Source organism: Mucilaginibacter sp. P4_D1, from assembly GCF_056401935.1.
In genome coordinates, this window is the sequence record NZ_JBFUIJ010000037.1 from 57,672 (window position 1) to 105,766 (window position 48,095).

At 43.7% G+C, this 48,095-nt stretch carries 41 protein-coding genes (1 of these 41 only partly in view); 16 read left to right on the forward strand and 25 right to left on the reverse strand.

The features are described 5' to 3' along the window. A protein-coding gene (locus AC1DV1_RS23710; protein WP_477364482.1) for a hypothetical protein crosses the window boundary here: on the forward strand, positions 1 to 11 show its 3' portion. 382 nt of this gene lie to the left of the window's left edge; the window shows 11 of its 393 coding nt (coding positions 383–393); the start codon falls outside the window, past its left edge; its stop codon occupies positions 9 to 11. Here AC1DV1_RS23710 and AC1DV1_RS23715 read toward each other — a convergent pair. Beyond that, the gene (locus AC1DV1_RS23715; protein ID WP_477364485.1) at positions 8 to 1,495 is read right to left on the reverse strand and encodes a YifB family Mg chelatase-like AAA ATPase; all 1,488 of its coding nucleotides are present in this window, start codon (positions 1,493 to 1,495) and stop codon (positions 8 to 10) included. The genes AC1DV1_RS23710 and AC1DV1_RS23715 overlap by 4 nt on opposite strands. Beyond that, entirely contained in the window at positions 1,496 to 1,837 is a 342-nt protein-coding gene (locus AC1DV1_RS23720) for a single-stranded DNA-binding protein (protein ID WP_477364489.1), read from the reverse strand. A 506-nt stretch (positions 1,838 to 2,343) separates the two neighbouring features. Here AC1DV1_RS23720 and AC1DV1_RS23725 point away from each other — a divergent pair. From AC1DV1_RS23725 to AC1DV1_RS23775, 11 genes are all read left to right on the forward strand, one after another. After that, entirely contained in the window at positions 2,344 to 2,724 is a 381-nt protein-coding gene (locus AC1DV1_RS23725) for a single-stranded DNA-binding protein (RefSeq protein ID WP_477364492.1), read from the forward strand. A gap of 83 nt (positions 2,725 to 2,807) precedes the next feature. Continuing rightward, entirely contained in the window at positions 2,808 to 3,866 is a 1,059-nt protein-coding gene (locus AC1DV1_RS23730) for a DUF932 domain-containing protein (RefSeq protein ID WP_477364495.1), read from the forward strand. A gap of 52 nt (positions 3,867 to 3,918) precedes the next feature. Then, a complete protein-coding gene (locus tag AC1DV1_RS23735; protein WP_477364498.1) occupies positions 3,919 to 4,140 on the forward strand; it encodes a hypothetical protein in 222 nt (73 codons plus the stop codon). Beyond that, entirely contained in the window at positions 4,137 to 4,424 is a 288-nt protein-coding gene (locus AC1DV1_RS23740; RefSeq protein WP_477364501.1) for a hypothetical protein, read from the forward strand. The genes AC1DV1_RS23735 and AC1DV1_RS23740 overlap by 4 nt, the downstream gene beginning before the upstream one ends. Then, positions 4,381 to 4,971, forward strand: coding sequence for a PRTRC system protein E (locus AC1DV1_RS23745; protein ID WP_477364504.1), 591 nt, complete (start codon positions 4,381 to 4,383; stop codon positions 4,969 to 4,971). Before AC1DV1_RS23740 ends, AC1DV1_RS23745 begins: the two co-directional genes overlap by 44 nt. A gap of 9 nt (positions 4,972 to 4,980) precedes the next feature. After that, positions 4,981 to 5,196, forward strand: a complete 216-nt coding sequence (locus AC1DV1_RS23750) for a PRTRC system protein C (RefSeq protein ID WP_477364507.1) — start codon at positions 4,981 to 4,983, stop codon at positions 5,194 to 5,196. Between the two features lie 3 nt (positions 5,197 to 5,199). Then, positions 5,200 to 5,376, forward strand: a complete 177-nt coding sequence (locus tag AC1DV1_RS23755) for a hypothetical protein (RefSeq protein WP_477364510.1) — start codon at positions 5,200 to 5,202, stop codon at positions 5,374 to 5,376. Between the two features lie 200 nt (positions 5,377 to 5,576). After that, complete coding sequence (locus AC1DV1_RS23760) at positions 5,577 to 6,374, forward strand: hypothetical protein (RefSeq protein WP_477364513.1); 798 nt, start codon at positions 5,577 to 5,579, stop codon at positions 6,372 to 6,374. Then, a complete protein-coding gene (locus AC1DV1_RS23765; RefSeq protein WP_477364516.1) occupies positions 6,349 to 7,098 on the forward strand; it encodes a PRTRC system protein B in 750 nt (249 codons plus the stop codon). Before AC1DV1_RS23760 ends, AC1DV1_RS23765 begins: the two co-directional genes overlap by 26 nt. After that, a complete protein-coding gene (locus tag AC1DV1_RS23770) occupies positions 7,095 to 7,904 on the forward strand; it encodes a PRTRC system ThiF family protein (protein ID WP_477364519.1) in 810 nt (269 codons plus the stop codon). Before AC1DV1_RS23765 ends, AC1DV1_RS23770 begins: the two co-directional genes overlap by 4 nt. 10 nt (positions 7,905 to 7,914) lie before the next feature. Next, complete coding sequence (locus AC1DV1_RS23775) at positions 7,915 to 8,097, forward strand: hypothetical protein (RefSeq protein WP_477364522.1); 183 nt, start codon at positions 7,915 to 7,917, stop codon at positions 8,095 to 8,097. Positions 8,098 to 8,313: 216 nt separating this feature from the next. Here the strand turns inward: AC1DV1_RS23775 and AC1DV1_RS23780 are convergent, their stop codons facing one another. The 3 genes from AC1DV1_RS23780 to AC1DV1_RS23790 all read right to left on the reverse strand — a co-directional run bounded on the left by AC1DV1_RS23780 (position 8,314) and on the right by AC1DV1_RS23790 (position 10,327). Beyond that, the gene (locus tag AC1DV1_RS23780) at positions 8,314 to 8,451 is read right to left on the reverse strand and encodes a hypothetical protein (RefSeq protein WP_477364525.1); all 138 of its coding nucleotides are present in this window, start codon (positions 8,449 to 8,451) and stop codon (positions 8,314 to 8,316) included. A gap of 95 nt (positions 8,452 to 8,546) precedes the next feature. Beyond that, on the reverse strand, positions 8,547 to 9,512 hold the full coding sequence (locus AC1DV1_RS23785) for a helix-turn-helix domain-containing protein (RefSeq protein WP_477364528.1): 966 nt from the start codon (positions 9,510 to 9,512) through the stop codon (positions 8,547 to 8,549). Between the two features lie 2 nt (positions 9,513 to 9,514). Next, positions 9,515 to 10,327 carry an SDR family oxidoreductase gene (locus AC1DV1_RS23790; protein WP_477364531.1) on the reverse strand — a complete coding sequence of 271 codons (813 nt, stop codon included), beginning with the start codon at positions 10,325 to 10,327 and terminating at the stop codon, positions 9,515 to 9,517. Positions 10,328 to 11,274: 947 nt separating this feature from the next. Here AC1DV1_RS23790 and AC1DV1_RS23795 point away from each other — a divergent pair. Beyond that, positions 11,275 to 11,874, forward strand: coding sequence for a Crp/Fnr family transcriptional regulator (locus AC1DV1_RS23795; protein WP_477364534.1), 600 nt, complete (start codon positions 11,275 to 11,277; stop codon positions 11,872 to 11,874). Between the two features lie 89 nt (positions 11,875 to 11,963). Here the strand turns inward: AC1DV1_RS23795 and AC1DV1_RS23800 are convergent, their stop codons facing one another. Then, complete coding sequence (locus AC1DV1_RS23800) at positions 11,964 to 12,875, reverse strand: helix-turn-helix domain-containing protein (RefSeq protein WP_477364537.1); 912 nt, start codon at positions 12,873 to 12,875, stop codon at positions 11,964 to 11,966. Between the two features lie 86 nt (positions 12,876 to 12,961). Further along, positions 12,962 to 13,780, reverse strand: coding sequence for an SDR family oxidoreductase (locus AC1DV1_RS23805; protein ID WP_477364540.1), 819 nt, complete (start codon positions 13,778 to 13,780; stop codon positions 12,962 to 12,964). 199 nt (positions 13,781 to 13,979) lie between these two features. Here AC1DV1_RS23805 and AC1DV1_RS23810 point away from each other — a divergent pair, with 199 nt between their 5' ends. Both AC1DV1_RS23810 and AC1DV1_RS23815 read left to right on the forward strand, forming a co-directional pair. Beyond that, positions 13,980 to 14,747 (forward strand): SDR family NAD(P)-dependent oxidoreductase, encoded by a 768-nt coding sequence (locus AC1DV1_RS23810; protein WP_477364543.1) that lies wholly within the window; start codon positions 13,980 to 13,982, stop codon positions 14,745 to 14,747. Positions 14,748 to 14,839: 92 nt separating this feature from the next. Continuing rightward, positions 14,840 to 15,757 (forward strand): helix-turn-helix domain-containing protein, encoded by a 918-nt coding sequence (locus AC1DV1_RS23815; RefSeq protein ID WP_477364546.1) that lies wholly within the window; start codon positions 14,840 to 14,842, stop codon positions 15,755 to 15,757. Between the two features lie 114 nt (positions 15,758 to 15,871). On the opposite strand, the gene AC1DV1_RS23820 is transcribed toward AC1DV1_RS23815, so the two are convergent. The 16 genes from AC1DV1_RS23820 to AC1DV1_RS23895 all read right to left on the reverse strand — a co-directional run bounded on the left by AC1DV1_RS23820 (position 15,872) and on the right by AC1DV1_RS23895 (position 42,316). Beyond that, positions 15,872 to 17,542: a trypsin-like peptidase domain-containing protein gene (locus AC1DV1_RS23820; RefSeq protein ID WP_477364549.1), complete on the reverse strand. Its 1,671-nt coding sequence runs from the start codon at positions 17,540 to 17,542 to the stop codon at positions 15,872 to 15,874. Positions 17,543 to 17,646: 104 nt separating this feature from the next. Beyond that, positions 17,647 to 18,798, reverse strand: a complete 1,152-nt coding sequence (locus AC1DV1_RS23825; RefSeq protein ID WP_477364552.1) for a redoxin domain-containing protein — start codon at positions 18,796 to 18,798, stop codon at positions 17,647 to 17,649. Positions 18,799 to 18,958: 160 nt separating this feature from the next. Then, the gene (locus AC1DV1_RS23830; RefSeq protein ID WP_477364555.1) at positions 18,959 to 19,906 is read right to left on the reverse strand and encodes a hypothetical protein; all 948 of its coding nucleotides are present in this window, start codon (positions 19,904 to 19,906) and stop codon (positions 18,959 to 18,961) included. A 26-nt stretch (positions 19,907 to 19,932) separates the two neighbouring features. Further along, entirely contained in the window at positions 19,933 to 20,886 is a 954-nt protein-coding gene (locus AC1DV1_RS23835) for a hypothetical protein (RefSeq protein ID WP_477364558.1), read from the reverse strand. Positions 20,887 to 20,902: 16 nt separating this feature from the next. Further along, on the reverse strand, positions 20,903 to 22,315 hold the full coding sequence (locus AC1DV1_RS23840) for a PKD-like family lipoprotein (protein WP_477364561.1): 1,413 nt from the start codon (positions 22,313 to 22,315) through the stop codon (positions 20,903 to 20,905). Between the two features lie 17 nt (positions 22,316 to 22,332). Then, a complete protein-coding gene (locus tag AC1DV1_RS23845; protein WP_477364564.1) occupies positions 22,333 to 23,181 on the reverse strand; it encodes a DUF4843 domain-containing protein in 849 nt (282 codons plus the stop codon). A gap of 11 nt (positions 23,182 to 23,192) precedes the next feature. Next, positions 23,193 to 24,662, reverse strand: a complete 1,470-nt coding sequence (locus AC1DV1_RS23850) for a RagB/SusD family nutrient uptake outer membrane protein (protein WP_477364567.1) — start codon at positions 24,660 to 24,662, stop codon at positions 23,193 to 23,195. An 11-nt stretch (positions 24,663 to 24,673) separates the two neighbouring features. Continuing rightward, complete coding sequence (locus tag AC1DV1_RS23855) at positions 24,674 to 28,111, reverse strand: SusC/RagA family TonB-linked outer membrane protein (protein WP_477364570.1); 3,438 nt, start codon at positions 28,109 to 28,111, stop codon at positions 24,674 to 24,676. Positions 28,112 to 28,274: 163 nt separating this feature from the next. Continuing rightward, on the reverse strand, positions 28,275 to 29,396 hold the full coding sequence (locus AC1DV1_RS23860) for a FecR family protein (RefSeq protein ID WP_477364573.1): 1,122 nt from the start codon (positions 29,394 to 29,396) through the stop codon (positions 28,275 to 28,277). Positions 29,397 to 29,589: 193 nt separating this feature from the next. Next, positions 29,590 to 30,186, reverse strand: coding sequence for an RNA polymerase sigma factor (locus AC1DV1_RS23865; RefSeq protein ID WP_477364576.1), 597 nt, complete (start codon positions 30,184 to 30,186; stop codon positions 29,590 to 29,592). Positions 30,187 to 30,583: 397 nt separating this feature from the next. Then, positions 30,584 to 32,737 carry a glycoside hydrolase family 31 protein gene (locus AC1DV1_RS23870; RefSeq protein WP_477364579.1) on the reverse strand — a complete coding sequence of 718 codons (2,154 nt, stop codon included), beginning with the start codon at positions 32,735 to 32,737 and terminating at the stop codon, positions 30,584 to 30,586. A 204-nt stretch (positions 32,738 to 32,941) separates the two neighbouring features. Next, positions 32,942 to 34,549, reverse strand: coding sequence for an RICIN domain-containing protein (locus AC1DV1_RS23875; RefSeq protein ID WP_477364582.1), 1,608 nt, complete (start codon positions 34,547 to 34,549; stop codon positions 32,942 to 32,944). A 260-nt stretch (positions 34,550 to 34,809) separates the two neighbouring features. Continuing rightward, complete coding sequence (locus AC1DV1_RS23880) at positions 34,810 to 35,787, reverse strand: BT_3987 domain-containing protein (RefSeq protein ID WP_477364586.1); 978 nt, start codon at positions 35,785 to 35,787, stop codon at positions 34,810 to 34,812. 29 nt (positions 35,788 to 35,816) lie between these two features. Further along, positions 35,817 to 37,610 (reverse strand): RagB/SusD family nutrient uptake outer membrane protein, encoded by a 1,794-nt coding sequence (locus tag AC1DV1_RS23885; protein WP_477364589.1) that lies wholly within the window; start codon positions 37,608 to 37,610, stop codon positions 35,817 to 35,819. Positions 37,611 to 37,635: 25 nt separating this feature from the next. Further along, entirely contained in the window at positions 37,636 to 40,947 is a 3,312-nt protein-coding gene (locus AC1DV1_RS23890) for a TonB-dependent receptor (protein ID WP_477364593.1), read from the reverse strand. Between the two features lie 214 nt (positions 40,948 to 41,161). Further along, positions 41,162 to 42,316 carry a FecR family protein gene (locus AC1DV1_RS23895; protein ID WP_477364596.1) on the reverse strand — a complete coding sequence of 385 codons (1,155 nt, stop codon included), beginning with the start codon at positions 42,314 to 42,316 and terminating at the stop codon, positions 41,162 to 41,164. Positions 42,317 to 42,437: 121 nt separating this feature from the next. On the opposite strand from AC1DV1_RS23895, the gene AC1DV1_RS23900 reads away from it, so the two are divergent. Continuing rightward, positions 42,438 to 43,010 (forward strand): sigma-70 family RNA polymerase sigma factor, encoded by a 573-nt coding sequence (locus AC1DV1_RS23900; RefSeq protein WP_477364599.1) that lies wholly within the window; start codon positions 42,438 to 42,440, stop codon positions 43,008 to 43,010. Positions 43,011 to 43,083: 73 nt separating this feature from the next. Here AC1DV1_RS23900 and AC1DV1_RS23905 read toward each other — a convergent pair whose 3' ends face one another. Then, complete coding sequence (locus AC1DV1_RS23905) at positions 43,084 to 44,346, reverse strand: PQQ-dependent sugar dehydrogenase (protein WP_477364602.1); 1,263 nt, start codon at positions 44,344 to 44,346, stop codon at positions 43,084 to 43,086. Positions 44,347 to 44,455: 109 nt separating this feature from the next. Further along, the gene (locus AC1DV1_RS23910; RefSeq protein ID WP_477364605.1) at positions 44,456 to 47,659 is read right to left on the reverse strand and encodes a glycoside hydrolase family 2 TIM barrel-domain containing protein; all 3,204 of its coding nucleotides are present in this window, start codon (positions 47,657 to 47,659) and stop codon (positions 44,456 to 44,458) included. Positions 47,660 to 48,095 lie beyond the last annotated feature (436 nt).

The following is a 48,095-nucleotide window of genomic DNA, read 5'->3' on the forward strand; positions in this document are numbered from 1 at the left end:
TCGTTGTTTAAGGCATCGCACGGAAACCGATCGCCTCCGCCAGGTGCGTCAGTCCGATGTTTTTAGCGCCTGAAAGGTCAGCTACCGTACGCGCCATTTTCAAAATGCGCTCATATGAACGGGCCGATAACTTGTGCTGCAACATGGCCTGGTTCAGCACCTCCTGCTCGATCTTGCCTAAGCCACAATGCTTGCGCAAATGCGCATTATGAAGCAGCGCATTACAAACACCCGCACGTTCCAATTGAATGTTCCGCGCGGCGATCACCCGTTCGCGTACAACCGCACTGCTTTCCGCAGACCGTTCATTGAGATCTGCCGGCGGCACGGAAATATGCAGATCAATACGGTCCAGCAAAGGCCCGGACAGCTTTGCCCGGTACAAACGGATCGCCTGCAGGGTGCAGCTGCATTTTCGGTCGGGATGGCCATAAAACCCGCAGGGACACGGATTCATCGCCGCAAGCAAAACAAAATTGGCCGGGAAGTTCACCACATAACTCGCCCGCGAAATAGCGATCTGCCGCTCTTCTAACGGCTGCCGCAGTACTTCCAATACACGCCTCTTGAACTCGGGCAGTTCATCCATGAACAGCACGCCGTTATGCGCCAGGGAAATTTCCCCCGGCATCGCCACCGGCCCTCCCCCGACCAACGAAATGTCGCTCGCCGTATGATGCGGCGAGCGAAAAGGCCGCTCGGTGATCAGTCCGGCAGCATCAAGTTGTCCGGCGACGGAATAAATCCGGGTGGTCTCCAACGATTCCTGCAAACCGAGCGGCGGCAGTATACCCGGTAACCGTCTCGCCAGCATGGTCTTTCCCGTACCCGGCGGCCCGATGAGCAAACCATTATGCCCGCCCGCCGCCATCACTTCCAGCGCCCGCTTCACTTTCTCCTGCCCGCGGACTTCCGAAAGATCGGCCTGGTACAAATGTTCCGCTTTCCTGACATCCCTTTGCTTCACCGTTGCAGGAATCACGCGGGTGGGATCATATAAAAAATTCACCACTTCTGTAAGGGTCTCAAAACCAAAAACCTCCAGGTCACTGACCATAGCGGCTTCATTGGCATTTTCTTTGGGTACGACCAGGTGTTTAACGCCCGCCTTGCGGGCTTCCACCGCTACGGATAACGCGCCATTGATCGGTCGTAACTTCCCCGTCAATGACAATTCACCGGTAAACAGGAAGTTATTCATCCGTTCCGGGGCAAGTTGACCGGACGCCGCCAGTATGCTCAGTGCAATGGGCAGATCGAACACCGCGCCCTCCTTTCGGATACCCGCCGGTGCCAGGCTGATCAGGATCTTCTGACGGGGCATCTCGAACACACCCGATGTGATCGCACTCTCCACCCTGAACAGACTCTCCTTTACCGCCTCACCAGGCAAGCCTATAATAAAATAACTCAGCCCGGCACAGATCCTCGTCTCCACGCTGATCAGCACGGCATCGATCCCTGCCAACACCGCGCTCAAAACACTCACTGTCATCTAACCGGCTTTTTTATCCAGCATCATCAGTTCACTGACCACCACCTCGGTAACATAATGCCGCGCGCCATCCTGATCTGTATAAAAGCGGTTGGCCAATCTCCCCTCGATCGCGATCTGGCTGCCCTTATCCAAATACTTTTCCGCGATTTCCGCCTGGCAGTTCCACAACACTAACTGGTGCCAATGCGTTTCCTGGACCGTTTCACCTTTTCCATTTTTCCGGTAATAATTCGTCGCTAAACTAATTTTAGCGACCTTTTTCTCGTCATCGATGTTCTTCATCTCCGGTGCTGCGCCCAACCTGCCGGTCAACCGCACGCTGTTACTCAAATTGTTCATGATCAAAAAATTTATGGAACAAAATTGGGCGGGTTGATGTTAAAAAGCCTCCTATTATCCGTTTATAGCCGTTTCTAAACGGTTGTGCGGTTCCGCTTGCAGCGGACCGGGCTCTGCGCTACATCTCCTGCTGAGGATGCCGCTGCGATCCCTACCGCCACCTCAAGGCATTTTCGCTGTGCTGCAAAAGCCCCGGCGAGGATCAAAAGCAGCTTGCTGCATTTGAGAAATGRCGGGCGAAGATATCACCAGTTCTTCTCAGAAACAAGAGTAAAAAAGGACGCGGAGGTCGTGATTGCAGCCACGTACGAACGCATAATGTCCTCCGCTGCGCTACGGCCACCCTCCGGGACTTATAGTTCTCCCGTGTCTTTACAATCACACCTCCCATTGCTTTCTTTTTTACTCTTTTTTCTTTGAAAAAAACTACCCGGGCAGGGCCGCAAAGCATAGGGGAACAAAAAGGAATAACGAAAAAAATTTATTCATTAAAAAAACACAACGTTATGGAAATCACAGGAAGATTGGTGGCTGATGCTACCGTGAGGGCGGTAAACGCAGAGAAAAATGTAACAGGTTTTAGGGTAGCGGTTAACCGCAATTTTAAATCACAGGGGCAGCAAAAGCAGGAAACCGCCTATGTGGAATGTACCTATTGGCGTACCGATGCCATAGCCCCTTATTTAACCAAAGGGATGTTGGTACAGCTTTCAGGATTTATGACCGCCGAGCCTTGGGTAAATCGTGACGGCGAAGCACAGGCAAGCCTGAAATTCCGCACCGATGAAATTAATATGCTGACCAAATCTGGTAAAACAAATGATGCCAAAGCCGCACAGGCCGGTGATAAAAACAAAGTGCTAAAACCAAGCAAAGAATTTAACTAAACGCATATAGCCGTTTCTACACGGCTAAAATGTAAAGAAGACAAACGAAACAAATCAATTTTAAACTTAAAAAAACGAATATCATGGCACACGATCTTTTTTATAACGAACAGGCAGCAAAGCACAGTTTCTTTAGTGTAAAGGAAAAAGCATGGCATGGCTTAGGGCAAATCGTGGAGGACTACCCGACAAGTGCGGAAGCAATCCGCTATGCAGGTTTAGATTATATAGTGGAAAAACGCCCCTTGTTTACCAATCTTTTAGAGAACGAATCAGCTAACGGCGTTTCGTTCCCCAAAATCTCCGTACCGAACTTTTATGCTACGGTGAGAAATGATAATAATTCGGTTTTAGGCGTGGTCGGCAAGGATTACGAAGTGGTACAAAACGCCGATGCGTTCCAGTTCTTCGATGCTATAGCGGGCGGGGAAAGCGGTATCAAATACGAGACCGCAGGCGCACTGGGCAAGGGCGAACGGATATTTATTACGGCTAAACTGCCCGATTATATTAAAGTAGGCAAGCAGGATTTAATCGAACAATATTTATTCCTGACCACTTCCCACGATGGATTCGGTAGTATTACCGCCGCTTTTACACCAACCCGCATCGTTTGCAACAATACGCTAAACGCCGCTATGCGTAACCATTCCAATGGGATTAAAATAAGGCATACCGCTTCAGCTAATGACCGCTTGAAACAGGCGCATACATTAATGGGTATTTCTCACGTAATAGCCGAAGAATTAGAGGAATTGTTTAATTACTGGACTAAGGTGCGTATCACGGACAAACAAGTGAAAAAACTGATACAGGTGGCTATGGCACCGAATAAGGAAGTAATCAGTTATCTGGAACTGGGTTTGGTAGATAAACTTTCGACCACCTATACCAACATCGTCGATAATGCTTACGCCTATGCGATGKGCAACCCGACCCAGCAAATGGAAACTACCGCAGGCACTTTATTCGGCGCATATAATGCCATCACAGGCTACTACCAGAACGTCCGAAATTTCAAGGACAGCGAAGCCAAATTCAAATCCATCATGGACGGCACAGCCAAACAAAGGGCGCAGGTCGCTTTTGACCTCTGCGGGAACTTTGCCAAAAACGGAGTTGATGCGCTCAACCTGAATTAACAAACGAGGGGGAGCGATCCCCCTCATTATCATTTACTTTACTCGATTAGCCATGAGCATATTGTCAGTAAAAACAGAAAAAAGTGCCCTAAAATCATTAGCGAAAACCTTACGCTTTTTTGACGAACTCGCTTTTTGTCAAATGACTGCGGAGGATGATGCAGATACAACCAACGCCAAACGCCTGTTATTGCGCGTGATTGAAAGCAGTGGTTACCAGGCAACTTACCAACGGAGAAAAGGGATGAAACTATCTAAAATCAAACTGTCATGAATACCACATTTTTAACCGGGATGATACTGGCCGCAATAGGTTTATTTATCCGCTACCATATCGGCGGGCGCAGATTTAATCGCAGGGGTATCGGCGGTTTACAGCAATTCCCCACCTATGGCAGATTCATTTTTACCATGGTCATAGAAAGGGTCATCTATTTTATCGGAACGCTATGCCTGTTGGCGGGTTTGTTCTTACTCGCCATCGCAGGATTTAATCACTTAAATTTTAACGAATATGAAAACGAACTTTTTTCAGCAAATAGCCGGTTTAGGCTTTAAGGGTAATTTCCTGCTCAATATTAATCTGGATGAAACAGGGGTGCAAACCGTATCAGTGGTACTTAAAAAAGATAAAGCTATTGACGGTTTGCCGCCGATGCTTTTTAAGGCGACCGTCGGGGAACTGGACGAGGGCTTTTTTGAGCAACTGGCACAGCCTGTTAAACAAACCGCCGGATTGATAAGCAATTTAGAAAGCTATCAAAAAGAACTGGACAAGGCGAAAAAGAACGCCAAGTCTGAAAAAGCCAAAGCGGGCATACCTGCCGGGGATGAATCGGACGGGGACGACAAGGACGAGGAAAACAACCTGTTTACCCCGCCCGATGATGACAAGCAGGCCAAGGCCGAAAAGAAACGGCTTTATGATGAAGCGATGGAAAAGGTTAAAGAACTGGCTCGAAATACCAAGTATGCCGAAGCGCTTTCCAATTTACCTGACGTTGCGGACTATCCCGATAAAGCGGAAGCCATAACAGCCAAACGCAAGACCTTGGAGGCGGGTAAGGAAGCCTACGATAAATTAACCGCAAGTTTTAACGATTAACGCACAGCCATGAAAGCAATGATATTACCGAGGGTATTCCTGCACAGGGAAAACGGGCAGGAAATCCGGTTAACCGACCCAAACAATACGTTTACTATTGCCGATGTTCAGAATTTTTACGCAGCGACCTACCCTATACTGACCAATGCCAAAATAACCGGCCCTGAAATCAAGGACGATGAAGCGCAGTACAGGTTTGAAAGCACCATGGGAACGAAAGGATAAGCGATGAAAACGAAATCAGCAAACAGGATAATTAAAATTAACAGGAAAGGCAGGCAATGGAAACTACAGCAATTATTCGGCGAACTGGCAGAGCGGTTAAACCGCCTGCCCGATGCGGACGAGGTCAGGCGAAATCCGTTAAAGAGCGCTCCCGCAGGTCTGACGGAAATGGTTTTTTAAACCACAGTTTTCTGCCGTTTTGGTCTTTTACAGCCAACAGGGAAAGGATAGCAAGGGAGTATTTTCACTCCCTTGCCAATCTATGTAAGCATTATGGTTTAGCGATACCGAAAACCGGCCTGCCGTTCCCGCGGAACATTTACAGTACCTGGCAGGCAGTTGAAAAGCAGGTACGGGATATCAACCGTGACCACCATTGTATGATTTTACAGACTAAAGGGAAACAGGCGGTGTTGTCGGTGGTCAAAACCTTCGATTTGAGCCATTGCCTGTTTTATATTCCTGTAAGGGCTTACTGGCATTGGTCGCAATGTGACGAGTATCAAGCCATTACTGAACTCGTCACCGTCATATTCGCTTACCTGCACCAAGTGGTGGATATTCCCTTTTATGCCGAGTATGGCAGTTTTATGGATTGTCAATATGATACTTTAGAACAATGGATAAGCGAGGCAGAGGACGAGGGAAATAATGACGGGGAAGATAAAGCTTGGCGACAACAACAGGAAAATGCGCTATATGAGTTAAGGCGTGCAGGAGGTCGTATCATGCCGATCATCAAAAATCCCGAATGGCTTGGTAAAATGGAAAGTGTGATAATCAACTATCACCATAGGGACAGGCACGAACTGGAATGGGAACTATTGGGCATAGAATTTTTACAGCTTTACCGCCAGTACCCTAAACGCTCTTTAGCGGATGGTATCCACGAAGATTTGGTATATCCTGATGAGGAAGAACGTATCAGGGTCTGCGAATACATGAGTTTTTATTGGAGCGATAAGGATTGTTTTCAGCATGAATTACTGGAAATGATCAACTGCTCCTTTCAGGAACGACCTGTCATCGATGAACCGACCGCCGTTTATTATTTTGATACCCTACCCGATCCCGACAGGAAAGATTTTGATTTTGAGAACCGCCTGTTTGACTTGATCGAACGCTTACGGGATTTACTTAATGATGACGACCATGAAAAATATAACGCAACAGTTTAACAGCGGTTTTGAACCGTTCAAAGCCCTGCTGATTTACAGGTATGACAAAGCAGAAGAAATTAACCAGTTCCAAAGGGAAGAGAAAAGAACGGAGATTTATGTAGAGAGTTATGATATAGGCAGGAACGGCAAGCCTGTCAATGCACATCCTTTGAACGAAAAGGAAATGGCTGCATTGAGCGGGTTGTTGCAGACCACGCAGGAAATCAAAAGTGGCTATCTCAAAAGTAAAGGGTTATTGCCATCCAATATGCTCTATGTAAATCAACAGGCGAATGGTTACGCCGTATGGTACACGCCACCGCAGGAGATGAACTTGTTTTTTGTTGATAGCCTGAATATTCCGTCAGGTAAATTCCAGATACCTGCCATGCTCTGGAAAGCCAATACCGACCATTTAATGGTTTACGGGTTAGCAGGGAAAGCAAAGCCGACTGAAAAAACCAAACTATACCACGCGCCCTTTCTCAATATCTATGGGAGTGGTCAGGTTTGTATGGGGACGGTACAAATTAATATGGGCAATAGCACCTGTTTAGAAGAATTTATGAAAACATGGGAGAATTATTTCTTTAACAGCAATTTCAGCCACTCCATCAGCGGTAATAATAGTACCAAAAGCAATACCACCGAATTATGGCGTTCCCTCGCAGGAACTAACCAACCGTTTCCGCAGAACGAGTTAATGAAGACAAGTTTAACCCTTAAACATATCATCCAATGAGAGCGAAAAATCAAAAGCCCGCCGTGCACATCGTGCAAAAGGAATTATTACAACCATATAACCCGATAACCGTTAATCTGATTGGTGCAGGCGGCACAGGCGGTCAGGTACTGACCGCACTCGCAAGAATGAACCACGCACTTATTGTGTTAGGCCATGCGGGTTTGTTTGTCAGGGTATTTGATGATGATACCATAGATAGGGCCAATCTCGGCAGGCAGTTGTTTACAACCGCTGAATTAGGTTTATACAAATCTGTGGCATTGATAAACCGCATCAACCGTTTCTTTGGTACGAACTGGAGAGCCGAAACGATACGTTATGATAAAGTATCGCTCAAGGACAGGGATTTAGCAAATGCTACAATTACCATTTCCTGCGTTGATACCGTGGATGCCCGTTATGAAATAGCCGGAATATTGAAGCATTTAGCTGATAAATACAGTGGCCGCAACCGTGTGCAGTACTGGATGGATTTCGGTAACAGCCGTTCGAGCGGCCAGGTTATCCTGTCAACCTTAGAAAAAATAAAGCAACCCGCTTCGGAACGATATCGTCCTGTAGAAACCTTGCCCTTAGTTACCGATGAATTTAAAGAATTGTTGGAGGCATCCGAAGAGGCCGATAACACACCAAGCTGTTCACTTGCTGAAGCCCTGACTAAACAGGATTTGTTTATCAATTCCGCACTGGCTAATTGCGGGGCATCGCTTTTGTGGCAACTATTCAGGGAGGGCATCTTATTTAACCGTGGGTTCTTCCTGAACCTGCTGGATTTCAGGACACAGCCATTAAAAGTAACCTAATAACAAGATCATGAAAATTATAGATTTGAACAGTTGTGAAATCGAAATAGATAACCTGCAATTGGCTATTATACAAGCCGACGATTACAGACATTATGAGCATATGAACCCTCAAAACCGACAGGCAGACGAGCAAAGGAAAGCCTACTGGGAGGATGTTTATCAGAAATTATTACTATTAGACACTACCTGAGTTTCTAAATCAATCGACGGGCGGGCATGGGCCCGCCCCGTTTTCGCCCCGCATTTTGCCTGTTGATTGCTGTTTGCAGGCGCAAAATGCGGGGCGTTTTTATTACCAGCCTACGATAGCCCTGGTCACAGATTTATATAAAATGTGACAAAAACCAAGCAGCCAGCCCGGAAACTGCTGCCAACTTTCCCTTTCTAAACGCGATCAATTTATCCGTTAATGATGCTTGAAATACTGAATTTCTTTTTCGGCTTCCATGGAATCGAACGTGCCCAGATTTTTGCGGTTATGTGTCTCGGGGGCGACTTTGCCGGTGTTCTTGCAGTATTGCCTCGATTTTAATTTCCTGATCATAATCGTTAATATTTATAACCCTTTTGTCTCCATTTAAACAAGCAGGATGAATAAAAGGTGTTAACCATAATCTCGTTAGCGAAAATAGTTAACCACTAATTCAGGAGCCTGTATTCGCTTGGCGATTTCCCTGTCTTTGATTTAAATATTTTTGTAAAGTGCGATGGGTGCTCAAAACCAAGTTCGTACGCAATCTCGCTAATAGAGTTGTTGGTACCCCATAACAAAGTTTTCGCTTTATCTATTAATTCCAGGTGGATATGTTCTTGCGTGGTTTTGCCCGTAAATTTGTTTAAAAGGTCGGACAGGTAGTTAGGCGAGAGGTTAAGGCGCGAAGCAAAATATTTAACACTTGGCAGCCCGGTTTCAATCAGGGTGTTTTGCAAAAAATGATCTTTTAACATTTTTTCAAACTGTTGCACCACGTCTGAATTAACTTTTGCCCTGGTATAAAATTGCCGGTCGTAAAAGCGGTTACAATAATTCAGTAGTAGCTCGATATTGCTGACGATAAGGCCCTGCGAATGCTTGTCTATATTTTGCGAATATTCTTTTTCGATCTTGGCCACACAATCTTTAATCACCAGCTTTTCTTCTTCCGAAATATGCAGGGCCTCGTTGGTCTCATAATTAAAAAAGGTGTACTGGTGTATCTTCCTGCCCAGGTCGGTGCCATGCATCAGGTCGGGATGGATAAACAGCGCCCAGCCTTCCTCCACCTTAACGTCCGGACCGGGGGCTAAAACCTGCCCCGGCGCGGTAAATAATAAGGATCCTTCACTGAAGTCGTAATAGCCCTTGCCATACTTTAACAAACCTTCAAACTTTTTGCACGAAATAGTATAAAAACCAAAACGGTAAAAAGCATCCCTTTCCCTGGGATATTTGGCATAAAAATCGGTATGGTCTATCACACTGATCAGCGGATGCTTCGGCGGAGTGTACCGTACCAGCCTGTGCAGGTCGCTGATAGACTGAAGATCTATATATTTATCGGGCATCATTTTAATTGATATAAAGTTACTATAAAACTGGCTGCCCGAAACGGGCAGCCAAATCATTTTTAAATGCCCATTTGCGCAACTATCATCTTTTTAAAACCGGCATCGTCCATATCATGCCTGGCTTGTATTATCGGCGCGGCATCGTGGCCTACAGGGTAACGCAATTTTTCGGTTCCGTCAGTCGCAGCCTCAAAAATGGCTTCGGCTACTTCACCAATATTTTCAGACATGGGCCACGCTTCTATCATAGCCATGAATTTATCAAAATCAGATTGATAATCGGCAACGTCATTAACGCCAAAAAGCGACATTGACCTGCCGGCAAACTCTGTTTTATAACCACCCGGTTCAACTATTTTTAAACTGATACCTAGCGGRTTTAATTCGTATTGCATGGATTCGGTCAAGCCTTCTACCGCGAACTTGGTCGCATGATAAAGTGAGCAGAACGGGAAGGTAACCCTGCCGCCTATGGAAGAAACGCTAATGATAGTACCTGATTTTTGCTGGCGCATGCCTGGCAATACGGCCTGTGTTACGGCTATCAAACCAAAAAGGTTAACATCGAATTGTTTTTTTATTTCTTCTTCGCTGGCGGCTTCTAAAGCGCCCATGGCGCCATAACCCGCGTTGTTTACCAGTACATCGATCTGGCCAAATTTTTCGATACCGGCAGCTACCGCATTCTGTATGCTTAGCTTATTTGTAACATCCAGTTTGGTAATAAATACGTTGCCCAGCGCGCCCAGTTCTGTTTCCTTTTCGGGCGAACGCATGGTGGCTATTACGTTCCAGCCATGGGTATGAAATAATTTTGCTGTCACTCTTCCAAATCCTGAAGAAGCGCCTGTTATTAATACTGTCTTTTTCATTGCTTTAAATTTTTAATTTCTAAAGCAAATGTCAGGTTACGGCGGCAACCTCATTTATACCTTTCAACTGATCACTTATACATTTAAAGGATTTCGGAATGACCGTTCAAGTTATGTAGCCCTGGCCGGGCTCGAACCAGGAACCCATTTTTTTTAATTTTCTGTCTTCCAGAGTTTTTTGTTATTTTTGTGTAAGCCACAAGGGCTCGGAGACCATACTGGCTACCATAGCCGGTAAATCCATTCAGAAGATATTGATTATCAATAATATACAGGCAAGTCCACCTAAGCCAGGTGGGCGCACAAAATGCGATTTTTCGCAGTGTAAAAACCCTCTAAATCGCTGATTTAGAGCTTTTCAGCCCTCAAGAATTTGTTTTTAATTTTAGGCGCATTTATGGATTAACGAACTGCTAAACAGTTAATTAAGTCTTGAAATACAGATCAAAAAAGACTTAAAAAGACTGCATCCAAATCTTTCTTGCTCCTTTTTGCGGCCTGAAAACTGAGGGTTTCAGGATGTAATTAATCATTAATTCAATAAAAACTGTAAAAGGATGAAGACATCGCAGGCATTTGATGTGCATTTCACCATCAAAAAAAGGCAAAAGGCGGTATCACGAATGTATGCCTTGCCGTGGCTGTTAACAGGCATAAGATACTTTTTGGCTTAAAGCATTATGTAAAGGTCAACAACTAAACAAGGGTAGCCAAGTTCTGAAGATCAAAGTTCCGGAGCCGAGGGAAACCAATGCATACCTGGAGCAGGTTAAATTTATCAGTACTATCCACTACCAGCAATTACAGATTGCCGGTAAGAAGATACGACAGCTTTCTAAAGTGCAACGCAATATTTTCGCGGATAAATAGTTAACTTTTAATTGTTATCTGTTAATCAAAAGCTGATTTCTATAAAGTTCAGGCGGTTTGAATTAAATCAAAATCGTATGGAAGATTCAAATGAGCTTTCGGACCTGGAAGCTTTTTTCCGGATCATGGCCTTTATTGCCCCGCTCTCAGGTGCGCTGCGCAGGCGTTTTGAGGATTTTATCGTCATCAAAACGTATCCTAAAAAGCACAGGTTACTGTGCGAAGGCGAGATTTCGCGCCATATATTTTTTATCTGTAAAGGTTTCGCCAGGGCTTTCTACCTGGATGCTGACGGCCGGGAGCATACCACGTGGTTTATGGGACCCGGGGACCTAATGATCTCGGTTCGCAGCTTTTATACCCAGCAACCGGCAGCAGAAAATATCGAATTACTCGAATCCTCAGTTTTACTGTCCATGACCTGGGGCCAGCTACAGACCATTTACACTGAGTTTCCGGAATATAATTATCACGGCCGGCTATTAACCGAAAAGTATTACATCCTATCGGAGGAACGGGGCATCCTGCTCCGCACCAGGAGGCCCGCGGACCGGTACAGCCTGCTGTTGAAACAACTTCCGAAAATCACCCGGCAGGCCTCGCTCGGTCAAATCGCGTCCTTCCTGGAAATCACGCAGGAGACACTCAGCCGGGTTCGTTCAGGAAAGAGAAATTGACCAGGATCAAAACCTGAAAGCATAAACCCGCAGCTTCCGGCTGCACCATTTCGATCGCGAATCGTTTGGCAAATTGTGATCGGAATGGCTTAGTTCAGGTTGCGATACTCAACAGGTGTTCTACCTGTCTTTTGTTTAAATAGCTTATTAAAATATTGGGGATATTCAAAGCCAAGCAAGTAAGCAACTTCACCAACTGACTTATCCGTACTGATCAGGATGTTCTTGGCTTCTTCGATTAAATAATAGTGGATATGGTCCTGCGCATTCTTCCCCGTTTCTTTTTTAAGTAGATCGCTCAGATAACCCGGCGATAAATTGACTTTATCTGCCAGGTTTTTTACACTTGGTAAGCCTAGCTCTTTAAGTTCGGCCTTGCTAAAATAATCGCGTAGTATTTTTTCCACTTGCATAACGACCGAACTATTCGCACTTTTTCTTGTAATAAATTGTCGCCCGTAGAAGCGTGAGCAATAATTTAAAAGCAGCTCGATATGGGAAACAATGACGGATTGGCTATGCGTATCTATATTCTCTTGTAATTCATTGTCCAGTTTCTGCACGCAATCATAAAAGATGCGTTTCTCTTTTTCAGACATGTGAAGCGCCTCCCACACTTCATAAGAGAAAAAGCTATAGTCTTTCATTTTATTATGAAGACCGGTTCCTCTGATCAGGTCGGGATGAAAAAACACGCCCCAGCCTTCCTTTTCGGTGTATGCACCAGTGTCGGCTTCCAGATCCAATACCTGGTTCGGTGCCATACACATCAGGCTGCCGTTATTGAAATCAACAACCTTACGCCCGTATTTTACATTATTGCCATCATACCGCTTAAACAATAAGCAGTAGTAATCGCCGGAAATCCTGGTATCTTCTGCCACCTGCTCATCAACATTGCTAAAGTCGATCACAGCAACAAGTGGATGTTTAAGCGTCTGATCTAAGTTAAAGAACTTATAAACGTCGGTTATCCCGGAAAAATGAAGCGATATGCTCATGGCGTATTGACTATTAGCTTTAAAGTTAAGTGATTTTTGGCAATAACACAGGGCCGCAGCATTGCAGCAACCCTGTGTGCCTTATACTAATCAAGTTTAAACAAGCCTTTGATTCCCTGCAAGAAAGTTTGATCGTCAGCTTCCTTGCGTTGGGCAACGATTTCTTTTGCATCTTCTCCTGCTGTGTATCGCAGCTTATTGGTGCCATCTGTTGCTGCTTCGTAAATAACTTCGGCAACTACGCGGGCAGGAGAAGCGTTCTCAAAGAAGGCAGGCATTCCTTCGTTTACTTTCTCCACAATACCTTTGTATTCAGTCAACGATTCATCGTTACTGAAGTCAAGCGAACGGCCGGCAAAATCTGTAGCGATGGCGCCAGGTTCAACGATCTTAATTTTCGCACCGAATTGTTCCAGTTCATAGCTCATGGCCTCTGATATCCCCTCTACGGCAAACTTGGTGCCGTGATATAATGCGCCCAAGGGGAAAGCCATCTTGCCGCCGATAGACGATATATTGACGATTACGCCGCTTCTATTGCTGCGAAAGTGAGGCAATATCGAACGGGTTACATCCAAAAGCCCTATCACATTGGTATTAAACTGGCGGGTAATATTTTCCCTTGAAAATGCTTCCAACGGTCCGAATGCGCCATACCCTGCGTTATTGACAATGACGTCAATCTTTCCGAATTGTTTAATACCTTCAGTTATTGCAAGTTCAATACTATCAAGATCAAGAACGTCCAGCCTGGTCAGCACCACATTATCCAGGTCTTTAAGTTCTGATTCACCTTCGGGATTTCTCATGGTAGCTATCACATTCCAACCTTTTTCCTTAAACAATATAGCTGTGGCTTTACCTATACCGCTGCTTGCACCGGTAATTAAAATTGTGTTTTTCATGTTGTAATTATTTGATGAGGTAAAGGTCAGCGTAAATTGGTAGCGGCAGATAACACAAATTGCGGTAAGTTGTATACTTATTACGGTTCGCTAAACCAGGTAAAAAAGTATTCATTTCGGTTACAACTCTCCTTGATTCGGTTACAGCTGCATAAAATCAAACGCAGACATTTGTTTCATAACAGTTAATCAAAATCTTATGGAAGATCAAATAACATCTGCGAACAAACCGGTTGCCTTAGTGACCGGCGCCAACCAGGGTGTGGGTAACGAAATTGTCAAAGCGCTTGCCGCTAACGGTTATGCAGTGTATGTAGGCTCGCGTAAACTCGAAAACGGGGAGAAAGCAGCCGCTGCTATCGGGCAAAATGCAAAGGCTATACAGTTGGATGTTACGCAACAACAAAGCATCAGTGCAGCAATAGCGCGCATTGAAAACGAACACGGCCACCTCGACCTGCTGGTGAATAACGCAGGTATATCACATGGCGGAACATCTCCTAAAAACCCGGAAGAATTAATGAGCACCGGGCGTGCCGTTAATGTATCGCTGGACGAAGTGCGCACCGTATGGGAAACCAATGTGTTCGGCGTTATAGCCGTAACACAGGCTGCTTTACCTTTGCTGCGTAAATCGTCGGCTGCACGCATAGTCAATGTATCAAGCGGGCTGGGTTCACTCACCTGGATAGCTGACCCGGCTTGCTGGGCAAGAGAACATTTCGGTATTGTTTATGCTGCCTCTAAAACTGCACTTAACGCGGTTACACTTGCCTTTGCCCTGGAGCTTGAAAAGGAGAATATCAAAGTGAACGCTACCAGTCCGGGCTATACAGCTACTGCACTGAATAATTTCCAGGGAACCGACAGCCTGGAAGTCGGGTCGCGTGAGCCGGTTAGGGTAGCCCTGGAGACAGACGGCCCCACTGGCGGCTTTACCGGCCCCGACGGTCCACTGCCCTGGTAATTCCGCTTATTCGGCACCAAAGTATTCTTATTTACAAATCAATTATGACCGGAAGCTGAAACAGCATCCGGTCATAATTATTATCTTTCAACATGAAAAACGACATGCCAAAAGTTGTTAAACTCGGATCGATAACGGAAATACACCGTTTGCTCGGTATCCCGGGGCCTGCTCATCCGCTGATCAGTTTACTGGATACCAGGGATGAACGGATCAACCTAAGCCGCCTGCCGGTTAGCTACGTAACAACGCTTTACAAGATCTCCTTTATAAATAAATTAGGCGGTAAATTCAGATATGGCCAGGGCTTTTATGATTTTGACGAAGGAGGTATGGTTTTTACAGCACCGAATCAGATTGTAGGAAGCACAGCGATTTACAAGGGAAACGAGGGCTATTCTTTGATCTTTCATCAGGATTTCCTCCATGGTTATCCGCTCGCGGCTAAGATCAAACAATATGGATTTTTTTCCTACGCTTCAAACGAGGCCCTGCACCTTTCTGAGCAGGAAAGGTGTACCGTTTCCTCTGTTTTTACCATTATCCAGGAAGAATTGAGCAATCGGATAGACGATTTTAGCCACGAAGTAGTTATCGCACAGATAGAATTGCTATTGAGTTACGCCAGGCGCTTTTACAAACGACAATTTCTGACCCGGCAGGCAGCCAGCAGTGATCTGCTACAGCGACTGGAAGAATTGCTCGACGCTTATTTCAAGGAAGATAAGCCAGCCAATCGGGGTTTGCCTACTGTACAATACCTGGCAGAGCAGTTAAACTATACACCCAACTATTTAAGTGATATGCTGCGTTCGCTCACCGGACTGAACGTACAGCAGCATATCCATGAAAAGTTGATCGGGCGATCTAAAGAATTGCTCTCTACTACTACCCTTACCATTAGTGAAATAGCCTATCAATTAGGTTTTGAGCATTCTCAATCCTTCAGCAGACTTTTTAAAACCAAGACCAGGCTTTCGCCGGTACAGTTCAGGCAAACTTTTAATTAATTTTTTAGATGAGTGAATCAATGGTAGTGAATATTCGGCAACGGGCACGACACTTTTTGTTTCTTCCAGTAATAAGGCCGCTGGCTATTTTGATTTCCAACCAAACGACGCTCATTAAAACGCTATCTCAAGTTTATCGGCAATAAATTTGCAAACTGTTTTTGATGGTACCGCAATACTAACTGCCCTGCTGTATCGCCCTATATTAACACCATAAAAACGACCATAGTTATCAAATACCGGTCCACCGCACCTTTGGGGAGTTAGCCTTGAATCATGCGCAAATACTTCTTTAAAACCATCCCTCCTGCCGCTTTTGCCACCTGTAAACAATTCTGCCGGGTGGTCAAAATGTATCGCGGGGACAGTGCCAAGCGCCAAAGTTTTAGTGAACAAAGCGCCTGCTCTTTTTACCTTTAACGTTAAGGTATCTCCCGGCCAGTGATTTTGCATCTCAACTTTAAAATCACCTGCGGTAGGTATGGCTAAACCGTTTATTTCGGTTACCTCGTCTTTTGCAAGCAAACCATTTTGGGCCGCGGGCGAAAGTGGCTTTATCCATAAAGCAGATGCAGCCGCGTTGTTATCACCCACAAATACACCAAGATAACCTGCATTTACTACCTTTGGCAACAAAAACAGCTTGCTTCCCAAAACTCCGGTAATGTCTGCAGTGTCGGGCTGCGGCGAGCGCAAAAAGGTGCCAGGCGCTAAATCAGACGATGTATCTTTTCGTATTGCCTGATAGCTTATTCCTCCCTTAATATCAGCGGCAAGCGCTAAAAGTACAAGGTCGTTTTCTTTATCACGGGAAATAACCGTAGCGCCAACCATTTTTTTGCCTATCATCACCATCGGTGCATCAGCTACTATGGAACTTTTACTTACAATGATGGTATGGCTTTTAATTTTTTTCAAATGCAATCCATCAACAGAAAAAAGCGCACCTAAAGCCTGTTGGCTAACACCATTAAAACTGCTGCGGATAGCTACACAGGTACCGGTATGTTTTGATGAATTAGCAGTGGGAAGCTCTTTAAACAAGTTTTTATTAACAGGCGTAACAGATACCAGCACGCTATCGGGCAACACATGATAAACCGTTGGGAGCATTAAGCTTTTCCAATATTTTTTATAAAGATCAACCGGTACATCGTAGTTGGCATCTTCAGGAACTTCTATCGCGCTGTGCAAACCAACTACTTTTCCTGAAAGATCAAACAACGGGCCTCCAGAATCTCCTGGTTCCATCATACAGGTTGATTTGATAAATCCACGGCTATTTCTCGCTTCGGTTACATGACCAAATCTTATGGTAGGTTTGTTCTGGTTCAAAGTTTCGGGATAGGCGATGCTGATTAATGGTTCAGATACGATAAGCGCGGTTGAACTCCCTATATCGGCATATGGCCAGTCGCCTTTGGTAACGATCTGCATTATTGCTACATCGGGGCGGGCTTTATCGGCTGCTAATTCTATCTTACCTAAAGCTACAGCAATGGCCTCTCTCCCATCGGGGAACATTACTTTATAGGTAAGGCCGGGCCAGGTAACATGCGCGGCTGTTAGGATATGGCGATCTTTATCCACCACAACCCCGCTAAACTGCCCGCCGGTACGCTTATTGRCCGATGTATCGTAACTCCACATACGTACACAGGCCGGGTAAGCTTTTTGAATACCCGCTTTCAACGCTTCTTCGGTTTTGTTGGGTTTGTTTTGCTGAGCATAGGCATATTGCGTTAGCAACACAGCTGCCAGGAAAACGAAATGAAATTTCTTCATTAGTTGTTTATAAGATTGCACATCGGGTATGTGTTAAAAACCCAGGTATACAATTTTCAAAGCAAATCATAAACCTTGCATTGTTGTATAGCCTGGGTTTTAAATTAGTTTTTAAATGTTTCGGCCAGTTTTTTATTTAGTTCTTCTCCTATCAGGTTAACACCTATTACTTTACCATCTTTATCAAGTAAAAAGTTTTGCGGTACTGCCCTTACACCATATAGGTGGCCAACGGCATTGTTCCAACCCTTTAAATCTGATACGTGGGTCCACGTAAGATTATCGGCAGCAATGGCATTTACCCACTTACCATGATCGCTATCAAGTGATACCGAGAGTATTTCGAAACCCTTGGTTTTGTATATTTTATACTGATCAACCAGGTTAGGGTTTTCGGCACGGCATGGCGAGCACCAGCTGGCCCAAAAATCTACCAACACATATTTACCTTTGTAGCTGGCTAAAGAAACCGGTTTACCGTTTACATCATTTTGAGTAAATGCCGGGGCCTGCGCGCCAATAACAATGTTTTCCATTGCCTCAATGCGTTGTTTTAGTTCCTTACCGGCATCTGTTAACTGGTTTTCTTTTTTGAGGGCATTGAAAATAGGTTTAACTATTTTAGGATCGAATTTATTTCCTATACCTTCTGATAAACCAACCAGACCGAAGTAAGAATCAGGATGATCTTTGGCAAACTGGATTTGTTTTGCAAAATGTTCATCCATTTTTTTATGGTACCGCTCGCCTACTTCTTTTACAAACTCCTGGTCGTTTTGTAATTCCGGCGAGCTGCTGATCTCGGCGTTGGCTTCTTTTGCAAACTGCATTACCGTGCCACCAGTGGTTTTTACGTATGCCTGGAACTCGTCATAAACTTTTGATCCGGTGAAAACAGCATTGGCCAGCGAATCTTTAGAGGTGATCTCAACATTTTCTTTACCAAAGTAAATATAGATCACGTCCGATGTTGGCATGTAAATAGCCCGGTCTTTACCGCCGCCATCATGAGATAGCGCCATACGTGCAGTAGCATAGCCCGAGTTATGACCGGTAAACTTAAAAGTACCGTTAACCACCAATGCCGAATCGGTATGGTTTGCACCATTGTCCATGTTATCCATATAGTCAAGATAAGCTTTGGCTGGCGCGTTTAGCGTGCCGATATGACCGGTAATTGTAAAATTGTTGGTTGCTTGGGCCGATGCCAGGCATGGTGCCAAAGCGGTAAGAATCATTAAAATTCCTTTTTTCATTTTTATGTGTTTTAGATGTTTCATTTTGATTTTTTTTTAAACAAACTAATGGATGGCCGCCAACGCTTTCCGTCGACAATATTTCGTTCTCACCGAAACTGCTTGCCGGGAGCTTTTTTGACGGCCTTTCCAAAAGCTAACTATTACTGATTTTTAGTTTTCAATAAGGATATTTTACAGCAGGAAAATCTTCCTGTGCATTTTTAAACTCCTGCTCCCACTCCATGCTCCAACCAAATGCCAGGGTAGCTTGCGCTTTTAGGTTTACACCCGCCGCGCCGCTCCAGAAGTGAATAAACTCGCCCCAGTTTAAGTTGCGGGTGTATTCATAGCCGATGGCATTTTTCTTTTTGGGGAAATTTGCAGCCAACAACTTGAAATACTTGCTCAACACTGCCGCGTGGCCGTATTTTGTATAAATAGGGTAAAACCAGTTTTTAAACCACTGCGAGTTTGCCCGCGGAAAATTATCATACTGTGACTGCATTTGCGTAAATACACGGCCGGCTTCATCCTCCATCCCGACATTCATCAGTACATCGTAGTTATATATCTCCATAAACTTACTATCGCCCCAAAGCACATCAGAGGGCGAGCCCTGTACGCCGTTGTTGGCACCGCAAATAATGTGACCGGTTTCATGTACCGGGATGCCGATAATTTGCCCCGTTGGGGTCGACCAATCACCCAGGCCGCAATCAATAGCATTACGGTAATCGTGACTGGCGTCAAAATACGATGCCGGGTGACCGCCTCCTAACGCTTCATCAAAAGGGGTTACTATACCGTGTAATACCACATATAGGCGCGATGAATCGCCAAAAGCACCATACGTTTTCTTGGCATATTGCCAAACTTTCGACATTGTTTTGTATGGCCAGGTAACCGTAGTGTCCATATTGGCGTCATAGTAAATGGCATCGTCAGCGTCATAATACACTCTTTTTAACAGGTAAACATGTGGGCCACCCCAATGCTCCTGCCATGTTTTTGGCGGCGCCCCCCCGTAAGCTATCCCTGTGCTTTTAGCTAAGTCTTTTTTACAGGCGCTTAATAAGGCAAGACATGCCAGGCATATTAATATGCTCAAATTATTAATGGCTTTCATTGTTATAATTTCTTGTTATTAAAAATCTAATACGTGTACTTCACATTAGGAAAATCTTTTTGGGTCTGCCTGAATTGCTGCTCCCACTCATCAGTCCAGCCGAAGGCAAAAGTTGCCTGGGCTTTCATGTTATCGCCGGTAGCACCGCTCCAAAAATGGACAAACTCGCCCCAATTTAAATTCTGGGTATATTCTGCGCCGTGTGGGTTTGGCATTTTAGGATAGTTGGCAGCCARCACCTTAAAGTATTTGCTAAGCACAGCAGCATGGCCATATTTTGCATAAATGGGGTAAAACCAATTCTTAAACCATTGCGAGCCGGCACGGGGAAAGGTATCTACCTGTGCCTTAAGCTGATCATATACCCTTGCGGCCTCATCCTGCCTGCCAATGTTCATGAGCACATCATAATTGTAGATTTCCATAAACTTACTATCGCCCCATAACACATCCGACGGAGAACCTTTTACCCCATTATTAGCGCCGCAAACAATGTGACCCGTTTCATGAATAGGAATCCCTATTTGCTGGCCTGTAGGATATTTCCAATCGCCCAGCCCGCAATCTATGGCATTGCGATAGTCATGGCTTTCATCAAAATAAGATGCAGGATGGCCACCGCCAAGAATTTCTTCAAATGGCGTAGATATCCCGTGTAAAACCACGTATAGTCTGGCCGAATCGCCGAAAGCGCCATACGTTTTTTTAACATACTTCCAGGTATCTGACATCGTTTTGTAAGGCCAGGTTACCGATTTATCCATTGACGGATCATAGTATACCGCTACATCGCTATCAAAATAAACCCGGTTCAGCAAAAATGTGTGCGGCCCTCCCCAGTGCTCCTGCCAGGTTTTAGGCGGTGATCCCGGGGGATCATTTTGTATCACATTGGTAGTTTGTTTATTTTTTTTACATGAAGCAGCCAAAAAAAGCAAAAGCACAGCCGAAACACAGAATATGTTTTTTAAAAATTTCATGATCTTAATTTTTTATTTACTTGATCACTACATCAACCGGCGAGCCGGGAATGCCATCAAGCTGTTTAACTATAACACCGTTTTTACCTACACTAACATCAAGGGTATACAAGCTCCCGGCCACACCGGCTGTAAGCGTATTACCATCCGCACTTAGCTTTATCATGCTTACTTTTTTGCCGCCCATGCCGGCGTCCAAAGTGCGCAAATCCTGATTTAAAGGATTGTAGCGATATATTTTATCATCTGAGGTGAAGTAGAAGATATCAACCGCCGATTTTTGCCATTTGGTATCGGCTTTTACATACGCCTCTGCTTTAAATTCCCGCTTATAATAGGTTTCTATAGCCCGTTGCGAATAATCGTCCATATCGATATAAAAGGAAAGCTCATAGATCTTGCCATCGGTATCCCTGAAATAAGCGTAAGACTGGCCCGGCTGTGCCTGCATAAACACCAGGTCGGTCATACCCGTGTTAAGCGGGTTAAAGGCTTTGCCTTTTACGGTATAGTCGGCTCCCATATAGTTACCGCCGCCATCAAAAGAAACAAAGGCTTTGGTTGTTAAATCGAACCCAAAAAAGTAACCGGGCGTACGTGTAAAAAACTTAGATAAAGTATATGTTCCTGATTGTGGATTTGAGAATTTGCCAAAATCAGGTGCAAATGGAGCCGTGGAAGTAATTGACAAATAAAGTTTATTGTTGATAACCCCCGTTGGTATGCCCATTGAAGCTTCAAAACCCTGCGGGGTTATGGTAGCCGGTGCAACAAAAAATTGTTCGTTAAAATACCTTTTCCTGAGCATGGTATTACCATCAATAGTCACGCTATTTTTGGTTGGGTCCTGGCAAATAACCCAATAATCTTCGGCTGTACCGGGCTGGTAAGCCAAGGGTTTGGCAAACAGCTGTATTGGATTGGCCGGCAGATTTTCGCTCATGAGCGAAAAATAAAGATTGCTTAATACAGATCTGTCGGGTTTTATAAAGGATAGCTTGGTTACGCCATTTTCAACACTCAATACCGTTGTACCCGTTGAAAACTGGGTGTTACCCTGAATTTTGAACGGAAAAAAGTATTTGATGCTATTACGTTTATCGGTAATCGTTAATTTAGCATTACGCAGCTTCGGTGGTAGTTTATATACTATTTCAAGAGGATAGCCGGTATAGGTATCTGTACGGGCATCTTCATCTACGGAAATATCCCATTGATAGGATAAATCTTTCAGGTAATCGGCACCATCAAACTGAATATATGGTTCAAGTTTTAACGTATCGCCAATCAGCGCGTTAAAAGTGCCGTTGGTGAAATTAACCACAATAGGCTGCGATGGCGGATTATACTTATAGTTACCTAAATCTTTTTTGCAGGAGCAAAAGAACAAGGCAATCACCATAGGTATATATAATATTTTGTACTTCATTGCTTTTTAATTAATTGTTATATCAGAATCTGATTTTTATTCTCATCCATAAAAATGAGCTGTTTAACCGTTGGGAAGTATTTGAGCCAGAACTTTTTATTTGGCGCGGCTTGGTTGTAAAAATCATAATCGCCCGTACCATTGTTCCTTGGTGTAAGCACAAATCCTTTGCTCGGATTCTGTTTGATCCAATTAAAAGGATCTATCAAAAACTCATGCATATTGTTGATATAGTACAAATCGCGTGGGATATATAAGAAGTAGTTTGGATCCACCTGTGGGTCTTTTCGTACCAGGTCTGTTGTGCCAGATGAAATTAAAAATAACTGGTGTTTAACCCTGCTGTAACCGCCTAACTCGCCCCAATACGGCCACCATATGGGTTCCTCTAACCTATTTGAAAAAACAATTTGCTTGGAGCGGATATCCAGCGGCAGGTTCGAAGAAAAATCCGTACCACCCGAAACCTGGATAGCCAGTTTCACCGAATAATCAGACAACCCGGTATCGGCATTTAAAATAATAACCGGCACATGTATCGTGCCCGAATCCGCAGGCATGGTATATGACGGTTTTAGTGGCTGATAATGCAAGGTACGCACAGCCGAAGAATTGGCATCATCAACGCTTAATACAAAGCTACGGGAGTGGTTAACCCTGTTGCCAGATATTTTTACAGGTACCCAAACGGTATCCTGATTTAGGGTTGGGTTATAGGCAAATGAATATACAATGCTATCTGTATTGGCATATCCAAGGTAAATATTGTCCTTGCCACCAGGTGCATTATATGTAGTTAAAGTCTCTTTTTTACAACTGGCCAGGGCCGCGCAAATAAGAAAGGCAAATAATATATTTCTTTTCATATCTGTTTCTTTTAGTTGGTTCTGTAAGCCTGTTCATCTTGTGGCAACGGGAACATAAACACCCCATTTGATGGCTGTATGTTTTGCGTTGATGACACCACTACCGCATGGTTTAGGCGTTTATACATGTAAAACATCTGATTTTCGGCGTAAAACTCTTTACGGGCTTCGGCAAGCAGTAAATCGATGAACGCATCTTTGCCAGGTATATCAACAAGCGTGTTGCCTATTCCACGTTTTGCCCTTATGGTATTAAAATAGCCTATCGCCTTAACCGGGTCCGTGTCGTAGCTTGCTTCGGCAGCTATATAATACATTTCACTTAGGCGAATAGCCGGTGCAACCAATGGATGAAGATTAGGTTCGGGATCAAGATTGGTGATGTATTTTTGCAACACAGCGCGGTTTGGCCCACCTGTAACAGCTGCTGTTGATAAAAACCATTGCTTGTAGCGCCAATCTTCTGCCCCATCCTGCCCTACCTGATAAATGTCATTAACCTGGTCAACCGTGGCACTGTAAAGCGGGTTACTTACAGTAAACAGGCTTTGAAGCTGGCCGTTAATGTCTTTAGTGTCAATAAACCAGGCGGCAATTAGCTCTTTATAAAAGATCCTGTCCTTTTTCTGAATGTCGCTATTAAAAAAATCGTCCTGGTCTGTAAAAGGGAATCTTTTAGCGTTGATCACTTCTAATGCATTGGCAAGGCTGTTAACCTGGTCGCTTTTATACAAATAAACCCGGGCCAACTCGCCGCATACAGCGTAATAATTAAGGCGATGACGCCTGTTTTGCAAAAACAGATCATTACTTGCTGTTTCGGTACTACCAACGGTTGATGGATAGCCAATTACATAAGCCGATGAAATGATAGGATCAGACATCAGCAATGTTTTTGCCGCAGTAAGGTCGGCAATGATCTTCGTGATTGCGTCGGCAGTAGTCGAAAACGGCGTACTGGTAACGCCTACGGTGGTAACGTATGGTATCGCTTTTATATTTGGCCCCACTTTATACGATGGACCAAACATGCGGAGTATATCAAAATGCAGGTAAGCCCTTAATGCCAGGGTTTCGCCTTTAATCAATTGGTAATCCTTATCGGCAAACAGTCCTTTTTTATCGTCAATAGCTGCCAGGATATAATTACAATTGGCTATTGCACGATAGGCCGACGACCACGTGTTGTCGTTTTTTGATACCACACCGCCAAGGGTATAATTAAAATTGGCGGTAGATTGCAGAATTACGTTGTTAAACTGGTAGTTCTGCGATAGTATATCATTGGTAAAGGTTAGGGTGCCACCATATAATGATGAAGAAGCACAGAGTGTATAAACCCCGTTTAGGGCCTCTTTAAATCCCTGTTCTGTAGTAAAAAGATCGTCCTTATTGATTTGTGACTGCGGCTTAACATCCAAAAACTTCTTGCATGATGTAAGCAACATGATAACCACTACGGTGTATAAATATTTTTTCATGTTAGTCATTATTAAAATGTGGCTTGTATTGAACATGTTAAACTGCGGGCATAAGGGTAAGTAATACCCCGCTCCGTTTCAATGCTTGATGTATGGAACACATCGTTGACCGTAAGCGTAGCCCTAACCATTTGCATCCCTATCTTTTTGGCAATTCTTTTTTTGATATCGTACGATAGATTGAAAGAAGGAAGATCGAAAGTGTTTTCCTTTTGCACAAAGCGCGAGGTAGCATAAGACGTACCCAGATCGGCAATGTTTTTATACAAGGCCACGTCGCCGGGTTTCTGCCACCTTTGTGCCAGGGCGCGGCTATCCACATTAAAACGAGGATCAGCGTTTTCAACCCTGTCAATCAAGGTTTGGTTAAATTGTTGGCCGCCAAATCTGTAATGAAAAGTAAAACTCAGCAAGAATTGTTTATAGGTGATATTGCTGCCTATGTACCCTTCAACCTTTGGTTCAGAATCGCCAATGGGTTGTGTATCGGCAATATCATAAGTGTAAGTTAAGGAGCCATCCCTTTTAACCAGGAGCTCTTTACCGTTTTCAGGATCGATACCTAATGATTTTACACCCCAAATGGTATTGATGGATTGACCTTCTGCAAAGCGCAACAAAGGGGTACCCTGTACACCGTTACTGGCGTTTGACTGGTAATCATCGACACTTTTATTGTAGGCTTTTAACGCGTTAGATATCTTAACAATTTTATTGGTATTGTGCGATAAGTTGCCGATGATATTGATATTCAAGTCTTTTGACCGGTAAGCATTCGCAGTTAAATAAAGCTCGTAACCACGGTTGCCCATATCACCTAAATTGGCTTTATAAGTACTGTAACCTGTAGATGGTGCAATGTTGATATCAGACAGTAAGCCCTTGGTAAGTTTATAATAGTAATGGGGATTAAGTACAATGCGGTCTTTAAATAAGCCTAACTCCAATGACAAATCAAAATTGTTGGTTTTTTGCCATTTGAGGTCGGAGTTCCCATACCCGTTAACCGTTGCGCCAACACCTGTTGAGTACCAGTTTGATGTTTGATAAGTATAAGTGGTATTGGACAACGATGGTGGAAAATCAACAGAGCCGGTAATACCTGTTGACGCCGTTATTTTTAATCTTGAAATAGATGGAAAGTTGTTTTTAATAAAATCCTCATAATGCATATTCCAACCAATACCGGTAGCCCAGAAAGGTGCAAAACGTTGATTTGAACCAAAAGCCGAAGAACCATCAAGGCGGAACGTAGCATCAAACAAATACTTGTTTTTGAAGGAATAGCTACCACTAAAAAAGGAGCCTATCAACCTGCTTGCGGCATCATTCCCACCTGGCGCTGCATCGGGCGCATAAGTACGGGCAAAACCAATGTTGGTAAATTTGTCATTTGAAAAACCGCGGGCCTCAAACGCTTTATAACTTGAAGTAGCCGAGGTGATATTTGAACCTAAAGTGGCATTTACGGAATGATCGCCAAGTTGCGCATTGTAAACAAACCTTAAGTTACCGTCAAGCTTTAAAGAGTTGTTAGCCACGTAATCGTAACTGCCCCTGTTTTGAATATCGGCAGTGGGGCCGTAAAAAAAGCTATTGCTTAAGGGCGATACAAATGCATCTGAGGTTTGTTTGGTATCGGTAACGCTCATTAAACCAATTAACCGCAAGCCTTTAAAAATCTTCCAATCGATTGAAATGTTATCCAGAAGTTCCAGGTATGCCGACTTGTTGAAATTACCCAGGCTGGCTTCAAATAACGGATTATAAACAGGTTCGTTCCTATATTGGCCGTTTACTGGATCATTATAATGGGTGTCTATCACCCAATTGGCTATTTCCCTGATGTAATTGCCGTTTGCATCCTTTATAGGATAGTAAGGGTTCATACTTACGTAAGTAGAAAAATCGCCGTATTTTGATACAACAGAGTTCACCTGGCTTACAGTAACCTCATTTTTTATTAAAACATTGCGGCTGGGATTGTAAAAGAAACTCATTCCGCCGGTATACTGGTTACGTGACGACCCTTTCATTACACCTGGATTGGTTTGATACCGTAAATTGATACCGTACCTGAAGGTTGAATCGCCGCCTTCGGCATATAGTGAATGTTTATGCCCATATGAATTAATAAGAGGTTGTGATAACCAGTAGGTATTTATCCCACTTACTACATTGCGCAGTTTGCTGTAATATTCATTATCTAACTGATCCTGGCTTGATGCCGTGTTATTCACAGCACTATATAAGCCTGCAAGCTTTTCGTATTGTAGTTTGTCGGCAGCGTTTAATACGTGGTACCCGGTAAGGTCTGGCGCTTGTACTGTAAGCTGGTAGTTGTATGAAAGCTGCAGTTTACCCGGTATTGGCGCTTTAGTTGTAATTACAATTACGCCGTTTGCCGCCCTTGAACCGTATACCGCGGTGGCAGCAGCATCTTTTAAAATAGTTACCGACGAGATGCGGTTCATATCCAAATCCACCACTTTTTCTAAAGAAACCTCAAAACCATCAAGTAAAAAAACAGGCAGGTTATAGGTACTTGACAGGTTATTTCGATCAATGATTTCGCCATTTACCGATGGCAAAGTGGTTGAACCACGAACGGTGATCTTTGGCAAAGCGTTAGGATCGGACCCGAGCAGGTTATTGTCCRCAATTCTTAGCGAAGGATCAAATGTCGCTATACTTTTAATCAGGTTTTGAGGGTTTACCCGCTGTAAGTCGTCGCCCTTGATCACAATGGCACTACCTGTATAGTTGTCTTTTTTAATAACCTGGTAACCGGTGATCACCACATCGCTAATGGTGCTGTTTTTAGATAACAGGTTTATCTTTAGATACCCGCCATTTTTAATGGTTACTTCTTTAGTTTGGTAACCAACATATGAGAATGACAATACGTCGCCCTGCAAAACACTTAACGTAAACTCGCCGCTGGCGTTAGTCTGCGTGTATTGGGCTTTATTTTTTACACTGATGTTAACACCGATTAACGGAATATTTGCCACCGAGTCGATCACTTTGCCCTGGATAATTACAGGAACGGCAAAGCTGCCTGTTGCGGCACCCGGAGCACGTTTTTCAGGAACCTTGCGACTGATCACAACGGTTTTATTGATAATGGTGTAATTCAGGTCGAGTCCTTTTAAACAGGTCGTTAGAGCCATTTCCAGGGAGGTGTTATCGATATCAATGTCCTGGGTTTGTTTCAGGCTGATCTTTTCCGGGTAAAAGAACATATACCCTGTTTGTTTTTTAATGTCTTTAAAAATAGTTTCGAGCGATGCATTATGCCTTTTGATGGTTACATTTTGCGCAAAAGTTGCCGCAGATAAGTGTAAGGCACAAATGAATACAAATATTGTAGTTAGTTTGATGATAGCGTGTTTTTGCTTTAACCCCCGTAATAAGCAAAGAAGAGGGTAAAGAAATTTTAATTTCATACTTTTGATTTAGAAATAGGTGATAATTAAGCAGGATACCGGTCAAAGTTTACTGCTTGCCTTTTTGATAGCCGGGAGATTAGCGTCTTTCGGCTTTTCTTTCTTTTTGCGGAGGTTTTTAGTATGATTTTATCATAGGCGATTTTTCGTTTTAGGGTTTAGTTTAATCATTAGTTGAATGTGGGTTATAGGATACGATAAGGTTGTTATCTTTTTGTTCGAAATGTACCTGGTAAAGCTCCAGGATTTTTAACACATCACTTAAATTGCTGAACCTGGAAATTTCGCCATGAAATTTCTCATCAGAGATGGTTCCTGAGTAGCTTACATCAACATTGTACCAGCGTGATACCTGGCGCATAATTGTTTTAAGATCATCGCCGTCAAAAGAAAAAATGCCATTTTTCCAGGCTACTTCTTTTTCAGTATCTACCTCTCTTTTCAGCAAACCACCCTGATCTCCGGATACACTTTGCTGCCCGGGCGCAATAATGGTTTTAGCATATTGGTTACTAACTTCGACAGAGCCCTCAAGCAGGGTTGTTTTAATACTGCTCTCATCAGTATATGCATTTACATCAAAATGGGTACCCAGTACCCGCACGGCTTGAAAACCCGATTTAACTATAAATGGCATGGCCTTGTTTTTGGCCACTTCAAAGTAAGCCTCGCCCGTCAATTCCACCTGCCGTTCTACGCCTTTAAATACAGCAGGAAAACGAAGGGACGACATTGCGTTTAGCCAAACTTTGGTACCATCTGCCAGAATAAGCTGGTATTGACCGCCTTTGGGGGTTGTTATCGTATTAAAACCTGCCTCAGTATCTTCTTTTCCTTTCGCAGCGTAGCTAAGTTGTCCATCGGCAACTTTAAGCACGGTTACATTGCCTTGTGTAGCTATATTGCCGTTTTTGGCACTGTTAAGTATAATTTTATTGCCGTTTGCAAGGGTTAAGAAAGCCTTATTACCACCAGGCGGAATATTAGCTACCTGCATATTAGTTTGCTTAACATCCTGTTTATTTAAAAGCAGATAAAAGCCGAGCGATAATAAAATTAATATAGACGCAGCTATAGGCATCCATAATTTCGCAGGATGTAATTTTTTAACCTTATTACCTTCCTCCTCTTTTCCCGGTGATCCCAATTCTTCGTCCATCGATTCCGAAAGGTATTGGTCGAGTTCGCCTTTTTCGGCCAGGTGAAAAAAAACCTCCAATTCTTCGTCGGTCGACTTTTTCTCCAGGTACCGTTTTACAAGCTCTTTGTAATGATCTTTATCCATAAAAACAGATTTCTACGCCTAAGACAACGAAAAGTCGCCTGTAGGGTAGCTGAATTTTATAAAAAGTTAAAAAAAAGTTAATATTGACGAGAATGGTGGCCAAATTACAGCGCGACGACAGAAAAATCAGGTATAGAATAAGGATTACCTGCCGAAAACAGAAACAATTGACAAAGGCGATCAATACCAATGTCTAATAACGGGATACTATTGCAAAAAAAACAGTCAAAGAGATACCAAGTTCTTTTTTTAAGGAAAAACTCAGCGCTTTCATAGAGGCTACCATATGATTTTTTACCGCATTCCTTGAAATTCCCAGTTCCTGTGCTACTTCGTCGTAAGTTTTTTCCTGTTCGCGGCACATATAAAATATTTCCCTTGTTCTTGGCGGCAGGCCTTCTAATATCCGCCTTAAAAATGCAAGGTATTCCTGGTGTATCAATTCATCTTCGGTACTATTTCTGGCCGCAATAAAGCTATTTACAACCAGGCCCAGCGCAGCTTCGGAGCGAAAAGCCGCCTTCATGCTATTCAGGGTATGATTTTTTGCTACTGTAAATAAATAGCTTTTAAAAGAGGTGACGGCCAAAAGGTTAGTCCTGTTTTCCCATATTTTTATAAATACTTCCTGCGTAAGGTCTTCTGCCAGTAATGGCGAGTTAACATACTTCATTACAAAGTGATAAATCAACCCTTTATACTTTCCAAATAAGCGGGCAAATGCCAATTCATCACCTGCAATCATTTTTTGCAGAAGTTGCTGATCATCATACATATGGCCTAATCTCACGAGACATCAGAAATACCAATTTAACAATAAAACATACAGTAAATTCAAATTTAGTTAAATAAACAGGATTTTTAGTAATAAATATACCAATAAAAACACTAAATATATCCATGAGCGCGAAACAGGGCCAGCCGGCGCAATAGTTGCCCGTTCCTGCACGGGTTATGAGTAAAAAACACGTTGAATATGGACGACACCGGCTAAGCCCAATCCAGCTGCCAATCCATAAACGCTTTAGAGCTGTATCTGTTAACAATCTGGTAGACACTGCCAAGGAGCCAGGCTGCAAATTCTTCCATTACTACCGGGGTGCCATCGTCAACAAACTTCGTCTTTCATCGACTGGAAATATCCATTGAGGTCCGACTCTCCGACATAGCAGCATGTAGTAGGAATTTTACCTGATCACTTCCCATTTTGCAATATAGTACCTGCTGCCTTTGAAAGCACCGGCTTTTTTTACCACGCCCTTACCGTTCTGATAGTTTAAACTAAGGGTGTTGTATTTTCCCTTTTCAAAGTCGAAGGTAACGCCATCGTCTTCGAATAAGGAGAAAGGCTTCGCCTGATCGCCATACACATAGCAGGTAAGTTCGAAACGGGTTTCCGGGCTTATGTATTCAACCGGCCTTGCCAAAGGCAATATGGTGCCCTCTTTCACAAATATTGGCAAATCGGTATAGTTGGTTTTTATTATATATTCCTGACCGCCAGGATATTTTTTACGGGTGTTGAAATCGTACCAGTTACCTGCAGGAAGGTAAACCTTGCGCTCGTCGCTATTTTCGGTAAGCGGAGCAGCCAAAATTCCCTGTCCAATCATATATTCATCATCTATATTGAACACTTTCGGATCGGTTGGATAATCAACAACCAGGGCTCTGAACGGCGGGATTCCCTTTGTATGGTAGTCGGCAAAAGCACTATACAGATAAGGAACCAGGCTCATCCTGAAATTAAGGAGTTTACGTACATCAGCCTCCACAGCTTTCGCGTTCTCCATAAACTCGTTTTTATTGTTTTTATCTCTGTTGATTTGCAGCCATGGCGGATTTTGCAGATACCAGGAATTGTAAAGTGTTTGAGCAGAAAGTACCGCCGTTTGACTGCGGCGCATCAGGTCGGCAACCGACCTGGATTCCCTGACCTCGGGCGACCAGATCAATCCTGAAAACCCGGAATTACTGATCATCTGGATATATTCATGGTGATCGTAGGTATCACTATAAAGCGATGCAGGATAAGAGGAGGCAAATGCATTGGAAGCGCGCACATCCAGAAAAGTTCGGGTGTTAAGTTCTTTATAAATATTATAAACTGTTTTTTGATATACAATACCGAAAACCTGGTGCATTTGCTCGCCGTTAATTCCTGAGGGAAAACGACTATGTTCAGGGAAGCTCCAGGTGGAATTTCCCGTCGTCAGGTTGGAGTTATCACACTCATCCATTTTAAAGCCCGAAACACCTTTCAGAACAAAGGTTTCCTTATGATAGTCGGCAAATAATTTACTGGCGCCAGGATCAACAAAATCCGGGACAAGGCCATTCCAAACCAGGTAATCTCCCGATTTATTTTTAAGGGGCATATAAAGCGGCGATTTAGGATTTACGAACGCATGTTCCCACAGGTTAATGTGAAATCCTTTAGCTTTCATGGTATCTATAAACTTGTCGTGATCAGGGAAAAAATCTTTATTCCACACATACGAACAGGAATAGGCGGTTGTTTGCCATTTCGGTTCCAGGCCCAGCACATCGCAGGGAATATCATTCGCCCGGAAATAATCGGCCATCTTTTCTACCTGCTGTTGGTTAAAGTCTGCTTTTAAGCGGTACTTAACGCCGAGGCCCCACATAGCAGGCAAGGCGCCGCCGCCCGAAAATAAGTTATAACGCTGTAAAACATTGATCAATTCAGGACCTTCAAATATATAAACCTCAACGCCCTGCACACCCGGAACATCTACAGCAACATAGCCGGAGGCCGGGCGATCATTTTTATACAGTTCTTCAACAGAGTTACCGCTTTTGCCATCATTTACATGAACCGCACCCGTATTTTTAGCGGTGCTGCCGCAGTAAAAGGTGGTGTAATGAGAAGTATTCACCAGTACGCCATAACCCTTGTTCGATACGTAGAATGGCATGGGTGCATGGGTATATCCCAGATCGTGTGAAGGGTTATCATTAACTATCGGCTTTTTTCTAAGGCCTTTTTGATTAAAAGACCCCATTTGCAGGCCGAATCCATAAAGCTGTTCTTCGTTGTCTAAAGGTATCTCAACAAGCACCCCGCGATCAGAAATATTGATCTTAATATCATTGACATTGAACGGCAGTTTGGCTTCAGGCAATTCGCTCATCTCTGCTACCATCGGTTTTTCATCACAGAAGCTATATGGCGAAAATTTTTCCGGCTGGCCCGATGTTAGTTTTTTTACGCCCGGTGCAACAGTTGCTACCTGCGCCGGCTGTTGTGCGACAGCAAAAAAGTAAATATTGTGAAGTAAAACAAGCAGCAGCAAGCTAATACGGGTTGTAAATTTCATAAACAAATATACAATTGTTAGTCACTTGTGATGGCTTGGAGTTTGCTATCGGGTCTCGAAAATGCATTCAATCAGTTTTAAACAACAGCGACCGGAATTGGGGTATAAAAAATTATCAAAGTGCAGGCTTTTCACTGCCAATGTCAATTGCCTGTATTATCTAACACAACAGCAAAAAACCTGCACCTGAAGATGTAACGCTTACTATTGGATTAACCAACGTTGGGCAGCCCCACCGTTCCAACCCCATTGAACAAGTTTATAACCATTTACAGATGAGCTGGAATTGTCCAACGCTCCGTTTGTAGCCTGGTTCCATATTTTGTAAGTACCATCCGATTGCTTGTCAACCCACCAGCGCTGGTTGGTATTCCTGGCTGGCGTGTACTGGATAAGCTGTAGCCCGTTGGTTGTGGCACCTCCCGGCACATCTAATGCAAGCCAACTGTATTGACTAACAATATTCCATGAATTATCTTCGTTTTGGGTAAAGTTCCACTTTTGGCTCAGCCCGTTATTCAATCCCCATTGTACCACTCCGGTTCCGTTGCCGCTCAGGCTGCCGTTATCTACTGCGATACCATTTTGACTGCTCACAATAACATGTACACCGGCAAGGTTATCGGGTTGCGAACCTGGCGTGTATTGCAACCACGCCACTGCGCTGGCAAACTTACTTGTGGTTAAGCTATTATCTGTTGGCGTAGCCTGGTCCCAACCGTTCCAGGTAATATTATAGTCGGTGCGGCGGTTGTTCCAAATAGCGGTTGCGTTTTGCGCCATCCATGGGTAATAGGTGCTCCACATGTGGTTATCGCGTACAAAATGGCCAAGTCCGCGGGCAAATTCATCGCCCCAGGTATTCAGGTAGCCTGCGTTGTTGGTGATGATACCATTGGTGGTCATATTGTTTTTCACATAGTCGATAGATCGTTTGGCATCATTGTAATAATTAATATTGCCGGTTACCTGGTACAGCAGGTTGGCAAAATCAACAAACGTACCCTGGTTATAAACGGCCGCCCCATGATCTACCACATTGTTACGATCTATCCCCGTGTAAACCTGCCCGGTACTTGAATTGTAAATATGATTCCAAACCCAGTCATATATCTGGGTAGCTTTGGTTAAGTATGCCTGATCATGCGTGCTTTGGTAAATAAGACAAGCCACCTTACCTAAGCTATTATTTGATAAAGCCTCCTTGTTTATTGGCTGCCCTGCCGGTGTCATATTGGGTTGTTGCTCCCAAATGCCACCGCCATTATATTGGGTATCCCAACCGCGGGCGTAGGCCATATCAAAACCATATTTGGCCTGCGTTAGAAAATTAGCGGTACCTGTCATCTGGTAACCACGAATAAGCGCCAAAGAAAACCAGCCAATATCATCATTCCAGCCATCCCATGTCCATGGTGGTTGGGTGTTTTGCAGCCAGGTATTGCATAAGTTATTTACCAACGTTTTATGTGCGGCGCTCCCAGTGCGCTCGTAGGCATCTTCGGCCACTAAAATATCCAGTGATGCAACCCAGGTACCGTCAGCAGTACCATCATTAATGGCTTTTTTGTAATACGTTTGCCCGCCCGAGTTTACCAGGAACGCGTTATTATATGCGTTAAAGGCGGCATCGGCATTGCCGGCATTGGCCGCGCTGGTGTGTACAGCCAGCTTTGCCCCACCCGCCGTTTGCCCGGCGTCTGTTTTAGGGGTTTCTGTTTTCTTACAAGCCGAAAACATAACGGCTACCCCGGCTGCAATCGGGATAATGCCCCTCATCAGCTTGTTGTTTTTCAAATGGTTTTTCTTCATAACATTGTTTTTATAGATTGTTTAAAATGGTGCTGGTTAGTGATGGCAGCAACAGGCAACAGGCAACAGGAATGCCTGCCGGGATTTTCCCGGAAAAGATTTTTTTTCATATAGTGTAGGGTCACAATTTAAATTTTACTCACAAATAGCCGCCCCCCCCAACATTGCAATTATGGGTTGATCAGTAATACCTGTTATCAAACTTAAAATGGCAGAAACCTATAGGTGGACGGCAGCATTCCACCTATAGGGTATTATTTTTAAAAAGCGTTCAATTCTGCTACCTGCATGTAGGATGCGTTGTAGGCCGAATTGATGGTCACTTTAAAGTACCGCGCGTCTTTGAACCCGCCCGGGAGAAATTGTTGTTGCAGGTCCTTATTATTCAACAGGTTAAACGTGCCCGCGTCAACCCACTTAATATTATCAACACTTACCTGTACATTAACCTCATTGGGTTTGCCACCGCCATCGCCCTGCCTGCCTACAAATGATAAGCCGTGCAAGGTAGCTACCGCGCCCATATCAATAATAATATAATGTGGAGGCCCCGGTGACGCGCCCGACCAATTGGAATGCCAAAACGTGTTTACATTACCATCCAGTGCAAATATCGCGCGGCCATTGTTGGGCCCTTCGCCGCTTGCCTCCTGTGATGAAAAACCTATAACCTGCCATTTTGATCTGTCGTAATTTGGGTAGTCATTAAAATCTGGCTGGGCCTTTACCTGGTAAAAGGTAGTACGTAGTGTTTGATTTACCTTGGCAGCTGTAGTGGAGATACTTACAGGCAATAGGTATGTTTTTAAAGCATCCATAGCATCCGCGCCTTTGGTTTTAAAGGATATAGTGAACGGACTTGTGCTTAACTGCCCTTTAAGAATAGTAGCAGTTGGGTTTGATAGTGTATAACTCCTGGCTGGCAAAAGTGTATAATTGGTTTTGTTTACCACATTGAAACTATCAACCATGGCGCTATTTACGGTAAAATTGATTGGTATATCGGTTGTTGGATAGTTTTGCCCGCCAAAATTTGCTCCGTAAGTAGCGGTTTGTGCGCTATCGGTTATTTTAAAAGTTTTAACTACCGGGTTATTTACAGCTTCGGGCATATAAACCTGGCTATAGCTATCAACGGGCTGGTTTGGTAAATCAACTTTATCCTTACAGCTATAAAGCAAGCTGCTGCCGGCCAGGCCGGCAAACAATATAAACTTTGAAATATTTTTAGTTAACATAACTTGAATTTTTAAGGTGAATAACTTGATTACCATCCTGGATTTTGAACAACCAGTTTTGATCTGTCCATATCATACTGGCTTATAGGGAACCAATAAGATGCCGGCGCGCGGAAAAGATGGTTGCTTGCTACAACACGATTAAAAAAATCATTGCCATCCTTGTTGATATTCATACCATGAACGGCGCCCATAACCTGGGGTGCAATTTTCCACCGGCGGATATCAAACCAGCGTTGCTGTTCAAAAGCAAGCTCAACCCTTCGCTCGGCCCAGATACGTGTACGCATATCTGCCTGGCTTGGCGGTACAGGGATAGGTTTTGCACCACTTCCATATAGCGGGATGCCTGCCCTGTCTCTTATCAAATTCAGGTATTTGACAATATCGGCGTTGCCGGGTGCATATTCGTTCAGTGCCTCGACATAGTTTAAATAAATTTCGCCAAGCCTAAAAAGAATTTCGGGCCGTGACTGGGCAGCGCCGTTACCGCCCGACCCTCCGTTGGTTTGCGTACCAATATTTTTCCTGACCAGATAGCCGGTTTTCGACCAATCTGTAGGGTGCCCGTTTTTGCCGTTGGGCCCGCTTACAAAAAACGAGATGGGTGCCGCACTTTTCATATTACCACCCTGGAAAATACTGTTGTTATAAGTAACCGACGCATAAAAACGCGGTTCGCGATTCACATACATATTGTAAACCGAAACACCATTCACCGTGGTAAAACCAGTTTCTGAATAGGCAGATGATTCATGAATAGGCAAACCATCGTTCATATAATAAGAATCTACCTGCTCCTGTGTTACGGCTACACCATTCCAGCCGCCGGCCTGGCGGGGCATCGAGTTTACATCATATGATGGTAAATTGTTGTCCTTACGCACAAATATCTGCTCGGAGTTCCACGGAATAAGGAATATATTCTGGTATGATTTTACCGGATCGCCACCAGGGTCTTTATATAATGAGTACAAACCCAGGTCAATTACGGCTTTGGCAGCATCGGCAGCCTTTTTCCATTTGGCAACGTCATAACTTTGGTTAATCATTGGTTTGCCATCCTTATTTTTAAAGCTGGCCAAATCGGTATTGCCGTTATATAATGGGCTTGCCGCATATAGCAACAACCGCGACTTAACCGCAAGCGCCATGCCTATCGTAACGCGGCCGTACTGCACATCGCTTGCCTGCCCATTGTTTGAAGGCACCTGCGGCAACACCGCCGCGGCTTTATCCAGTTCGCTGCTCACGTAGTTTACACAATCATCAAAAGAACTGCGCGGTATTTGCATATCATTGGCTGTGGCATCGGCAGGAATTTCTTTATCCCCCATCAATACTACCGGGCCATATTGCCGCATCAGTAAGAAGTAGTAGTAAGCCCGTAAAAACCTGGCCTCGGCGATATATTGATCTATCAGCTGTTGGCCGTTAAGCGCTAAAATTTCTGCATTGCCTGTAATATGATTTATAAAATAAGTAGCTGAGCGGATGCCGTTGTAATAATGGTTCCATTTATCAAAAAGCGCGTTGCCTGCGCTAATGTTACCAATATTAAGATCGTAAATGGTGTATTTAGACCACGTTACATCAGCCTCGTCGGCATTGCCAAGCCATGGATTTTGTGTCCATTGATCAGCCTCGTCATCAACATAGCTGTATACATTGGCCAGGTATTGCTCCGACGGACCCTTTTTTTGAAAAATCTGTTCTATCGTAACACGGTCGTTAGGCACCTGGTCAAGGTATTTTTTGCACCCGGTACACGGCAATATTAAAATGAGCATTGCCACGCTATATTTTATGATTGTATTTTTCATATCTGTTTATATTTGATAATAACCACTATTTAAAGGTGCATTTTAAACCCAGGTTATAGGTTTTAAGCAATGGGTACTGCGCACCCCGGCCGTCTCCCAATTCAACATCCCATAGTTTAAATCCACTTACAGTCCACAAATTGTAGCCGATAAAATAAATGCTCAGATTTGACATTCCTGTAGGTTTTAACCAGCTTGCGTGCGCAAAATCATAGCTTAGCTCCAGTGTCTGCATCCGCATAAAGGCGCCATTTTTAACCCACCATGTACTGTTTACATAGTTCATATTATCGTTGCCATAGGTAAGTCTTGGGTAAAGTGGATGAGGGTTGGTGTTGGTAGGTGTCCAGCGGTCTGTTATCTGGGCAAGCAGGTTGCCACGTTCGCCACCCTGGCTAAAGGGCTGCAGGCCATCGCCATTCAATGAAATATCCACATCACTAATTCCCTTAAACCATGCTCCAAGTGCAAAACCCTTATAGTTTATAGTAGGCCCAAAGCCGTAAACAATTGCGGGAATACTGCCGTGTCCAATTGGCCCCTGGTCATAGCTGTCAATTTTCCCGTCGCCATTTAAATCCTTGTATTTAATATCTCCGGCTTTGTTTGTGCCTGTTTGATAAGGGCTGTTTGCCACATCGGCATCATTCTGAAATAGCCCCAAAGCGGTATAGCCAAACCGCTGACCAACAGGGCGGCCAATCCGTTGCTGCCATGGGTATGGCCAGGGAGCGTTGGCATCATTAATGTTGATCGCTTTATTATAGGTAAAGTTTCCGCGAAGCCCCAATTGCCAATCTTCTCCAAGGCGTTTGGTAACCTCCAGCGAGGCATCTACTCCCCTGTTGTGTATTTCGCCCAGGTTGGCATACGGAAGTGATAATAAACCTGTGTAGGTAGGCACATCGCCACGCTGGCGGAATATACCAGTACGGTATTCCTGGAAAACATCGGCTGTAAGGGATATCAGGTTATCCAGCATTTTTACCTCTAAACCTAAATTTTGTTTTTTTGCTTTTTCCCAGGTCACGCTTACGGCATAATCGCCAATATCCAGTCCGTTGATGGTTTGATTGGTTCCGTTTTGGCCGTAAGAGTAATTTCCATTACCACCGCCTACCGTTGATATATAAGCGAAACGACGGCCGCCAATATTACTGTTACCAACAACGCCATAGGAGTAACGCAGCTTCAGAAACTGAAACACATCCGAAAGTGGTTTAAAAAACTTCTCTTCAGATACTACCCATCCGGCGCCGAATGAGGGGAAGAAACCAAAGCGATGATCGGGCGCAAAGGTTTCTGATCCGTTGTATCCAAAATTGGCTTCGGCCAGGTATTTATTATCGTAAGCATAGGTAACGCGCCCGGCCAGGCCCATGTACCGGTAAGGTATCGAGCTAATAAAATCGCCGGCAAAAGCATCTTCTTTATCCGATTGATTAAACAAAACCAAACCTGTAAAACTATGCTTACCTACGTTGTTACTGTAGTTTATTGCAGCTTCGTCATAAAACTGGCGGGTGCCTCCATTGCTGCGGCCGTAACCCAAAAAGCTGGTACCTATGGATGTTTTATCGAGCAAAAGATTGCCTTGTGCATCGCGCCCGGTGGCCAAATAGCCATCTACCGTTTTGGTACGGCTGATGATATGGGCATTGTAATTATCAAATGAGAACATGCCCGTTATTGACAACCCTTTCAACCAAAAGCCCAAATCCTGAGTAACGCGAATATTGCTCCACAGCTGGCTTTTAAACTCGGTTACGTAGCCGCTTTGGGTGAGCAGGTTATAGGGGTTTAATACATCGCCCGTACGGATCTGTGAATGCAGTCCATTTGAATATACCGGCGGAATGATAATTGGCGGTAATAAATATGCCGAGCTCCAGATGGCATCTACCGAACTGCCGGGATAATTACCATTGCTTATCCAGCCCGAAGCGCCAAAATCAACCTTGGTGGTTTTGGTAACTTTGAGCGTTAAGTTTGATGTAAAATTGTACCTGTTAAACTTAATAGCCGAGTTATAGTTGGCCAATTGGTCTGTTTTATACAAACCGGTTTCATCGTAGTAGCCTAAAGACAAGTAATACTGTGCGCTCTCCGACCCGCCGTTGGCGTTAACGCGGGCGCGGCGGTTTTGGCCTGTTTTGTTAAACAGTGTTTTAAACCAATCCACATTGGGATAAAGGTCTGGATCCGAGCCATCGGCCGTTTTTTGGATCCTGTCCTGCGAATACTTAGGTAACGGATCATTGGGGTTACTGTTCCTGTTGGTCTCATTGGCCATCTCCATATAAGTTACCCCATCAGCAAACTTCGGGATTTTGGTAAATTGGGTAATTCCCTGGTCGTACTGGGCATTAATGATAGGCTTACCAACCCGCCCTTTTTTTGTTTGAATAAGAATTACCCCGTTGGCACCACGCACGCCATACACAGCCGTTGCCGATGCATCTTTCAGGATACTGAAACTGGCTATATCTTCAGGATCTACATTACCAAAATCACGTTCCACCCCATCTACCAAAACAAGCGGACTGCTATTGGTGAAGGTAGAGATACCGCGGATGTAGATCTCGGCATTATCATAACCAGGCTGCCCGCTGCGTTGCACGCCTATAATGCCCGCTACGCGCCCGGCAAGCACATCGGTAATATTGGCAACCGGCATTTTCAAATCTTCGGCCTTTACGGTACTTATAGCGCCAATAACGCTTACCTTTTTCTGTTGCCCGTAAGCTACCACCACCACATCGCTTAGGCCTGTTGATGATTCTTTAAGGGTTACATTGATCCGGGTAGCATTATTTACAGGAATTTCCTGCGGGCTATAGCCAACAAAAGTAAAAACCAGGGTACCCGTACCATCGGGAAGTTTGATTGTGTAAGTACCATCGCCCCTGGTTGATGTACTTATGTTACCATCTTTTAACTTAACGGTTACTGCCGGTATGGGCAAGCCTTTTTCATCAACAACCTTACCGGTTACGGTTAATGACAGAACCTGTTGTGCAATAACAGCTGTATGGCTGCTAACAGCCCTTCGCTTAATAACAATCATGTTCTGGATCATTTCGTAGTTTAAGGGTTGCTGCGAAAAGCATTTATCAAGCACTTTTGTTAAGGGCTCGTTTACAACGTTTATACTGATAGGCTTAGCCTCCTTCAGCATTTTATCATCGTACACAAATTCAACACCGGCCTGGCGGTGCAATTGTTTAAACACATCTAAAAGCGAAACATCTTTCACTTTCAGGCTAATGTTTTGCGAATAAGTAGCGGCACTTACATGAAGCAATGCCGCTATTAATAAAACAAACGTGAGTTTCATTATCAGCAAAAATTTTGATAGGATACGGGAACCCCTTTTGCACGGGAATGCAATAGAAAATTTATACATTTGGTTAAGGTTAGTAATTAATTGGTTGTAAGAAATAATCAGTTATTGATCCTTAATGCCGAAAGGTGTTTTGACCGGGGGTACTTCGACCTACTCCTGGTCTCTTTTGTTTTAAGGATCGTTATGAAGTTTAAATAGGTAAGGGTTAATCCATCACAACTACCCTCCTTCCGTCTATTTTAAAGTGAACAGATCCGGTTGCCTCCAAAGCCTTCAGCACAACATCAATATTTTTATATCGTGAAATAGTGCCTCCAAAACTGCTTTGGTTGGTGATGTGTTGAAAAACGATATCTACATTATACCATCGCCCAATTTTTAACATAATATTGTGCAAACTTTCGTTATCAAACACAAAAAAGCCATCCTTCCAGGCCACAACATCGGCCGTATTTACATCTTTGATGCTAAAGCCTGCATTATGAACACCGCAGGTACCCTGTTGCCCGGGGGCAAGCAGCGCGTTGCCTGCCAGCGAATGCAGCTTAACCGCACCCTCCAGTAATGTGGTTTTAATTTCGTTGTCTTCGGGGTAACCCATTACATTAAAATGAGTACCTAATACCCGCACATCGGTACCGTTAACAGATACCTTAAATGGCATGGCCTTATTTTTGGCAACCTCAAAATAAGCCTCGCCAATGAGTACAACCTTACGCTCTGTACCGGCAAATGCAACCGGATATTTTAATGACGATGCCGAGTTAAGCCACACTTTTGTACCATCGGCCAGTACTGTTTGAAAAATACCGCCACGGGGTATTGTCAGTAAATTACTATCTGGAGCGGCAGTTATTTTTTGTTTATTATTATTTTTATTATTTTGAAAATAAGCCAAAATTCCATTATTTATTTTTTTTATAATAACATTACCACTACCTGCTACCTGCCCGTTTTTAGCGTATTGAAGTATGATAGATTTACCATTGGCTAATGTAAGATAGGCCATCTTTTTTCCGGGGCGAATACTACTTACAACCTGTTTTTTATCGCCATGTTTGGCAACGTAATGCCATCCCCAAAAACCTATGGCAAACAAAAATACTATCGATGCGGCATAACCCATCCAGGTGGATGGCCGGCGTTTATGAATGGCGATTACAGGTTGAAAATCAACACTATCTGCCATTTTATCCAAAATCAGCTTTCGTGTTTGTTCCTTATCGCCCAGGGTATCATCCCAATCGTTGTTTAACAGTTTTATCTCCTCATAATAACGCTCCAAAAGGGCCTTTTCCTCATCGGTACATTGCCCCGAAAGAAACTTTTCGTAAAGTGAAATAAAATCCTGTTTTGACATTTGGCGGTTTATATAAGTATAGTACCTCATCCTTAAAAAAACTCACATACTTTTTTGAATTTTTTTTATTTTATTGTATGATTATCAATTTTTTTTGATTATTTTTAAGATACCAATTATAATGTTAGAGCTTATCAAAACAGATATCCAACTATGGCACGCCGTACGTAAGGACGATGAAATAGCATTCAATATGCTGTTTGATCGTTACTGGGTAAGCCTGTACAAAACAGCCCATTATTACCTGGATGATCACGAGGTTTGTGCCGAGGCCGTAAACGATGTTTTTGTAAGTATCTGGAACCGGCGAAAGGAACTGGAAATTGAATCCTTTTTTAATTTCATGCAAACTTCGGTTCGGTTTCAAATTTACAAACGCCGCAAGGCGGCTAAACTCGATATTGTTTTTAACGACAGCTTGATTGCCGATGTTAGCTATCAATCAAACGAAGGAGAGATACGCATACAGCAAACAGAAATTAACAACCAACTAAACGGTCACCTGGATAAGCTGCCCAAAAGATGCCAGGAAATTTTTGAATTGAGTCGTTTTGACAATTTATCGAACCAGGAAATTGCAGATAGGCTGCAGATATCCAAACGCACCGTCGAAAATCAACTGGCGTTGGYCGTAAAACACCTTAAAGTTTGCTTTAAGCACATTTACCTTTTGATATTCATCCACCTCATGTAATTTAGGATGTGCTTATCCAAAAATACGGTAAAAGAAAAAGGCTGCCCAGTTGAGCAGCCTTTTTCTTTTAGTATTAGTTCTTCACTATTTTATAAACGCCTCCTTTAACAGCGCCTGGCCCGGTATCGGCGTTGGTGAGCATAAATAATTCTCCGGCGGCATCTTCCCCAAAACCGGTGATCTTTAAATCGGGTGGAAGGTTTTGCAGGCTTACCTTACCCCTTTCCCATTTAGTACCTGCCTTTTGCAGGTAGTAAATCGGCCCGGCCCAGTCGGCAAAAAAGTATTTGCCTTTTAAAACAGGTACTTGCCTGCCGTTGTAAACATAGCCGCCGATAACAGATACGCCTTCTTTGTGGGGATACTCTGATATGGGCATGGTGATACCCCTGGTATCAGAACCGTTAGCAGGATTGTAAGGATGTGTTCCTTCAAATAACCTCCAGCCATAATTGCCGCCCTTTTTTACAATATCAACCTCTTCCCATAAATCCTGGCCAACATCACCGGCAAATAATTGGTTGGATGCTTTGTCAAAAGAAAACCGGTAAGGGTTACGGAAACCGTAGGCCCATATTTCGCCCCTTGCATCTTTACGTCCTACAAAAGGATTATCTTTTGGTACTAAATACCCCTGTGGTGTGTTGATATCAATACGTAATATTTTACCCAGCATGATATCCATTTTTTGGCCGTTACCTATTTCGCCATGCTTATCGCCCTGGCCGCCGCCATCGCCAAATGAAAAATACAGGTAGCCATCGGGCCCAAACTGTAAACAACCGCCATCGTGGTTACCGTCTGGCTTTTCCTGTGTAAGTATGATACGGCCACTGGCTGGCTCAATGGGGCCTGTGTTTGCGGGTGCCTGATATTCGGCTATCACATCCATATGGTCGGATTTATTTGCCGATGGCGCGCTATAAAAAACATAAAATTTGTGGTTGATTTTAAATTTGGGATGCAGGGCTATCCCCAACAAGCCGCGTTCCTCGTAACCATTGTTCACTTTTATCATTTTGCTTTTTAAATCGAGCAAAGGTTCATCAAGCAATTTACCGTTCCTAATGATGCGGATCTTTCCCTTTTGCTCCAACACCCAGGTATCCCCATTGCCCGGAAAAACAATGGCAGTAGGTGCTTCCAGGTTATTAGTAACCAATTGCACTTTCAGGGTTATGGGCGTAGGATCGGCCTTTACTTTAACAGGTTTTAATTTAGGAACTATGTAGGATGGACAAATAATAACAGCAACGCCCAAGGCAAGTAATGCAAAAGCGCCTTTGCGGATTGCCGGATATGCAGGTAGAAGTTTATTGATTAATACTTTTTTCATAATAGTTTGTTGGCAGGTGTGTAAGTTTAAGTGGTATACTTTGCAAATAAAGGGAGCAACGTATAGTCGCTCCCCAAGCATTTGCAATTATAAACAATTAACCAGATTGTTACTTTTTACCCAATAGTTCTATACAGTAACTGAAGGCAGTAGTTTTTGCGTGTACCCGGTACTGCTCTAAAGGGCGCGGACCGCAGCCATATGAGCCCACACCCAAGGTTTGATGGCTAATACACAACACAGTTCCCTTACTTTTTGGCAAGTCTATTTTATACTCCACATCCGTCATTTCTTCATCGCTGTAAGGCAATGCTGTTACCTGGAACAGGTCGGTTTGTTTTTTTATAGCTATACCCAAACCATTTGCTGCGCTTACATTAGCCCATCTTACATCCTCGTGGTTACCGCAATCCATCGGTTTTTCATATGGGGTAAGCTGTTGGGCTATGCTGCTAAAGTAATGGCCTACATCAAACCCGCTTTTTCTATCGCCATAGTTTTCCATCGGGCCGCGGCCAAAGTATTCAAATTGATTAAGGTCTTCCTTTAAAAACATCCGTACGCCCAACCTGGCTAATATTAGTTTAGCATCGGCATTAAAACTGACGTTATTATCAACCTTGATAATGCCATTACTGTTAATGGTATAAACTACCTGGTGGTGTACAACAAATGCGTTTTTACCGGTGCCGGTAAGGTTTGCTGTTATAGCCACATCGCCGTTAGCAAGTTGCGCGGCCTTCGCCTCTTCGGTTTTCCAGGCTATTTCTTTTAAGCCATATTTAACCCAATCGTCGTAAGCCCACATATCATCTTTACGATGCGGGGCACGCCACAGGTGCAACATTGGGCCGCCGTTGTCGCGTAAAACGTTTTGGCCATCTTTTTCCATTTTTGAAAAAGTGCCTTTCTCTTTATCAAACTCCAACTTAAAACCTGCACCTTTTACCTTGATATCGTTTTTTGAATCAGATAGGGTTAGTTTGCCGGCTACCGGGCGTACCACGGCGGCAGGGATAGCTACTGGTAATTCTAATTGCTGGGCCGCAACTTCAAATCCTTTTTTGGCCCATAATTTATCGGCTGCCAGATCAAATGATACCCTTAAAAAGTATTCGGCGCCAGCTTTTGGGGTGATATTGTACGGAATTTTTATATCCTGCTCCTGTCCTGGCTTAATTTCTTTTAAAGCTAAATTGCCAGATGATATGGTGGTACCGTTTTCTGTTACCTCCCATTTAGCAGTTAAACCATTCAGGTTGATGAACTGGTAACGGTTTTTGATGGTAACCTCGCCGTTTCTCAGATCTTTTGCTTTGATGCTGATCCATTGGTAAGCATGCTTCAACTCGGGGTAGTGTGGTTTTAAAGAACGATCGGAAAACACCACACCTTTATGAATAAAATATTGATCATTTGGATACTCGCCAAAGCCACCACCAAAAGCGGTTATGGGGTGTTTAGGATCGCGGTTGTTGTAAATACCCTGATCCTGCCATTCCCAAATGGCACCGCCCAGTAGCTGCGGATATTTATCAAACAGGTCATTATAAATATCTACCGACCCCATGGAGTTGAACATGGCATGCGCGTATTCGCACAGGTAAAAAGGTTTGGTGAGCGTTTTATCATTGGCATGTTTTTCAAGGTTCTCTACATCGGTATACATTTCGCTGTCCATATCGGCCGGATTGTTATTGCCAATGCCAAAACCTTGGTAATGCGTTGGGCGGGTTGGGTCGATGTCCTTAATCACCTTTAATATAGCCCGGAAGTTTGAGCCGCCGCTGCCGCACTCATTACCCAGCGACCAGATAATAACCGATGGGTGATTTTTAAAATTCTCCACGTTGGCCACGTTACGGTCAATCAACGCGGCTTTGATCCTTGGTTCTTCGTTAAATTCATCCCAGGCTCCATGGCTCTCCAGGTTAGCTTCGGCAACCAGGTAAATACCATACTGGTCGCACAGTTCGTACCAACGCGGATCGTCAGAATAATGGCAGGTGCGCACATGGTTACAATTGGCTTGTTTAATCAATACAATATCCCGTATCATTTGCTCTTCGGTAACCGCATGGCCATCGTTTGGCCAGTTTTCATGCCGGTTAACGCCTTTTAGTTTGATAGGCACGCCATTCACCAAAAACAAACGTCCTTTAATCTCGATGTTCCTGAAACCGGTGCGTGACGATATGGTTTCTACCGTTTGGTTTCCGTCGGCTATTTTAACAACGGCGGTATAAAGCTTAGGTGTTTCCGCGGTCCACTTTTGTGGATTGTTTACATGGAAGGTAGCTTCAACCACCGCTTCCTCACCGGGTTTTAATGCAGGGATAGCCTTTTTGGTAGTGGCTCCCGGTACAGGTACCAAACCGTTGTACAAAGCCACATCCAGTAACCTGGCTTTAACAGGTGTGGTACCATAGTTTTTAATCTTGGCCGATACTACTACATCGGCATTCTTGTATTGTTTATCTAAATTGGTTTTTACAAAGTAATCACGGATATGCTCCTGCGGTGTGCTCCAAAGGGTTACGTTTCTGAAAATGCCGCTTAAGCGCCACATATCCTGGTCTTCCAGGTAGCTACCCGTGGTGAAGCGGTAAACCTCAACAGCTAAAACGTTTTTGCCTGATTTAATGTATTTGGTTAAATCAAATTCGGCGGCGTTGCGGCTATTTACGCTGTAACCTACCTTTTTACCATTTACCCAAATGAAGAAACCAGCGTCGACACCATCAAAGGTGATAAAGATATGACGCCCGGCCCAATCTGCGGGTACTGTAAAATCGCGGCGATAGCTGCCTACCGGATTACGTTCTTTAAACGCCGTATATTTTTCGGGCGGAGTGCTCATCACCCTCGGGAAATCCTTTTGAAAAATGTAGGTAAAGTTGCTATAGTATGGTGTACCATAACCTTCCACCTGCCAGTTTGAAGGCACTTTGATATCTTTCCAACCCGATACATCATAATCGGTTTTATAAAAGTTAACGGGACGTTTTTGAGGCCAATCTACCCAGTTAAATTTCCACAATCCGTTCAGGCTACGGCTAAACGATGATGCATGGCGGTTTGCCGCCAGCGCTTCTTTTAAAGATGCATAGGGCATCAGCGTAGCATGACTGGCCTCTTTGTTTATACCGATATTTTCGGGATCTTCAATTTCTTTGGGCACAAAAGCAGTATCAGATTTTGAAAGCCCGGTGCTTTGTTGTTGCTGAAAACCCCGGCTTATTTTATAAGTAAGAATAAAAATGGAGATCAATAAAAGTTTAGCAAGTTGTTTACTAAAAAGAGGGTTACGCATAGGTATTTATAATAAATTGAAATTGGTTACAGGACACGATATTAACAGCAAAGAAATATAAATTTCGGCTGCATAAATTGTCATTATATACATATTTATTGCCGTTATGTACATTTAAGTAACCGGTTTGTTAAATTATCCGGTATATAAAAGCATTTTTGTGAAGGGTATAATGTGACAATGAAAACCAGGGCAAATAGTTGCCCGTTTTTTTGATATTAGCTCAAAACCAATTATAATTACCCTTGGTCATCGTTAAAATAAAACCTTAATTCAAAGCGGATAGAGCTAAACTTTTTACGGCGTTAAATGAATATTAGTATTAATGAAAATTAAAATACCCTTTGAATTGATTTGTGCTAAGTTTATAAAGGCATTTTTTTTTCTTACGGTTTTTGCCTGCCTGGTTCCGGATGTAACGCTGGCTCAGCAGTAC

Coding starts and splice junctions, on each gene's coding strand:
- AC1DV1_RS23715 (WP_477364485.1), bottom strand. CDS start 1,495: ATGACAGTGAGTGTTTTGAGCGCGGTGTTGGCAGGGATCGATGCCGTG.
- AC1DV1_RS23720 (WP_477364489.1), bottom strand. CDS start 1,837: ATGAACAATTTGAGTAACAGCGTGCGGTTGACCGGCAGGTTGGGCGCA.
- AC1DV1_RS23725 (WP_477364492.1), top strand. CDS start 2,344: ATGGAAATCACAGGAAGATTGGTGGCTGATGCTACCGTGAGGGCGGTA.
- AC1DV1_RS23735 (WP_477364498.1), top strand. CDS start 3,919: ATGAGCATATTGTCAGTAAAAACAGAAAAAAGTGCCCTAAAATCATTA.
- AC1DV1_RS23740 (WP_477364501.1), top strand. CDS start 4,137: ATGAATACCACATTTTTAACCGGGATGATACTGGCCGCAATAGGTTTA.
- AC1DV1_RS23745 (WP_477364504.1), top strand. CDS start 4,381: ATGAAAACGAACTTTTTTCAGCAAATAGCCGGTTTAGGCTTTAAGGGT.
- AC1DV1_RS23750 (WP_477364507.1), top strand. CDS start 4,981: ATGAAAGCAATGATATTACCGAGGGTATTCCTGCACAGGGAAAACGGG.
- AC1DV1_RS23755 (WP_477364510.1), top strand. CDS start 5,200: ATGAAAACGAAATCAGCAAACAGGATAATTAAAATTAACAGGAAAGGC.
- AC1DV1_RS23760 (WP_477364513.1), top strand. CDS start 5,577: ATGATTTTACAGACTAAAGGGAAACAGGCGGTGTTGTCGGTGGTCAAA.
- AC1DV1_RS23765 (WP_477364516.1), top strand. CDS start 6,349: ATGAAAAATATAACGCAACAGTTTAACAGCGGTTTTGAACCGTTCAAA.
- AC1DV1_RS23770 (WP_477364519.1), top strand. CDS start 7,095: ATGAGAGCGAAAAATCAAAAGCCCGCCGTGCACATCGTGCAAAAGGAA.
- AC1DV1_RS23775 (WP_477364522.1), top strand. CDS start 7,915: ATGAAAATTATAGATTTGAACAGTTGTGAAATCGAAATAGATAACCTG.
- AC1DV1_RS23780 (WP_477364525.1), bottom strand. CDS start 8,451: ATGATCAGGAAATTAAAATCGAGGCAATACTGCAAGAACACCGGCAAA.
- AC1DV1_RS23785 (WP_477364528.1), bottom strand. CDS start 9,512: ATGATTTGGCTGCCCGTTTCGGGCAGCCAGTTTTATAGTAACTTTATA.
- AC1DV1_RS23795 (WP_477364534.1), top strand. CDS start 11,275: ATGGAAGATTCAAATGAGCTTTCGGACCTGGAAGCTTTTTTCCGGATC.
- AC1DV1_RS23800 (WP_477364537.1), bottom strand. CDS start 12,875: ATGAGCATATCGCTTCATTTTTCCGGGATAACCGACGTTTATAAGTTC.
- AC1DV1_RS23805 (WP_477364540.1), bottom strand. CDS start 13,780: ATGAAAAACACAATTTTAATTACCGGTGCAAGCAGCGGTATAGGTAAA.
- AC1DV1_RS23810 (WP_477364543.1), top strand. CDS start 13,980: ATGGAAGATCAAATAACATCTGCGAACAAACCGGTTGCCTTAGTGACC.
- AC1DV1_RS23815 (WP_477364546.1), top strand. CDS start 14,840: ATGAAAAACGACATGCCAAAAGTTGTTAAACTCGGATCGATAACGGAA.
- AC1DV1_RS23825 (WP_477364552.1), bottom strand. CDS start 18,798: ATGAAAAAAGGAATTTTAATGATTCTTACCGCTTTGGCACCATGCCTG.
- AC1DV1_RS23830 (WP_477364555.1), bottom strand. CDS start 19,906: ATGAAAGCCATTAATAATTTGAGCATATTAATATGCCTGGCATGTCTT.
- AC1DV1_RS23840 (WP_477364561.1), bottom strand. CDS start 22,315: ATGAAGTACAAAATATTATATATACCTATGGTGATTGCCTTGTTCTTT.
- AC1DV1_RS23845 (WP_477364564.1), bottom strand. CDS start 23,181: ATGAAAAGAAATATATTATTTGCCTTTCTTATTTGCGCGGCCCTGGCC.
- AC1DV1_RS23850 (WP_477364567.1), bottom strand. CDS start 24,662: ATGAAAAAATATTTATACACCGTAGTGGTTATCATGTTGCTTACATCA.
- AC1DV1_RS23860 (WP_477364573.1), bottom strand. CDS start 29,396: ATGGATAAAGATCATTACAAAGAGCTTGTAAAACGGTACCTGGAGAAA.
- AC1DV1_RS23870 (WP_477364579.1), bottom strand. CDS start 32,737: ATGAAATTTACAACCCGTATTAGCTTGCTGCTGCTTGTTTTACTTCAC.
- AC1DV1_RS23875 (WP_477364582.1), bottom strand. CDS start 34,549: ATGAAGAAAAACCATTTGAAAAACAACAAGCTGATGAGGGGCATTATC.
- AC1DV1_RS23880 (WP_477364586.1), bottom strand. CDS start 35,787: ATGTTAACTAAAAATATTTCAAAGTTTATATTGTTTGCCGGCCTGGCC.
- AC1DV1_RS23885 (WP_477364589.1), bottom strand. CDS start 37,610: ATGAAAAATACAATCATAAAATATAGCGTGGCAATGCTCATTTTAATA.
- AC1DV1_RS23890 (WP_477364593.1), bottom strand. CDS start 40,947: ATGAAACTCACGTTTGTTTTATTAATAGCGGCATTGCTTCATGTAAGT.
- AC1DV1_RS23895 (WP_477364596.1), bottom strand. CDS start 42,316: ATGTCAAAACAGGATTTTATTTCACTTTACGAAAAGTTTCTTTCGGGG.
- AC1DV1_RS23905 (WP_477364602.1), bottom strand. CDS start 44,346: ATGAAAAAAGTATTAATCAATAAACTTCTACCTGCATATCCGGCAATC.
- AC1DV1_RS23910 (WP_477364605.1), bottom strand. CDS start 47,659: ATGCGTAACCCTCTTTTTAGTAAACAACTTGCTAAACTTTTATTGATC.